Annotated in this window: 60 protein-coding genes (1 of these 60 cut by a window edge); 33 read left to right on the top strand and 27 right to left on the bottom strand. The window is 67.0% G+C overall.

Annotated features, from left to right (window positions below):
• Positions 1-75 precede the first annotated feature (75 nt).
• Both F5544_RS38150 and F5544_RS38155 read left to right on the top strand, forming a co-directional pair.
• On the top strand, positions 76-1,404 hold the full coding sequence (locus F5544_RS38150; RefSeq protein ID WP_167477649.1) for a S8 family peptidase: 1,329 nt from the start codon (positions 76-78) through the stop codon (positions 1,402-1,404).
• Positions 1,405-1,413: 9 nt separating this feature from the next.
• Positions 1,414-1,665: a hypothetical protein gene (locus F5544_RS38155; protein WP_167477650.1), complete on the top strand. Its 252-nt coding sequence runs from the start codon at positions 1,414-1,416 to the stop codon at positions 1,663-1,665.
• Positions 1,666-1,694: 29 nt separating this feature from the next.
• Here F5544_RS38155 and dapC read toward each other — a convergent pair whose 3' ends face one another.
• The 3 genes from dapC to F5544_RS38165 form a co-directional block, all read right to left on the bottom strand.
• A complete protein-coding gene (dapC, locus tag F5544_RS38160) occupies positions 1,695-2,804 on the bottom strand; it encodes a succinyldiaminopimelate transaminase (protein WP_194252451.1) in 1,110 nt (369 codons plus the stop codon).
• A complete protein-coding gene (fdxA, locus tag F5544_RS45880) occupies positions 2,801-3,124 on the bottom strand; it encodes a ferredoxin (protein WP_194252452.1) in 324 nt (107 codons plus the stop codon). The genes dapC and fdxA overlap by 4 nt, the downstream gene beginning before the upstream one ends.
• Positions 3,125-3,294: 170 nt before the next feature.
• The gene (locus F5544_RS38165; RefSeq protein WP_167477652.1) at positions 3,295-5,901 is read right to left on the bottom strand and encodes a bifunctional FO biosynthesis protein CofGH; all 2,607 of its coding nucleotides are present in this window, start codon (positions 5,899-5,901) and stop codon (positions 3,295-3,297) included.
• A 150-nt stretch (positions 5,902-6,051) separates the two neighbouring features.
• On the opposite strand from F5544_RS38165, the gene F5544_RS38170 reads away from it, so the two are divergent.
• From F5544_RS38170 to F5544_RS38185, 4 genes are read left to right on the top strand one after another with little or no spacing between them, the layout of a single operon-like run.
• A complete protein-coding gene (locus tag F5544_RS38170) occupies positions 6,052-6,549 on the top strand; it encodes a PH domain-containing protein (protein ID WP_167477653.1) in 498 nt (165 codons plus the stop codon).
• The gene (locus F5544_RS38175; protein ID WP_167477654.1) at positions 6,546-8,048 is read left to right on the top strand and encodes a PH domain-containing protein; all 1,503 of its coding nucleotides are present in this window, start codon (positions 6,546-6,548) and stop codon (positions 8,046-8,048) included. The genes F5544_RS38170 and F5544_RS38175 overlap by 4 nt, the downstream gene beginning before the upstream one ends.
• 57 nt (positions 8,049-8,105) lie before the next feature.
• The gene (locus F5544_RS38180; RefSeq protein ID WP_428847094.1) at positions 8,106-9,938 is read left to right on the top strand and encodes an APC family permease; all 1,833 of its coding nucleotides are present in this window, start codon (positions 8,106-8,108) and stop codon (positions 9,936-9,938) included.
• 24 nt (positions 9,939-9,962) lie between these two features.
• Complete coding sequence (locus F5544_RS38185) at positions 9,963-10,526, top strand: YaeQ family protein (RefSeq protein WP_167477656.1); 564 nt, start codon at positions 9,963-9,965, stop codon at positions 10,524-10,526.
• Here F5544_RS38185 and F5544_RS38190 read toward each other — a convergent pair.
• Complete coding sequence (locus F5544_RS38190) at positions 10,507-11,400, bottom strand: LysR family transcriptional regulator (protein ID WP_167477657.1); 894 nt, start codon at positions 11,398-11,400, stop codon at positions 10,507-10,509. The two genes, F5544_RS38185 and F5544_RS38190, sit on opposite strands and share 20 nt — an antisense overlap.
• 177 nt (positions 11,401-11,577) lie before the next feature.
• Between F5544_RS38190 and F5544_RS38195 the strand changes: the two genes are divergently transcribed.
• Both F5544_RS38195 and F5544_RS38200 read left to right on the top strand, forming a co-directional pair.
• Positions 11,578-12,471 (top strand): SDR family oxidoreductase, encoded by an 894-nt coding sequence (locus tag F5544_RS38195; RefSeq protein WP_167477658.1) that lies wholly within the window; start codon positions 11,578-11,580, stop codon positions 12,469-12,471.
• 90 nt (positions 12,472-12,561) lie between these two features.
• Positions 12,562-12,873: a hypothetical protein gene (locus tag F5544_RS38200; RefSeq protein ID WP_167477659.1), complete on the top strand. Its 312-nt coding sequence runs from the start codon at positions 12,562-12,564 to the stop codon at positions 12,871-12,873.
• Between the two features lie 48 nt (positions 12,874-12,921).
• On the opposite strand, the gene F5544_RS38205 is transcribed toward F5544_RS38200, so the two are convergent.
• Positions 12,922-13,407, bottom strand: a complete 486-nt coding sequence (locus F5544_RS38205; protein WP_238847531.1) for a glutathione peroxidase — start codon at positions 13,405-13,407, stop codon at positions 12,922-12,924.
• A 177-nt stretch (positions 13,408-13,584) separates the two neighbouring features.
• Here F5544_RS38205 and F5544_RS38210 point away from each other — a divergent pair, with 177 nt between their 5' ends.
• The 4 genes from F5544_RS38210 (at position 13,585) to F5544_RS38225 (ending at position 16,814) form a co-directional block, all read left to right on the top strand.
• A complete protein-coding gene (locus F5544_RS38210; RefSeq protein WP_167477660.1) occupies positions 13,585-14,268 on the top strand; it encodes a DUF969 domain-containing protein in 684 nt (227 codons plus the stop codon).
• Positions 14,265-15,245: a DUF979 domain-containing protein gene (locus tag F5544_RS38215; protein WP_167477661.1), complete on the top strand. Its 981-nt coding sequence runs from the start codon at positions 14,265-14,267 to the stop codon at positions 15,243-15,245. The genes F5544_RS38210 and F5544_RS38215 overlap by 4 nt, the downstream gene beginning before the upstream one ends.
• Positions 15,242-15,850, top strand: a complete 609-nt coding sequence (gene pcp / locus F5544_RS38220) for a pyroglutamyl-peptidase I (RefSeq protein WP_167477662.1) — start codon at positions 15,242-15,244, stop codon at positions 15,848-15,850. The genes F5544_RS38215 and pcp overlap by 4 nt, the downstream gene beginning before the upstream one ends.
• Positions 15,851-15,989: 139 nt before the next feature.
• A complete protein-coding gene (locus F5544_RS38225) occupies positions 15,990-16,814 on the top strand; it encodes an NAD(P)H-binding protein (RefSeq protein ID WP_167477663.1) in 825 nt (274 codons plus the stop codon).
• Here the strand turns inward: F5544_RS38225 and F5544_RS38230 are convergent.
• From F5544_RS38230 to typA, 6 genes are all read right to left on the bottom strand, one after another.
• A complete protein-coding gene (locus F5544_RS38230) occupies positions 16,801-17,205 on the bottom strand; it encodes a hypothetical protein (protein WP_167477664.1) in 405 nt (134 codons plus the stop codon). The genes F5544_RS38225 and F5544_RS38230 overlap by 14 nt on opposite strands.
• A complete protein-coding gene (locus F5544_RS38235) occupies positions 17,202-17,360 on the bottom strand; it encodes a hypothetical protein (protein WP_167477665.1) in 159 nt (52 codons plus the stop codon). The genes F5544_RS38230 and F5544_RS38235 overlap by 4 nt, the downstream gene beginning before the upstream one ends.
• Positions 17,361-17,374: 14 nt before the next feature.
• Positions 17,375-18,844: an amino acid permease gene (locus tag F5544_RS38240; RefSeq protein ID WP_167477666.1), complete on the bottom strand. Its 1,470-nt coding sequence runs from the start codon at positions 18,842-18,844 to the stop codon at positions 17,375-17,377.
• A 166-nt stretch (positions 18,845-19,010) separates the two neighbouring features.
• Positions 19,011-19,886 carry an N-acetyl-1-D-myo-inositol-2-amino-2-deoxy-alpha-D-glucopyranoside deacetylase gene (gene mshB, locus F5544_RS38245; RefSeq protein WP_167477667.1) on the bottom strand — a complete coding sequence of 292 codons (876 nt, stop codon included), beginning with the start codon at positions 19,884-19,886 and terminating at the stop codon, positions 19,011-19,013.
• A complete protein-coding gene (locus F5544_RS38250; protein WP_428847095.1) occupies positions 19,883-21,658 on the bottom strand; it encodes an ABC transporter family substrate-binding protein in 1,776 nt (591 codons plus the stop codon). Before F5544_RS38250 ends, mshB begins: the two co-directional genes overlap by 4 nt.
• A 100-nt stretch (positions 21,659-21,758) precedes the next feature.
• Positions 21,759-23,657 (bottom strand): translational GTPase TypA, encoded by a 1,899-nt coding sequence (gene typA, locus F5544_RS38255; protein WP_167477668.1) that lies wholly within the window; start codon positions 23,655-23,657, stop codon positions 21,759-21,761.
• A 155-nt stretch (positions 23,658-23,812) separates the two neighbouring features.
• Between typA and F5544_RS38260 the strand changes: the two genes are divergently transcribed.
• Positions 23,813-23,989, top strand: coding sequence for a hypothetical protein (locus tag F5544_RS38260; protein WP_167477669.1), 177 nt, complete (start codon positions 23,813-23,815; stop codon positions 23,987-23,989).
• A gap of 55 nt (positions 23,990-24,044) precedes the next feature.
• Complete coding sequence (locus F5544_RS38265) at positions 24,045-24,332, top strand: 4a-hydroxytetrahydrobiopterin dehydratase (RefSeq protein WP_167477670.1); 288 nt, start codon at positions 24,045-24,047, stop codon at positions 24,330-24,332.
• Here the strand turns inward: F5544_RS38265 and F5544_RS38270 are convergent, their stop codons facing one another.
• Complete coding sequence (locus F5544_RS38270; protein ID WP_238846879.1) at positions 24,333-25,595, bottom strand: mannosyltransferase; 1,263 nt, start codon at positions 25,593-25,595, stop codon at positions 24,333-24,335. It lies immediately after the preceding gene.
• Between the two features lie 366 nt (positions 25,596-25,961).
• Between F5544_RS38270 and F5544_RS38275 the strand changes: the two genes are divergently transcribed.
• Together F5544_RS38275 and F5544_RS38280 are read left to right on the top strand one after the other, a co-directional pair.
• A complete protein-coding gene (locus F5544_RS38275) occupies positions 25,962-26,738 on the top strand; it encodes a hypothetical protein (RefSeq protein ID WP_167479772.1) in 777 nt (258 codons plus the stop codon).
• 94 nt (positions 26,739-26,832) lie between these two features.
• The gene (locus tag F5544_RS38280) at positions 26,833-27,192 is read left to right on the top strand and encodes a hypothetical protein (protein ID WP_167477672.1); all 360 of its coding nucleotides are present in this window, start codon (positions 26,833-26,835) and stop codon (positions 27,190-27,192) included.
• A 55-nt stretch (positions 27,193-27,247) separates the two neighbouring features.
• Here the strand turns inward: F5544_RS38280 and F5544_RS38285 are convergent, their stop codons facing one another.
• The 3 genes from F5544_RS38285 to F5544_RS38295 form a co-directional block, all read right to left on the bottom strand.
• Positions 27,248-27,952 carry a DUF1906 domain-containing protein gene (locus tag F5544_RS38285; protein ID WP_167477673.1) on the bottom strand — a complete coding sequence of 235 codons (705 nt, stop codon included), beginning with the start codon at positions 27,950-27,952 and terminating at the stop codon, positions 27,248-27,250.
• Positions 27,953-28,225: 273 nt separating this feature from the next.
• Positions 28,226-29,401 (bottom strand): hypothetical protein, encoded by a 1,176-nt coding sequence (locus F5544_RS38290; RefSeq protein ID WP_238846880.1) that lies wholly within the window; start codon positions 29,399-29,401, stop codon positions 28,226-28,228.
• Positions 29,402-29,674: 273 nt separating this feature from the next.
• The gene (locus F5544_RS38295) at positions 29,675-30,286 is read right to left on the bottom strand and encodes a CHAP domain-containing protein (RefSeq protein ID WP_167477674.1); all 612 of its coding nucleotides are present in this window, start codon (positions 30,284-30,286) and stop codon (positions 29,675-29,677) included.
• Between the two features lie 133 nt (positions 30,287-30,419).
• Between F5544_RS38295 and F5544_RS38300 the strand changes: the two genes are divergently transcribed.
• From F5544_RS38300 to F5544_RS38310, 3 genes are all read left to right on the top strand, one after another.
• On the top strand, positions 30,420-30,683 hold the full coding sequence (locus F5544_RS38300) for a type II toxin-antitoxin system VapB family antitoxin (RefSeq protein ID WP_167477675.1): 264 nt from the start codon (positions 30,420-30,422) through the stop codon (positions 30,681-30,683).
• A complete protein-coding gene (locus tag F5544_RS38305; RefSeq protein ID WP_167477676.1) occupies positions 30,680-31,072 on the top strand; it encodes a type II toxin-antitoxin system VapC family toxin in 393 nt (130 codons plus the stop codon). The genes F5544_RS38300 and F5544_RS38305 overlap by 4 nt, the downstream gene beginning before the upstream one ends.
• 204 nt (positions 31,073-31,276) lie before the next feature.
• Complete coding sequence (locus tag F5544_RS38310; RefSeq protein ID WP_167477677.1) at positions 31,277-31,531, top strand: alpha/beta fold hydrolase; 255 nt, start codon at positions 31,277-31,279, stop codon at positions 31,529-31,531.
• 99 nt (positions 31,532-31,630) lie between these two features.
• On the opposite strand, the gene F5544_RS38315 is transcribed toward F5544_RS38310, so the two are convergent.
• Entirely contained in the window at positions 31,631-33,073 is a 1,443-nt protein-coding gene (locus F5544_RS38315; protein WP_167477678.1) for an MFS transporter, read from the bottom strand.
• A 75-nt stretch (positions 33,074-33,148) separates the two neighbouring features.
• On the opposite strand from F5544_RS38315, the gene F5544_RS38320 reads away from it, so the two are divergent.
• Positions 33,149-33,625, top strand: a complete 477-nt coding sequence (locus F5544_RS38320) for a MarR family winged helix-turn-helix transcriptional regulator (RefSeq protein ID WP_167477679.1) — start codon at positions 33,149-33,151, stop codon at positions 33,623-33,625.
• A gap of 19 nt (positions 33,626-33,644) precedes the next feature.
• On the opposite strand, the gene F5544_RS38325 is transcribed toward F5544_RS38320, so the two are convergent.
• Positions 33,645-34,634, bottom strand: coding sequence for an Lrp/AsnC family transcriptional regulator (locus F5544_RS38325; protein ID WP_203217439.1), 990 nt, complete (start codon positions 34,632-34,634; stop codon positions 33,645-33,647).
• Between the two features lie 117 nt (positions 34,635-34,751).
• Here F5544_RS38325 and F5544_RS38330 point away from each other — a divergent pair, with 117 nt between their 5' ends.
• Positions 34,752-35,627 carry an SDR family oxidoreductase gene (locus tag F5544_RS38330; protein WP_167477680.1) on the top strand — a complete coding sequence of 292 codons (876 nt, stop codon included), beginning with the start codon at positions 34,752-34,754 and terminating at the stop codon, positions 35,625-35,627.
• A 9-nt stretch (positions 35,628-35,636) separates the two neighbouring features.
• Positions 35,637-36,257: a hypothetical protein gene (locus tag F5544_RS38335; RefSeq protein ID WP_167477681.1), complete on the top strand. Its 621-nt coding sequence runs from the start codon at positions 35,637-35,639 to the stop codon at positions 36,255-36,257.
• Here F5544_RS38335 and F5544_RS38340 read toward each other — a convergent pair.
• Positions 36,220-37,134: a DMT family transporter gene (locus F5544_RS38340; protein WP_167477682.1), complete on the bottom strand. Its 915-nt coding sequence runs from the start codon at positions 37,132-37,134 to the stop codon at positions 36,220-36,222. The two genes, F5544_RS38335 and F5544_RS38340, sit on opposite strands and share 38 nt — an antisense overlap.
• A 63-nt stretch (positions 37,135-37,197) precedes the next feature.
• On the opposite strand from F5544_RS38340, the gene F5544_RS38345 reads away from it, so the two are divergent.
• Positions 37,198-38,025 (top strand): AraC family transcriptional regulator, encoded by an 828-nt coding sequence (locus tag F5544_RS38345; protein WP_203217440.1) that lies wholly within the window; start codon positions 37,198-37,200, stop codon positions 38,023-38,025.
• Between the two features lie 82 nt (positions 38,026-38,107).
• Here the strand turns inward: F5544_RS38345 and F5544_RS38350 are convergent, their stop codons facing one another.
• Complete coding sequence (locus tag F5544_RS38350; RefSeq protein WP_167477683.1) at positions 38,108-38,668, bottom strand: TetR/AcrR family transcriptional regulator; 561 nt, start codon at positions 38,666-38,668, stop codon at positions 38,108-38,110.
• 158 nt (positions 38,669-38,826) lie between these two features.
• Here F5544_RS38350 and F5544_RS38355 point away from each other — a divergent pair, with 158 nt between their 5' ends.
• The 4 genes from F5544_RS38355 to F5544_RS38370 all read left to right on the top strand — a co-directional run bounded on the left by F5544_RS38355 (position 38,827) and on the right by F5544_RS38370 (position 41,636).
• Entirely contained in the window at positions 38,827-39,936 is a 1,110-nt protein-coding gene (locus F5544_RS38355) for a cytochrome P450 (RefSeq protein ID WP_167479776.1), read from the top strand.
• 68 nt (positions 39,937-40,004) lie between these two features.
• Positions 40,005-40,223, top strand: a complete 219-nt coding sequence (locus F5544_RS38360) for a ribbon-helix-helix protein, CopG family (protein ID WP_167477684.1) — start codon at positions 40,005-40,007, stop codon at positions 40,221-40,223.
• Entirely contained in the window at positions 40,220-40,639 is a 420-nt protein-coding gene (locus F5544_RS38365) for a PIN domain nuclease (protein ID WP_167477685.1), read from the top strand. The genes F5544_RS38360 and F5544_RS38365 overlap by 4 nt, the downstream gene beginning before the upstream one ends.
• Before the next feature lie 28 nt (positions 40,640-40,667).
• Positions 40,668-41,636: a protein kinase domain-containing protein gene (locus F5544_RS38370; protein ID WP_238847532.1), complete on the top strand. Its 969-nt coding sequence runs from the start codon at positions 40,668-40,670 to the stop codon at positions 41,634-41,636.
• Positions 41,637-41,642: 6 nt separating this feature from the next.
• Here F5544_RS38370 and F5544_RS38375 read toward each other — a convergent pair whose 3' ends face one another.
• From F5544_RS38375 to F5544_RS38385, 3 genes are read right to left on the bottom strand one after another with little or no spacing between them, the layout of a single operon-like run.
• A complete protein-coding gene (locus F5544_RS38375; RefSeq protein ID WP_167477686.1) occupies positions 41,643-42,593 on the bottom strand; it encodes a DMT family transporter in 951 nt (316 codons plus the stop codon).
• Entirely contained in the window at positions 42,566-43,618 is a 1,053-nt protein-coding gene (locus tag F5544_RS38380; protein WP_167477687.1) for an iron-containing redox enzyme family protein, read from the bottom strand. Before F5544_RS38380 ends, F5544_RS38375 begins: the two co-directional genes overlap by 28 nt.
• Entirely contained in the window at positions 43,605-44,636 is a 1,032-nt protein-coding gene (locus F5544_RS38385; RefSeq protein WP_167477688.1) for a hypothetical protein, read from the bottom strand. Before F5544_RS38385 ends, F5544_RS38380 begins: the two co-directional genes overlap by 14 nt.
• Positions 44,637-45,418: 782 nt before the next feature.
• Between F5544_RS38385 and F5544_RS38390 the strand changes: the two genes are divergently transcribed.
• Entirely contained in the window at positions 45,419-46,336 is a 918-nt protein-coding gene (locus F5544_RS38390) for a hypothetical protein (RefSeq protein WP_238846881.1), read from the top strand.
• A 1-nt stretch (position 46,337) separates the two neighbouring features.
• On the opposite strand, the gene F5544_RS38395 is transcribed toward F5544_RS38390, so the two are convergent.
• Both F5544_RS38395 and F5544_RS38400 read right to left on the bottom strand, forming a co-directional pair.
• Positions 46,338-46,970 (bottom strand): response regulator transcription factor, encoded by a 633-nt coding sequence (locus tag F5544_RS38395; RefSeq protein ID WP_167477689.1) that lies wholly within the window; start codon positions 46,968-46,970, stop codon positions 46,338-46,340.
• Complete coding sequence (locus F5544_RS38400) at positions 46,958-48,199, bottom strand: sensor histidine kinase (protein ID WP_167477690.1); 1,242 nt, start codon at positions 48,197-48,199, stop codon at positions 46,958-46,960. The genes F5544_RS38395 and F5544_RS38400 overlap by 13 nt, the downstream gene beginning before the upstream one ends.
• A gap of 112 nt (positions 48,200-48,311) precedes the next feature.
• Here F5544_RS38400 and F5544_RS38405 point away from each other — a divergent pair, with 112 nt between their 5' ends.
• Positions 48,312-49,193: a CPBP family intramembrane glutamic endopeptidase gene (locus F5544_RS38405; RefSeq protein WP_167477691.1), complete on the top strand. Its 882-nt coding sequence runs from the start codon at positions 48,312-48,314 to the stop codon at positions 49,191-49,193.
• A gap of 5 nt (positions 49,194-49,198) precedes the next feature.
• On the opposite strand, the gene F5544_RS38410 is transcribed toward F5544_RS38405, so the two are convergent.
• The gene (locus tag F5544_RS38410; protein WP_238846882.1) at positions 49,199-50,164 is read right to left on the bottom strand and encodes a helix-turn-helix transcriptional regulator; all 966 of its coding nucleotides are present in this window, start codon (positions 50,162-50,164) and stop codon (positions 49,199-49,201) included.
• A gap of 53 nt (positions 50,165-50,217) precedes the next feature.
• On the opposite strand from F5544_RS38410, the gene F5544_RS38415 reads away from it, so the two are divergent.
• The gene (locus F5544_RS38415; protein ID WP_174867482.1) at positions 50,218-51,546 is read left to right on the top strand and encodes an FAD-binding oxidoreductase; all 1,329 of its coding nucleotides are present in this window, start codon (positions 50,218-50,220) and stop codon (positions 51,544-51,546) included.
• Positions 51,547-51,564: 18 nt separating this feature from the next.
• Here F5544_RS38415 and F5544_RS38420 read toward each other — a convergent pair whose 3' ends face one another.
• Both F5544_RS38420 and F5544_RS38425 read right to left on the bottom strand, forming a co-directional pair.
• Positions 51,565-52,260 (bottom strand): NAD(P)-dependent oxidoreductase, encoded by a 696-nt coding sequence (locus F5544_RS38420; protein WP_238846883.1) that lies wholly within the window; start codon positions 52,258-52,260, stop codon positions 51,565-51,567.
• An 11-nt stretch (positions 52,261-52,271) separates the two neighbouring features.
• Positions 52,272-52,883, bottom strand: coding sequence for a TetR-like C-terminal domain-containing protein (locus tag F5544_RS38425; RefSeq protein WP_167477693.1), 612 nt, complete (start codon positions 52,881-52,883; stop codon positions 52,272-52,274).
• A gap of 110 nt (positions 52,884-52,993) precedes the next feature.
• Here F5544_RS38425 and F5544_RS38430 point away from each other — a divergent pair, with 110 nt between their 5' ends.
• The 3 genes from F5544_RS38430 to F5544_RS38440 all read left to right on the top strand — a co-directional run.
• On the top strand, positions 52,994-53,722 hold the full coding sequence (locus F5544_RS38430; protein WP_167477694.1) for a DJ-1/PfpI family protein: 729 nt from the start codon (positions 52,994-52,996) through the stop codon (positions 53,720-53,722).
• Positions 53,723-53,763: 41 nt separating this feature from the next.
• A complete protein-coding gene (locus tag F5544_RS38435) occupies positions 53,764-54,708 on the top strand; it encodes an RNA polymerase sigma-70 factor (RefSeq protein WP_167479780.1) in 945 nt (314 codons plus the stop codon).
• Between the two features lie 62 nt (positions 54,709-54,770).
• Positions 54,771-56,125 carry the 5' portion of a YncE family protein gene (locus tag F5544_RS38440; protein ID WP_167477695.1) on the top strand. It continues 403 nt past the right edge of the window, so only the first 1,355 of its 1,758 coding nucleotides appear in the window; its start codon is at positions 54,771-54,773; its stop codon lies off the right edge, out of view.

Consider the following 56,125-nt stretch of genomic DNA (forward strand, 5'->3'; position numbering starts at 1 on the left):
CGCGTCAAGACACGGTTTGGTACGAATTCGCGCGTCAACCCGTATTTTTACCCCTACTACCGGCAATATGGCGTCATGCGCGTGCTGATTCAGCTTCGTCCGACGGCCGATGTGATCGCCGCGATCGCCGATCCGGCGGTCACCGTCACCGCAGGGGAGGTGGTCGGTGAACTGCCCGATGCGGTCGTGGACCGGGCATGGCATCCCGTCGCGGTACCGCGCGCACTCCGCTTCGAGGACGGGCCCATGTATTCGCTCGCGCCGGAGCATGCCTCGGTGGTGGTGCGCGGCGAGATCGCCGATACCGATATCGATGCCGTCGTACAGCGGCTGACCGCACAACCGGCGATCACCGGGGTGTTCGCCGATCCGGTCATCGAGGGCATCATCACCTGTGGTGACAGCGACCCGGTCGGCACCTGGACCGATATCGAATCACTGCTGCACACCACCGATTTGGCGGCGTCGGGGCTGACCGGGCAGTCGGTGGCGCTCGCCATCGTCGACACCGGGATCAACGCGGCGTTCGTCGAGCAGGCCCGCGGCAGCGCGGTCACCATCGACGCGCGGCGCAGCTGGAATCCGCAGGGCGTCACCGGAACAGCGGGCCAGTTTCCGGTCGACCACGGCACCATGTGCGCCTTCGACACCATGATCGCCGCACCGCGCGTCACCCTGCTCGACTATCCGGTGCTGCGCAGCACCCGCCAGGGCCAGACCGCGATGGACGGCCTGCTGTCCGACGCGCTGGCCGGGTACGCGCAACTGCGCACCGTGCTCACCGACCAACCGGCTGCCACCAGGGCGCTGGTGGTCAGCAATAGTTGGGGCGCTTTCTCGCCCGATTGGGATTTCCCGGTCGGCCAGCCAGGGAATTACTCCGACAATCCGTCCCATCCGTTCAACATCATCGTCGGCTCGCTGGAGGCCGCGGGTGCCGACATCCTGTTCGCCGCGGGCAATTGCGGACGCGATTGCCCCGATGGCCGCTGCGGTTACGCCGATCGCCCGATCACCGGGGCGAATTCGCATCCGAGCGTGCTGAGCATCGGCGGTGTCGACACCTCGAATACCAGGGTCGGCTACTCCTCCCAGGGGCCGGGCCGCCTCACCGACAAGAAGCCCGATATCTGCGCCTACACCCACTTCCTCGGCTCGACGGCCTTCGGCGCGGGCACCCCCGACTCGGGCACCTCGGCCGCCACCCCCGTCGCCGCCGGGCTGATCGCGGCCATCCGCACCCGCTACCCGGCCACCGCGCTGACACCGGCGCAATTGCGAGATCTGGTGCGGCGCACCGCGATCAAGCACAGAAAGAGCGGTTTCGACTACGACTACGGTTACGGCGTCGCCGATGCGGCGGCACTGCTCGCGGCACTGAAGAACACCGGCGTTCGGGCGTAGCGTAGAGGGATGCCGCTGTTGACCGTTCGGCTACCGAAAACCGCGACACTCCGCGACGCGTTGCAGAAGCTCGAATTGTCCGAGGGTGATGTCGATGTGGGATACGGACTGATTCCGGTCGATCCGGAGGTCGGATTGTTCGCGCTGCGGATCACCGATGCCGCGGCCGCCCGGCTTTCCGAGCAGGGCGGCCCGCATATCGAGATCTTCGCGGATCCGCGAATCCAACCGCCTGGTCCGGATTCGGAAACTACTGCCTAGCTTCGAGTTTCGGTTCTGACAAACCGAAATCAGTTGCCGCTCAAGCGTTCTGCTGCCGCAGCGATCCGCTCGTCACTGGCCGTCAACGCGATTCGCACGTGCTCCGCGCCCTGCGGCCCGTAGAAGTGGCCGGGTGCGGCGAGGATTCCGCGGTCGGCGAGCCAATCCAAGGTCGTCAGACCGGGTTCGCCGCGGGTCGACCAGAGGTACAGCCCGGCCTCGGAGTGATCGATCCGGAAACCGGCCCCCGCCAACGCTTTACGCAACACCTCGCGCCGCGCCCGGTACCGCTCCCGCTGCCGCGCCTCGTGCTCGTCATCGCCGAGCGCCGCGGTCATCGCGGCCTGGATCGGGAGGGGCACCATCATGCCGGAATGCTTGCGCACCTCCAACATTTCGCCGATCAGCTCCGGATCGCCGACGACGAATCCGGCGCGGTAACTCGCCAGGCTCGAGGTCTTGGACAGCGAATGGATGGCGAGCAGGTTCGTGTGGTCGCCGTCGCAGACCTCGGGATCGAGGATCGACAGCGCCCGGCCCTCCCAGGACAGGCCGAGATAGCACTCGTCGGAGGCCACGATGACGCCGCGCTCCCGCGCGAACGCCACCACCTTGCGCAGATGGTCCACCCCGAGCACCCGGCCGGTGGGATTCGACGGCGAGTTGAGGAAGATCAGCGCCGGGCGCTCCGGCCCGAGCTGGGTGAGCCCGTCGGCGCGCAGCATCCGAGTGCCGGCCAGCAGCGCGCCGACCTCGTAGGTCGGATAGGCAACCTCCGGGATGACGACGAGATCGTCGGCGCCCAAACCGAGTAACCGAGGCAGGCCCGCGATGAGCTCCTTGGTGCCGATCACCGGAAGCACCGCCGACGGGTGCACACCGGTGATCCGATAACGCCGGGCCAGCGCGTCGACCGCGGCCGCGCGGAGTTCGGGAGTGCCGTGGGTGGTCGGATATCCGGGCACCGCAGCGACCGCGTTCAGCGCGGTGCGAATCAGCGGATCGACCGGATCGACCGGGGTGCCGACCGAGAGATCGACGAGCCCGCCCGGATGCGCCGCCGCTCGCTCCTTCACCGAAGCGATGGTGTCCCAGGGGAAATCGGGTAGCAGCGCGCTGACCCGGGTGCGTCTACTCACTCGCTCGCCATCGGCGGGAGTTCCTTGATGAACGGCGGGTCGTAATCGACGGCGCCGACCTTCGTCGCGCCGCCGGGCGAGCCGAGGTCGTTGAAGAAATCGACGTTCGCGTTGACGTAACCGCTCCACTGGTCCGGGGTGTCGTCCTCGTAGAAGATCGCCTCCACCGGGCACACCGGCTCACACGCACCACAGTCCACGCACTCGTCGGGATGGATGTACAGCATGCGGCCACCCTCGTAGATGCAATCCACGGGGCATTCCTCGATGCACGCCTTGTCCTTCACGTCAACGCACGGTTCAGCGATGATGTACGGCACTGCCGCTCTCCTAGTCTGTCCTCACCTCGGGATTACTCCGCCCGCGCAACAGTATCCCGGCACCCGACACGTTACTACCGGCCAGCCTCGCCTAATTATTTGGCCAGGCGAAGCCCGTCCTCAGCCCCGCGCCGGGCGAGCTCCTGCGCGAGGCACCGGCGGCCGGGCTTTCAGCCGACCGTCAACTGGAGATCCGGCAGCGGCCCGCGCCGCTTCGGCACACCGTACGTCGTGGTGCGTTCGCGGGTCGGCCGCCCGATGCCCGACGCGATATCCACCAGCTCGGCAACGGTTTTCGCGGAGCCGTGCTGCGAACCCGCCATCCGGGAGATGGTCTCCTCCATCAGCGTGCCGCCGAGATCGTTCGCGCCGCCGTTCAGCATCATCCGGGTACCCGCGGTGCCGAGTTTGACCCAGCTGGTCTGGATGTTGTCGATCCGGCCGTGCAGCATGATGCGGGCGAGCGCGTGCGCGGCCCGGTTGTCGCGAATCGTCGGACCAGGCCGCGCCGCGCCCGCGAGGTACAGCGGCGCGCTCTGATGGACGAAGGGCAGCAGCACGAATTCGGTGAAACCGCCTGTGTCGTCCTGGATTCCGCGAATCACCCGCAGATGGCCGACCCAGTGCTTCGGGCTGTCGACGTGCCCGTACATCATGGTCGAACTCGACCGGATGCCCACCCGGTGCGCGGTGCTGATCACGTCGATCCACGCCGAGGTCGGCAGCTTGCCCTTGGTGAGCACCCAGCGCACCTCGTCGTCGAGGATTTCCGCGGCGGTGCCCGGAATGGTGTCCAGTCCGGCCTCTTTCAGCGCGACCAGCCACTCCTTGACGCTCTGCCCGCCGCGCGACGCTCCGTTGACGATCTCCATCGGGCTGAAGGCGTGCACGTGCATCGACGGCACCCGCTTCTTCACCGCGCGCACCAGATCCGCGTAACCGGTGACCGGCAGATCCGGATCGATACCGCCCTGCATGCAGACCTCGGTCGCGCCGTCGACATGCGCCTCCCACGCGCGGTCCGCGACCTCGTCCATGCTCAGCGTGAACGCGTCGGCGTCGCCCTTGCGCTGGGCGAAGGCACAGAAGCGGCAGCCGGTGTAGCAGATATTGGTGAAGTTGATGTTCCGGTTCACCACGTAGGTGACGTCGTCGCCGACGGTGTCGCGGCGCAGTTGATCGGCGAGCGCGGTCACCGCCTCGAGGTCGGCGCCGTCGGCGGTGGCCAGTGCCAGGTATTCGGCATCGGTGAGCCCGGCCGGATCGCGTTCGGCGGCGCGTAGCGCGGCGAGCACGTCGGCGTCGAGCTTCTCCGGTGCGGCGGCGGCCAGATCGCGCGCCTGTTCGCGAATGGTGTCCCAATCGCCGAAGGCGCCCACTACCTCTTCACCGAGCGCGGAATCGCTGCGGCTCACCGTATTTCGGCCATCGGTATCGATCGAGGTGTTCAGGTCGACGCGGCCCGCCGACTCCCACGATTCGTCCGGCTCCTGCCACGGCAGGCCGACCGGAATCGCGTCCGGCCGGGCCAGGCCGGTCGCCGGATCGCTGAGCGCGGCGACGTGCGCGCCGATCCGCGGATCCACCCACGGGTTGCCCGCCCGCACATATTTCGGATGCGCCGAAGTCCGTTCGGCCAGTTGATAACCCGCGGATTCGGTGATCTCGCGCAGCGTTTCCAGATTCGGCCACGGGTGTTCCGGGTTGACGTGGTCGGGCGTCACCGGTGAGACACCGCCCCAGTCGTCGATGCCCGCATCGATCAGCGCGCGACAGTCCTCGTGCGACACCAGATTCGGCGGCGCCTGCACCGGCACGTCCGGACCGAGCACCAGGCGGCTCACCGCGATGGTGGCCAGGAATTCCTCGATCCCCGCATCCGGCACATCGCGCATGGCGGTATCGCTCTTGGCCCGGAAGTTCTGGATGATGACTTCCTGAATATGCCCGAATGCCTTGTGCTGCTTGCGAATCGCCATGATCGAATCGGCGCGCTCGGCCAGCGTCTCGCCGATGCCGACCAGGATGCCGGTGGTGTACGGCACCGAGAGCCTGCCCGCGTCGGTGATCGCGCGCAGCCGCACCGCCGGATCCTTGTCCGGACTTCCGTAGTGGCAGTTGCCCTTTTCGGTGAACAGCCGGGTCGCGGTGGTCTCCAGCATCATGCCCATGGACTGCGAGACCGGCTTCAGCCGGGAGATCTCCTCCCAGGTCATCACACCAGGATTGAGATGCGGCAGCAGGCCGGTCTCCTCCAGCACCATGATCGATACGGCGCGCAGGTAGTCGATGGTGGAGTCGTAGCCGCGCTCGTCGAGCCACTGCGCCGCCTCCGGCCAGCGGTCCTCGGGGCGGTCGCCGAGCGTGAACAGCGCTTCCTTACAGCCGAGCGCGGCGCCGCGGCGGGCGATATCGAGTACCTCGTCGGGTTCGAGGAACATGCCCTTGCCCGCTGCCCGGAGTTTGCCGGGCACGGTGACGAAGGTGCAGTAGTGGCATTTGTCCCGGCACAACCGGGTGAGCGGGATGAAAACGTTACGCGAGTAGGTGAGCTGTTTCGGTCGGCCCGCCGATTCCAGCGCGGCGTCGCGGGCGCGCGCCGCGCTGTTCATCAGGTCTTTCAGATCGTCACCGCGCGCATGCAGCAGCACGGTGGCCTCTTCGACGTTGAGCGTCACCCCGTCACGCGCCCGACGCAGCGCGCGGCGCATGGCCGAGGCCGCGGGCGGTGCGGAAGGAATGCTGGGGTGCGGCAGTTGAGTCACGTCCTCGATCATGCGCTAACCATCCGGGCATGTCTCCTTCCAGTGCCTGTGAGGGTGGACAACCTCGTCGCACACCACACTATTCCGGCCGCCGCCGACGAATCCGGAACGGATGACAACCGTCATGCCGGTAATCGATCGATTCGTGCAACCATGGGCAGCATGTCGCAGCCGCGCACGATCATGGCCGAACCGGCCTGGCGTCCCAGCGCCAAGGCGAAACTGCTGTGGACCATTCAAGCCGGGCTCGCCTGGGTGATTCCGTTCGTGGCCGAACTGATTTGGGCACTGGTGGATACCGGGCACCGCGGCGCGCAGCTCGCCGTCTTCGTGATCACCCTGGCCGCCGCCGCGGTCAGCATCGGGGTGGTGCCGTGGTGGCGCTACGCGGTGCACCGGTGGGAGGTCACCGACGAGGCGGTGTACACGCGGGTCGGCTGGATCAATCAGGAGAGCCGGGTCGCACCGATCTCCCGGGTGCAGACGGTGGACACCGAGCGCGGGCCGCTGGAGCGCATGCTCGACCTCGCGACGGTGACCGTCACCACCGCGTCTTCGGCTGGGGCCGTGACCATTTCGGCGCTGGACCGGCCGGTGGCCGAGGAGACGGTGCGGCGGCTGACCGATATCGCCGCCCGGCACCGCGGTGACGCGACATGACGCAGGTACTGCCGTGGCAGCGGCTGGATCCGCGAATGTTGCTGGTACATCCGGTCAATGAGGTCGTGCGGTACATCCCGGTGTTGATCGGCACGGTCATCGTCGGCAGCCGCGCCGACAATCCACTGTGGAGCCTGATCCCGCTGGTGCTGATCGTGGGTTTCGCGGCGACCCGCTGGTTCACCACCACCTACCGGGTCGGTCCGACGCATGTCGAGCTGCGGACGGGCCTGATCCAGCGCAAGAGGCTCGCGGTGCCGCGCTCGCGGATCCGCTCGGTGGATATCGAGGCCGACCTGTTGCACCGGGCGCTCGGGTTGGCGGTGCTCGCCATCGGGACCGGGCAGCACGCCGACAAGAAGGAGCAGTTCAAGCTCGACGCGCTGGACGCGCGGCTGGTCCCGGACCTGCGCCGCGAACTGCTCGCTAGTACCGGCACCGAAGAGGTTGCCGGACAAGAGGTTCCGAAGATAGAACCGGCGGGCCGGGAGATCGGGCACTGGCAGGCGGGCTGGGTGCGGTACGCGCCGCTGTCGCTGACCGGGTTCGCGATCTTCGCGCCGATCGTCGGCCTCGCCTTCCAATACGGAATCGGCCAGGCGATTTTCCGCTCCGACGCGGTGCACAGCCTGCGCGACGGCACGGCGCTGGTCATCACGCTGGTGATCGCGGCATTGGTTGTCGCGCTGGTGCTGGTGGTGGCGCTGGCGGCGTGCGCGCGTTATCTGGCAACGTATTTCGGCCTGCAGGTGCTCGACGACGGAAAGACACTGCAGATCCGGCACGGACTGTTCACCACGCGGCAGATCACCATGGATCTGGCCAGGTTTCGCGGCGCGACGGTGAACGAGCCGCTGCTGCTGCGGCTCGCCGGCGGCGCCGAACTCGAGGCGATCATGACCGGCGAGAAGCCGCGGGTGAAGATCCTGCCGCAGGCGCCGCGGGCGGCGATCGATCACACGCTCGCACATCTGCTCGCACCGGACGCCACACACGATAAACCCAGCGGCACAACGCAATCGATGCCCGGCCTGGTGCCGCTCATCCCGCACGGGCCCGCGGCGCTGCGGCGCCGGTACACCCGCACGCTGCTGCCCGTACTCGTCATCGCGGTCGTCATGCTCGCGATAAGGCTTGCGGGCGTGGAGTTTTCGGCATGGTGGTGGCTGATTCCGGTCCTCGGCGCGCTGATCGGCATTCCGCTCGCCGCCGACCGGTATCGCGGACTCGGCCACGCGGTCATTCCGGCCGACGGCGCCGCGCCGACCTGGCTCGTCACCCGCTCGGGTTCGCTGGACCGCGACCGCGACTGCCTGGAGGCGCCCGGCATCATCGGCTGGACGGTGCGGCAGACCTTCTTCCAGCGCCGGGCGGGAGTCGCGACGGTGGTCGCGGCGACCGCGGCGGGCAAGAAGCGCTACGCGGTGATCGATATCCCGATCGACCAGGCGTATGCGCTGATCGAGCAGGTGCACCCGGGACGCCTCGGCAAGCGCTGAACCCGGCCCTCGTGTCGCTGTCAGCGCAGGGTATCGGCACCGCGTTGAATGATCGGCGTGGTGAATACGCTGGAGCAGCGCGCTGCCGAACCGAGGATCGCCGACCGCCGGGTCCGGCGGATGCAGCGCGGCGACAAATTCCGTTTGACCGCGCTCGGCGGACTGGCCGCGCTCTCGCTCGACGCGCTGTCCAGCGTCGCGTACGGCCCCGAGGCGATCGTGCTGGTGCTCATCGCCGCGGGCGAGGCGGCGGTCTCCTGGACGCTGCCGGTTTCGGTGGCCATCGCCGCACTGCTGCTGGTGCTGGTGCTGTCCTACCGGCAGGTGATCGCGGTGCACCCCGACGGCGGCGGCGCGTATGCCGTGGCCAAACGGCATCTCGGCCGCTGGGCCAGCCTGCTCGCGGCGGCCAGCCTGGTGGTCGACTACGTGCTCACGGTCGCGGTCAGCCTCGCGGCCGGTGCGGCGAGCCTGGCCAGCGCCTTTCCGTTGCTCGCGGGCCATCTGCTGCTCGTCACGCTGATCGGGCTCGCGGTGCTCACCGTCATCAACCTGATCGGGGTGGCCGAATCCGCGAAAGTCCTGATGGGGCCGACGATTCTGTTCGTCGTGCTGATCCTCGCGGTGATCGTCGCCGGATTGGTGCACTGGGAGCCGGTGCGGATCGGCACCGATCGGTCGCCGTTCGTCGCGGTCGAGGGTTTGGGAATCATCCTGCTGCTCAAGGCCTTTTCGGCCGGATGCTCGGCGCTGACCGGTGTCGAGGCCATCGCCAACGCGGTCCCCTCGTTCCGCACGCCCGCAGTGCGGCGGGCCCAGCACACCGAGGTCGCGCTCGGCGTGCTGCTCGGCGTCATGCTGCTCGGGCTGGCCTGGCTGATCCGGCGCCACGATGTGGTGCCGCGCGGGGATGTGACCCTGCTGGCCCAGCTCTCGACCGGCGCGTTCGGCACCGGCTGGCTGTTCTATCTCACCAATCTGGCCGTCACGCTGGTGCTGGTGCTCGCGGCGAATACCAGCTTCGGCGGGCTGCCGGTGCTGCTCTCGCTGCTGGCCAAGGACCGGCGGGTGCCATCGCTGTTCGGCGTGCGCTCCGAACGCCCGGTGTTCCGCTACGGCGTCGCGGCGCTGGCCGGGCTCGCCGCGCTGGTGCTGATCATCGTCGGCGCCGAAACCCACCGGCTGCTACCGCTTTTCGCGATCGGCGTGTTCATCGGCTTCACCATCAGCCAGGGCGGCCTGGTACTGCACTGGTATCGCGAACGCGGTCCGGGATGGTGGCATCGGGCCGCGCTCAACGGATTCGGCGCGATACTCACCGCCGTCGCGCTGATCGTCCTACTCGCCGAGAAATTCACCGAGGGCGCCTGGCTGCTGCTGATCATCGTGCCCGCGCTGGTGGTGAATTTCGCTCGCACCGAGAACTATTACGGCGATGTCGCCCGGCAACTGCACCTCGGCGAGATTCCGCCGCGACCCGAACCCGGTTCGGCGACACAGGCTTTGGTGGTGGTTCCGGTGGTCGCGATCAGCGAGGTGACGGCCCGCGCGCTCTGCTCGGCCCTGCGGATGCGCGGCGAAATCGTCGCGGTGGCAGCCGAAATCGATCCCGACTCCACCAAAAAGCTCAGCGCGCAATGGAAGGAATGGGATCCCGGCGTACCGCTGAAGGTGCTGCCCTCCCCGCACCGCAGCCTCGTCAACACCCTCGTCGGCTATGTGCGCAAGCAAACCGAAAAGGGCCGCCAGGTCACCGTTCTGCTGGCCCATATGGAGGCCAGGCGCTGGTGGCGCCGCCCACTGCACAACCCGCGCGGCCCGGTGCTCACCGCGGCCCTGCGCGCCCGCACCGACGCGGTCGTCGCGACGCTCGCGGTTCGGCTCGACTGAACCGGCACGTAAGCTGCTGCACCTATGGCACTCGGCGCAACCATGTACACCTTCACCGTTCAGCTGGCCGACGTCGACCGCGGGGTCTACGCGGATCTCGACGTCCGGGTGGCGCGGCATCCGTCGGAGACCGCCGAATTCATGCTGACCCGTCTACTGGCCTACTGCCTGGAGTACGAGGAGGGCATCGCGTTCAGCGAGGGCGGCGTCTCATCGACCGATGAGCCCGCGGTGTTGGTGCGCGACCGCACCGGGAAGGTCACCGCCTGGATCGAGGTCGGCGCGCCCGATGCGGAGCGGGTGCATCGCGGCAGCAAAATGGCCGACCGAGTCGCCGTCTACACCCATCGCGATCCGGCCAAGGTGCTGGCTCAGCTCACCGGCAAACGGATCCATCGCGCCGAGGCGATTCCGGTGTACAGCGTCGACCGAACCTTCATCGATGAAGCCGTCGCCGCCATCGAACGCCGCAACACCGTCACGCTTTCCATCACCGAGCGGCTGCTGTATCTGGATCTCAACGGGACCGGGCTGAGTGCCCAAATAACGGAATACGGCCTCGCTCAGCCTATTCGACGGGACCAGTAAGGGTGGTCCTGGCGATTTTGCGGAAGTCGGCCACCAGACGGCTGCCGTCACCGGCGCGGGTCGCCACCACCACGTGGCTCGGCGGCACGTCTTCGAGCGGGATGGCGGTGAGATCGGGACGCACGCGTTCGGCCGTCGGGTCGGCGGGGACGATGGCCACCGCCTGGCCGGAGGCGATCAATTCGAGTTTGTCCTCGAGCGTCTCGGCGAGCGGGCCGTCCGGTGCGCGGCTGCCGTCGGGGCGAGGGTCGATGCGCCAGAAGGCATTCCATGCCGGATCGGGCACGCGGACCACGGGTTCGTCGGCGATATCGCCCAGGGTGACCGACGCCTTGCCGACGAGCCGATGATCACGCGGGACCAGCACGGCACGAGGTTCGTCATAAAGAATCGTCACGTGTAGTTGGTCGGTGACGAACGGCAGCCGGGTCAGCACGGCGTCGACACGGTGGTCGAGCAGCGCCTCGCGCGCTTTGCGCCAACCCAGGTGCAACGTCTGTATATCGGCGTCCGGATGGCGTCGGCGCAGTTCGCGCACCACCGGCGTGACGATCAGGTTGACGGTGTATCCGATGACGATGCGATGCGGTTCGGCGGCCGCCCTGGTGTATGCCGCGGCCTGAGCGGCCGAGCGCAGTAGCGCCTTCGCGCGCGGCAAAAACACCGCACCCGCTTCGGTGAGCCCGACGCCCTGTGGCGTGCGATCGAACAGCCGAGCGCCCAATTGCTGTTCCAGACGCCGGATTTGGCGACTCAGCGAGGGCTGCGCGACCCGCAGCGCGGTGGCGGCGCGGCCGAAATGCCGGTGCTCGGCGACGACGGTGAAGTACCGGACCAGTCGTAGGTCGAGATCGATCGCGGGTGTGTCGGCCATAACTCCAGGGTATGGCAATGCCACCGGCAGCACCGCACGGAAATACGCCGCCAACTGCGGCGATGCCTCGAATGCATTGCGCTGTGCGAAACAGGCCTTGGACGCCGACCGCATCGCGCACCGAAGCTGAAAGCACCGGCCCCGAAGCCGGTCAGCCGAATTCCGAAGGAGTACACAGTGCGCGTATTCGTCACCGGCGCAACGGGTTTCGTTGGAAGCGCCGTCGTCCGCGAACTACTCGGCGCCGGACACGAAGTGCTCGGGCTCGCCCGAACCGATGCGGCGGCCGCCGCGGTCACCGCGGCGGGAGCCGAGCCGTATCGCGGCGACCTGACCGACCTGGACAGCCTGCGCGCCGGCGCGGCAGCGGCGGATGGCGTCATCCACACCGCTTTCGTCCACGACTTCACCGATTTCGCCGAGAACGTCCGCATAGATCGCCGGGCCGTGGAAACCCTCGGCGCGGCGCTGGCATCGTCGGACCGCCCGTTTGTGATCACCTCTGCCACCGGTGGTTTCGTACCCGGCGAGATCGCCACCGAGAACAGCGCACCCGATCCCACGGCGTTCAACGCCGAGCGGATCGCCACCGAATCGGTGGCCTTGGCCTTCGCCGAACGCGGTGTGCGCGTCGCGGTGGTGCGGCTGCCGATCGTGTACGGCGAAGGCGACCACGGCTTCCTCACCCAGTTGATCGATATCGCACGCGCACAAGGCGTTTCGTCCTACGTCGGCGATGGCGACAGCCGCTGGGCCGCCGTCCACCGCCTCGACGCGGCCCACCTGTACCGGCTGGCGCTCGAGGCGGCCCCGGCAGGTGCTCGGCTGCACGCCGTCGCCGAGGTCGGCATCGCGTTCCGCGATATCGCGGAGGTAATCGGCCGTCATGCGGGTGTCCCGACCACGTCCATTCCGGCGTCGGCGGCCGTCGACCACTTCGGCTTCGCGGGATTGCTCATCCAGCGGGACAGCCCGGTTTCCAGCACCGCGACCCGCGAGTCGCTCGGCTGGGAGCCCATTCAGCCGGGCTTGCTTGCGGATCTCGAAAAGGGTCACTACTTCGACCGGTAGTTGACCTCGATTCCTACCATCCGCGCGCGCCAGCCCGTACCGTGTCTGCGGTATCCAACGGAATCAGCCGAGTTTCAGGGAGATTCGACGATGAGCTTTGTCCGGACCACCATGTTCGTGGGATTGGCCGCCGCGGCGCTGACCGCTGTCGGCTCGGTATCGGCGAACGCGGAGGACTTCGACTACGCGCAGATCGCCAAGCAGACCTGTGCGCAGGCGGGTCTCGAATACACCGAAAGCATTTACCTGCCCGGTGATTCGCCCGCGTCGGCCACCTGCTACAAGCCGGGTCAGGACGGGGTCCAGTTCATTCCGCTGCCGAGCGGCACCCGCTGCGAGGTCGCGGATATGCCGCACAAGGTCGGTCAGGCCGACGGCCAGGGCAACTGCGTCACCGGATAATTCGCGACGAAACCGGGACGAGCGCGCTGCCCGTCCCGGTTTCGGTCACTACCGCGGCAGCACGCCCTCGATGGCCGCGATGAGTTCCGGATCGTGCGGATCGGTCTGCGGGCGGAACCGTCCGACGATCTTGCCGTCACCGGACAGCACGAACTTCTCGAAGTTCCACGCGATATCGCCCGAATTGCCTTCGGCGTCGGCGGTTTCGGTGAGCTCCGCGTACAGCGGATGCCTGCCCGGCCCGTTCACCTCGCTCTTCTCGGTGAGCGGGAAGGTGACACCGTAGGTGGTGGAACAGAATTCGGCGATCTCCTCGGACGTGCCGGGCTCCTGACCCATGAACTGATTGCACGGCACGCCGACGACGGTGAATCCGCGCGCCGCGTACTCCTGCTGCAACTGCTCGAGTCCGGTGTACTGCGGGGTGAGCCCGCACTTGGACGCCACGTTGACGACGAGCGCCGCCCGCCCCTCGGTGAGCCCGCCGAGCGTGGTCTGCGCACCCGCGAGGGTGGTGACGGGGATATCCAGAATGTTGGTCACGGATCTTCCTCCTGATCGGTCATCGCCGACAGTACCGACCGGCACCGACCACCGCCGTCGGGGCGCATTCAGCCGATCATTTGCTGGGTTTATGCCGGAGCGCTTGCGATGTGCACGGACGGAACATACCGTCATGGCTTCGGTTAGACCCAGTTCGTTGGAGAACACGTGCTCGTCCTTTTGGGTGTGGCCCTCGTCGTCGCGGGGTTCGCACTACGTCTCAATCCCCTTCTTGTCGTCGTCGTTTCCGGTGTGGTCACCGCACTGCTCGGCGGCCTGACCCCCACCGCGCTCCTCGATGCCATCGGCAATGGTTTCGCGGGCAGCCGCTCGGTGACGATCTACGTCGTCACCCTGCCGGTCATCGGTTTGCTGGACCGTTTCGGACTGCAACAGCAGGCCGCCAGGATGATCGGAAAGCTGCGCATGGCCACCACCGGCCGCCTGCTCGCCGGTTACATGCTGGCCAGGCAGGCGACCGCGGCAATGGGCCTGACCGGCATCTTCGGTCCCGCACAGACGGTGCGTCCGCTGATCGGCCCGATGGCCGTCGGCGCGGCGGAGCGCAAGTACGGTTCGCTGCCCGAGCGAGCGATCGAACGCATCAAGGGGTTCACCTCGAGCGCGGATACCATCGGGCTGTTCTTCGGTGAGGACATCTTCATCGCGATCGGCAGCGTCCTGCTGATCACCGGATACATCAATACCGCCTACCACGTTCAGCTCGACGCGCTGGAGATCGCGCGGTGGGCGATCCCATCGGCCATCTGCGCCTACGTAATCCACGCCGGACGCCTGCTGTGGCTGGACCGGTGGCTGACCAAGAACTGCGCACAGGTGGTTGTCCGATGATCGACGCCGAATGGATCTACTGGGCCCTGGGCCTGTTCTTCTGCACGATGGCGGTTTTCGCGCTGAGCCATCGGGACAATCCGCGCCGCGCGGGCGCCTTCGCGTTCTGGGCCCTGCTCGGAATGTCTTTTTGCTATTCGACTTTCGTCACCCACAAGATGGCAGCCGCCTGGCCGCTCGGGCTCGCGGTGCTCGCGGTCGGCGTGCTCGGCGGCACGGGTGCGCTCGGCAAATCCGAGATTCCCACCAGTTCCATCGAGGAGCGCGAGGCCTCGGCCGAGCGGCTCGGCAACCGGCTGTTCGCGCCCGCGCTGCTGATCCCGCTGGTCGCGCTGCTCTTCGCGACGCTGGTCGCCTCGGTGAAGATCAATGGAAAAGCGTTGCTCGCCAACGGAACTCCGGCGCTCACCGGCCTCGGCGCCGGGGTCATCGTCGCGCTCATCGCCGCCATGGCGCTGCTGCGGCCCGCCGGACGCCCGAGCCTCGGCCTCGCGTTGCGCGAGGGATCACGGTTGGCGCAGGCCATCGGCTGGGCACTGCTGCTGCCGCAGTACATCGCCATCCTCGGCCTGCTGTTCGACAAGGCGGGTGTCGGTAAGCAGGTGGGCCGGCTCTTCTCGAATATCCTGCCGGACGGTTCACAATTCGCGGCCGTCGTGCTGTATTGCGTTGGCATGGCGGTATTCACCGTGGTGATGGGCAACGGGTTCGCCGCATTCCCGGTGATGACGGCGGCCATCGGCTGGCCGGTGCTGGTCACCCAGTTCCACGGCAATCCCGCGGTGATCTTCGCGGTCGGCATGCTCAGCGGTTTCTGCGGCACGCTGTGCACGCCGATGGCGGCCAATTTCAATATCGTGCCCGCGGTCCTGCTGGAGATGAAGGACCGCTACGGCCCGATCAAAGCCCAACTGCCGACGGCGATTCCGCTGCTGGCCTGCAATATCGCGATCATGTACGTCTGGGGATTCCGATGAGCCGGGTGCTGGTGACCGGATTCGAGCCGTTCGGCAGCGAGGCGCGCAACGCGTCATGGGAGGCGACGCGACTGCTCGCGGGGCAGCCAACGGATATCGAGCTGTCGGCCGTCCAATTGCCTTGTGTCTTCGGCGCTTCCATATCGGTGCTGCGCGCCGCGATCGCCGAATACCGGCCGGATCTGGTCATCAGCACCGGAATCGCGGGTGGCCGCACCGAGATAACGCCGGAGCGGGTGGCGATCAACCTCGACGATGCCCGCATCCCCGACAACGCGGGTGCGCAACCGATCGACCGCCCGGTGGTTTCGGGCGGCCCGGCCGCGTATTTCAGTCGGCTGCCGGTCAAGGCCTCGGTCGCCGCCGTGCGCGCCGCCGGGATTCCGGCGTCGGTCTCGTTCACCGCGGGCACATTCGTGTGCAACCACGTCTTCTACGGGCTGCTGCATCTGATCGCGACCGAAATGCCGAGTCTGCGTGGTGGTTTCGTACATGTCCCGGCGGATATGCCGGTGCCGGTGATCGCCGACGGGCTGGCCGGGATCGTCCGGGCCTGCCTGGAAACCGAACAGGATCTGGAGGTCCCCGCAGGAACTCTGTACTGAGATCAATTCGGTTGTGCCACAACATATTTCATAAGCCAGATACGATTCCGGCGCCACGCGCAACCCCAAGCAAATGCGGCTGCCCGGCGTCACGCCGGGCTGGCAGGATGGCGGGGTCCAGCGATTCGGAGGGGACCGAATGACAATCTTGGTGACCGGAGCAACCGGAAATATCGGCCGGAAGGTCGTCGATGAACTACTCGCGCGTGGAGCGACCGACGTCCGCGCGCTGACGAACAAGCCCGCCGCGGCGGCACTTCCGGACGGAGTACGGGTCGCCCAGGGCTACCTCGGACGGCCGGAGACACTTCCCGCGGCATTCGACGGCGTCGACCGCATGTACCTCGCGCCGATGCACAAATCGCTCGAGGGCGTACTCGATCTCGCCCGCCAGGCCGGTGTCGAGTATGTGGTCGACCTATCGGGCGAGCACGAAAGCTGGTGGGGTCATGTGACGCGGGCGGTCGAGGCCAGCGGCTTGGCCTGGACGCACCTCTGGCCGGCGGACTTCATGGAGAACACCAGAACTTGGGCTCCGCAGATCCAAACGACCGGCGCCGTGCGCGAACCCGACCCGAACAAGGCGAGCGCACCGATCGCCATGGCGGATATCGCGGCGATCGCGGCGCAGTCGCTGCTGGAAGCGGGGGCCGAAGGTAAGGCGTACTCCCTCGCCGGTCCCGAGATCCTGACCCGCGCCGAACTGACCCGTCAAATCGGTTCGGCTCTGGGACAAGACATTTCGTTCATCACCGCTTCACGGGAAGAGACCATCGAAGCGCTGACCCCATCGATGGGCGAACGCGCGGTCTGGTATGTCGACAACGTACTCGCGCATATGACGACGACACCGACCGCACCGACCAATTCGGTCGAAGAGATAACCGGCCGCCCCGCAACAACTTTCGCCCAATGGGCGGTCGACAACGCGGCGATGTTCCGCCAGCCGGTCACTCCCGGCTGAATACCGTGGCGTTCATCCGGAAGTAGATGAACAGCAGCGGCGGCACCAAACCGCAGAACACCAAAAGCAGCGTGCGCCAATCGTTCAGGAGCATGACCGAGCCGCCGGGACCTGAGCTCGCACAGGCCAGAAAGCCGATGACCCACGCGCCGAGCGGTAGCAGCATCACCCCGACGCGCTGGGTCACCGTGCGCACGCCCAGCACCAGCAGCACATTCACCACGCCCGCGAGCACCGCCGTGATCGGCATCGCGACGCCGCCGATATAGCTCGGCAGGAACAACACCTCCAGCACCAGCGTGATCAGCCCGTCCAGCACCAGCAGGGCGACGATGACCGGCCCGAGCACTGTCGATGACGGCCTACCCGCCGGATCGTCGAGCGCCGTCACGGCACCGGCGGGAAACCGAGCAGGGTCAGCAACTGGCTCTGCATATCGACGAACGCGTACAGCGCCGACAGGTAGAGGTCGTGCTGCGCGGGCCAGTTCGGGCGCATGCTCTCGACGAAGGCCGCGATGGCGTTCTGCAAATCCCAGTTGTACACGGACCGCAGTCTAGTTATTTCTCGCCATCCATCGGCAGATTGGCCACCACCGGGAATTCACCGGTGTAACCCATCCGCTGTTCGGCGATGGACAGCACCCGCCTGCGCGCCGCGTACCAGCCCACGATCAGCATCGGGATGATGACCGCCAGCGTCGCCACCGTCCACGTGCCGATCGGATAGTCGAATCCGGTGAGGACCACCACGAAGAACAGGAACACCAGCGTCAACAGGCCGGTGTACGGCGCGCCGAACATGCGGAAGGCGGGCCGCTCCACCCGCCCCTGCTTCCACCAGCGCCACAGCTGCAGCTGGCACAGCACGATGGTGGTCCACGAGGCGACGATGCCGAGCGAGGCCATATTCAGCACGATCTCGAAGGCCTGATGCGGGACGACGCCGTTGAGCACGATGCCGCACAGCGCGATCAGGCTGGTGAGCAGGATGCCGCCGTACGGCACGCCGTTCTTGCCCATCACCCCGGTGAATTTCGGCGCGCTGCCGTTCATCGACATCGAGCGCAGGATGCGGCCGGTCGAGTACAGGCCGGCGTTCAGGCTGGAGAAGGCGGCGGTGAGCACGACGATATTCATCACGCTGCCGATACCGGGCACGCCGAGCGCGCCGAAGAAGGTGACGAACGGGCTCTCACCGGATTTGTAGCTGGTGTACGGCAGCAGCAGGCCGAGCAGCACCAGGGAGCCGACGTAGAAGATCGCGATGCGCGCGATGACCGAGTTGATGGCGCGCGGCATGATCTTGACCGGATCCTCGGTCTCCCCCGCCGCGGTGCCGACCAGCTCGACGGCCGCGTAGGCGAACACCACGCCCGAGGTGACGACCACCAGCGGCAGGACACCCGTCGGGAACAGGCCGCCGTGATCGACGATGACGCTCGGGCCGGTGTGTTTGCCCTGCACAGTGAAGCGGCCGAGCAGGAAGACGGTGCCGATGATCAGGAACGCGCACAGCGCGGTGACCTTGACCAGCGCGGCCCAGAACTCCATTTCACCGAACCACTTGACCGAGATCAGGTTCACCCCGAGCACAATCACCAGCGCGATGAGCGCGAGCACCCACTGCGGGATCGGCGAGAATCCGGACCAGTAGTGGAAATATTGGGCAATCGCGGTGGTGTCGGCGATACCGGTCATCGACCAGTTCAGGAAGTACATCCAGCCCGCGACGAAGGCCGCCTTCTCACCGAAGAATTCCCGGGCATACGAGACGAACGAGCCGGACGACGGCCGGTGCAGCACCAGCTCGCCGAGCGCGCGCAGGATGAGGAACACGAAGATGCCGCACACCGCGTAAACCAGGAAAAGCCCTGGTCCGGCCGTATTTAGTCGCCCGCCCGCGCCGAGGAACAGACCCGTGCCGATGGCACCGCCGATGGCGATCATCTGTAGCTGGCGTGGCTTGAGACTCTTGTGGTAGCCGTGGTCCTCGACGCTGAGGTGGTCCTTGTCGCCGACCGCTGTCATGAACCCGCCAAACCTCCACGTCGATGTCCTGGGATGAGAGCACGGTACCCGTCCCAGATAATCGATCAAACAGCAACCCAGAGGCTACTGCCAAATGGAACCGATCGGTCGATAGTCGAGTGCGGTGGCCTGCTTCCCGCATCCGGTTACCCCGCCGGCGCGCCGTTCAATCAAGTCCGGCGAAGAGATCATGTTCGCGTCCGTCCGGCCCGACCGGTCCCTTGACGCCACGCACGAGCACGAAATGCTCCTCCGGCAGCACCGGCTGCGCGATATCGTTCGACAGCGCGAACTCTCGCCCCGACGGCGCGACGGTGATCTGAGTCTCGTGCGCCCGCAACGCATTTCGCTTCGCGGCCAAACCGTCCGAGACATCGACGACGGTGGTGACGGTATGACTCGGCACGCTGGCCAACTCACCCTCGGCGGGCAACCGCCAGCCGGACGGCAGCGCACCCGGCAGCCCGTCCACCGTGCGCTTGGCGAGCGCGTCGGTGTGCGCGCGCAGCATATCGCCGTCGGTCACGGTCCAATAGAACTTCGGTGTGTCCCAACCTTTTTCGGCCGCGAGACGGACCGCGGCGGTGGTCACCTCATGCGCCCGGATGTGGTCGGGGTGACCGTAGCCGCCGCGCGGGTCGTAGCCGACGACGACGCGCGGACGCAGCTCCAGAATGATTTCGGCCATGGCAGCCACCGCCGCGTCACCGGAGTGGATGAACGCCCGCGGGTTCGCCTGCGACGCCATCCCGGCCATCCCGGAATCCCGCCAGCGGCCCGCGCCGCCGAGGAAGCGCGGCGGCGCGGCGTCCAAAGCCGCGAGCGCCCTGGTGAGTTCGAGGATTCGATAGCCGCCGAGCTGGTCGGCTCGTGCCGCGACCAATCCGGCCCACCGCTCGCCGATCACCTCACCCTCTTCACCGAGCGTGCAGGTCACCACGTGTACCGGAACCCCACGCATGCGGTAGTGCGCGATGGTGCCGCCAGTGGTGATGGATTCGTCATCGGGGTGCGCGTGCACCAGCAACAACCCGCCCGTCACGGCAGCATCCGCCACTGTGCGGCATCACCGAAGATGCCCGACTGGATGCTGCCGGTGAGCGCGACACCGTCCACGCGCGGGCCCGCCGCGGCCACCACGTTGTCCTGCACAATCGGCAGCACCGTCGACAGCGCCCACAGCTTCGGCTCGGCCTCCGCCAGAATCCGTCCGACATCGATGCCGCGCAGCGCGTCATCGATCTGGGCCTGCAGCGCCGGATCGCATACCCCGGACAGATTGCTCGGCGCGACCCGGACGACCTCCGGGCTCGGCTGCGAATCCCCGTTCGACGCGGGCACATTCGGCGGCGGGCAGCCATAGCGGGAAGCGAGCACGGTGGCCGGATCGGTGCCCGCCACCTCCCAGCCGACGATCGCGTCGACGGTGCTGTCGGCAAGCTCCTTGCCGTACAACGTATCCGCGGCGACGCTGCGCGCGGTGGCATCGATTCCGGCGCTGCGCAATTGGTCCGCCGCGGTGTTCGCGACGGCGATCGCGGTGTTGTCGCCGGATACCGCGCCGATCCGAATCGAAAGCGCCTTACCGTTTTTCGCGACCGAACGCGGGCTCGGCGCGGGCGAGGTCGGCGAGGCGACCGGCGGCTGTTCCGGCGCGCGCCCGAACCCGGCCTCGGCGAGCAACGCGAAGGCCTCGTCGGCCGAGGGGCGCGGCGGCACGGTCGGCGCGTAGCCGGGGTCCGACGGTGCGAGCACCTGTGCGCGCACCGGATCCACCCAGCCACCGGTATGCGCGCCGACGGTGGCCAGCAGCGCGGGATCGAGCAGCGCGAGCACCGCCCTGCGCACCCGGATATCGGCGAAATCGCCACTGCGCCCGTTCAATACGAGTTGCAGCTCGCGCGCCTGCGGGGTAATCGAGGTGCGCACCGAAGGGATCGCGGCAAGCTGCGCCTGCGTCGCGGCGCCGCCGTGCACAAGCGCCATCTGAGAATCGCTGGTGCGCAACGATTCCGCCAACTGCGCGGTGGTTCCACCGCGCTGCAGACGGATCTCGTCCGGTGCCGCGGGCGTACCCCAGTACCGGTCGTTGCGCTCCAGCCGGATCTCGTCGCGCCCCTGGTCGAGGTTCTTCACCGAGAATTGCCCACCGGACACCTTGATCGATCTGATCCACCCGGTCTGGAATCCGCCCGGCGAATCCTTCAGCAGATGCGACGGCAGCAGATTGCTGAACAGTTCACGCCACGCGGGATACGGCTGACTCATGGTGACCGTGACGGTCTTGCCGCCGTTGGACGACGCGATATCCGAAATATGCCGGTAGCCAGCGGAATCCACGACACCGGGCTGGGTGATCATCTGCTGCCACAGGAATCGGAAGTCCTCGGCGGCGATCGGCGCGCCATCGGACCAGTTGGCCTGGTTGCGCAGCGTATAGGTGATGGTGAACGGCTCCTGCGCCGTGACATCCGCCGAGACGAGCAGTCCGAGATCGGGCACCCAATCGGTGGCGCCGGGCACGGTCGGGCTCGCCACCGGACGGAACGGGCTCGGCAGCACCATCGAACTCACCGCCGAGGTGGCGGGCGACTGATCGGACCGCAGATGCGGATTGAATCCGATGCCGATGTCGTCGATCGCCACCACGACGGTGTTCTTACTCGGCTTGGGCGTCGTGGTCTGCGGGCTGTCGCTGGCCTCCACCGGCGGGGGCGGATTCGCGGTGCAACCGGCGAGCACCGTCAACGATGCCGCCACCGCAAGCACGGCGCGCACCGTCGCGCGCCCGACCCCCGATGTCACCTTCGGCACTCTACCTCGCACTATGTCGGGGGCAGCACCGGTGCGCCGCCCACATCGCCCTAATCCCCCGAGACCCGCTCCGGGTCCACCTTAGTTGTGCGAGAAGCGTTTACAGCGCCGCGCGGTCCCTTGCCTTGCGGCGAGAGAGTTCGCGGGCTCGCTCGGTGGCGCCGAGCACCACCTTGCGCACCCGGACCACCTCGGGCGTGACCTCGACGCATTCGTCGGCGGCGCAGAACTCCATCGCGCTCTCCAGATCCAGCTGCAGCGGCTTGGCGAGGGTTTCCATCACGTCGGCGGTCGAGCTGCGCATATTGGTCAGCTTCTTCTCCCGGGTGACATTGATGTCCAGGTCCTCGGCACGCGGGTTGACGCCGACGACCATGCCCTCGTAGGTGTCCGCGCCCGGCTCGACGAAGAACTGCCCGCGGTCGGACAGCTGGATCATGGCGAACGGGGTGACCGTGCCCGCACGGTCGGAGACCAGCGAACCGGTGTGCCGGGCCCGGATTTCACCGGCCCACGGCGCGTACCCGTGCGAAACGGCGTTGGCGATGCCGGTGCCCCTGGTCTCGGTGAGGAAGTCGGTGCGGAAACCGATCAGGCCACGCGAGGGAACGATGAACTCCATCCGCACCCACCCGGCGGCATGGTTGCTCATCTGCACCATCTTGCCTTTTCGGGCGGCGAGCAGCTGGGTGATCCCACCGAGGTACTCCTCGGGGCAGTCGATGGTCAGTTCCTCGTACGGCTCGTGCACCTTGCCGTCGACCTGCTTGGTGACCACCTGCGGCTTGCCGACGGTGAGCTCGAAACCCTCGCGGCGCATGGTCTCCACCAGGATGGCCAGCGCCAGCTCGCCGCGGCCCTGCACCTCCCAGGCGTCGGGGCGGCCGATGTCGAGCACCCGCAGCGACACGTTGCCGACCAGTTCCTGGTCCAGGCGCGCCTTGACCATGCGCGCGGTGAGCTTGTGGCCCTGCACCCGGCCGACCAGCGGCGAGGTATTGGTGCCGATGGTCACCGAGATGGCGGGTTCGTCGACGGTGATGCGCGGCAGCGCGACCGGGTTGTCGATATCGGCGAGGGTGTCGCCGATCATGATGTCCGGAATGCCGGCGATGGCGACGATGTCACCGGCGACGGCGACCTCGCCGGGCTTGCGCTCGACGCCGATGGTCTGCAGCAGCTCGGTGATCTTCACCTGCTTGACACCGTCGCCGTGCATCCAGGCAACGTTCTGTCCCTTGCGCAGCTCACCGTTGTGGATGCGGACCAGGGCGAGACGGCCGAGGAAGGCCGACGCGTCCAGGTTGGTGACATGCGCCTGCAGCGGCGCGGCCGGATCGCCCTTGGGCGCCGGGATGTGCTCCATCAGCACGTCGAACAGCGCGTCCAGGTTCTCCGCGGCGGGGGCGTTGCCGTTCTCGGGCCGCTCCTTGGACGCCTTGCCCTCGCGGCCGGAGGCGTAGAGCACGGGCAGGTCGAGGGCCAGCTCGGCGGCCTCGGCGGCGGCGTCGTCCAGATCGGATGCCAGATCGAGCAGCAGGTCGTGGCTTTCCTCGACCACCTCGGCGATGCGCGCGTCCGGGCGGTCGGTCTTGTTGACGACCAGGATCACCGGCAGCGAGGCGGCCAGCGCCTTGCGCAGCACGAACCGGGTCTGCGGCAGCGGACCCTCCGAGGCGTCCACCAGCAGCACGACACCGTCGACCATGGACAGGCCGCGTTCCACCTCACCGCCGAAGTCGGCGTGGCCGGGCGTGTCGATGACGTTGATCACGGTCACCGAACCGTCCGGGTGGTGGCGATGCACCGCGGTGTTCTTGGCGAGGATGGTGATGCCCTTCTCCCGCTCGAGATCACCGGAGTCCATCACCCGGTCGACCGGTTCGGCGCGCTCGGCGAAGGCGCCGGACTGGCGCAGCATGGCGTCGACGAGCGTCGTCTTACCGTGGTCGACGTGGGCCACGATGGCGACGTTGCGAAAATCGCGTGCAGACGACACGCCTGAATCCTCCTGCTGTAAGTGTCGATGCCGGCCCTGCCCATGGAGAACTTGGTGGAGAATCGACTTCACCGGGCAAACTGGCCAGCCTCACACACTACCGGTAAAGAGACCGCAAAAGACCACGCGGGCCACTTAGGTTATGCTAAGCAATCATGGGCAAGGTTAAGGCGAAGCAGGTTTCGAGCCTGAAACCGAAGAAGAAGTGCTGTCGGAAGAAGACGCGCTGCTTGAAATGCCCCGTGGTCATCATGCGGATGAAACGCCTGGAAGCCGCGGGTGTTTGCGGCAAGGAACTGAAAAAGGGGCTCAAGAAGGCCCGCGCCGCCTGATCCCCTATCGGCGAATGCCCGATGCCGCTCGGCTCGGTGGAGTAGAACCGAATTCATGAGCGCAGCACTGCTGACCGAGACCGAACTCACGCAAGCTCTCACCGGATTGCCGGACTGGACCCGCTCCGGCGACACCATCACCCGCACTGTTCAGGCCCCCACCTTTCTCGAAGGCATCGACCTGGTGCGCCGGGTCGCCGAGGCCGCGGAGGCGGCCAACCATCATCCCGATATCGATATCCGCTGGCGCAAGATCACCTTCACCCTGTCGACGCACGATTCCGGCGGATTGACCGCGCTGGACACCGCGTTGGCGGGCGAGATCGACAAGCTGGCCGGATAGTCAGGCCGCGCCCGAACCCGCGTCCACCGGCTGCGGACGTCCGAATCGGAACGTCCGCAGCCCTCGCCACTGGGCGAGCAATTCGCCACGGCCGTGCCAGATCATCCAGCCGAACAGCACCAGCACCCCGGCGACATCCACCGCGCCGAGCCAGGACAGGATGCCCGGCCGGGAGATCGTCCAGATCGACGGTTGCAGGAACGAGAGCACCCACGGCACCCCGACCGCCATGGTGACGAGCCAGTAGCCCGCGATGATCCGCGCGCCGGGCAGTTCCCGCACCGGCCCGAAAAGCAGCCAGAGCACGGTCGGTATCAGCCAAACCCAGTGGTGGGACCAGGAGATGGGCGAGACCATCAGCCCGAACAGCTGCACGATGAGCAGGGTGCCGAGCAGGTCGTCGGGCCGCAGCGTGCGCCAGGCCAGCAGCGCGAGCACCGCGACGACCAGCGCCGCGGCCAGCCACCACGGACCGGACTCCACGTCGTAGCCGAGAATGCGGCTGATGGTTCCGCGCAGCGACTGGTTCCACACCGAGCCGACCGGGCCGATCCGGTGCGCGTCACCGAGCAGGGTGCCGAAATACCGCCGCGCCTCCTTCGAATTGATCAGGAAGCTGAGGCCGACGGTCGCGCCGAACGCCACCGCGGACCATACGACCGTTGCCCAGCGCCGCCGCGCCGCGAAATACAACCCGCCGATCGCCGGGGTCAGTTTGATGCCGCCGATGATGCCGATCAGCGAACCCGATACCCACCACCGCGCGCTGCGCACCGCGGCCATCGCACCGAGCACCAGGAAGACATTGACCTGGCCGTAGTCGATGGTGGTACGCACCGGCTCCATCCACAGGCCGACGGCCGTCCAGGCGATCGTCGCCGCGCGCCAATTCGGTTCGCGCAGACGCTCTTTGCCGATCAACAACTCCAAAGCGATGCGCACCACCCAGTAGAGCGCGGCGACCGTCGCCAGCAGCCAGCCGATCGCGACGACGGTGAACGGCAGGAAGTGCAGGGGGTAGAAGACCAGCGCGGCGAACGGCGGATAGGTGAACGGCAGCGGGAAGTCCGGCGTCTTCTCCGAATAGGTGTAGTCGTAGAGCCGGTCGGTGAGCAGATCGGCCGAACCGTTGACGTAGACGTGCAGGTCGACCAGGTTCATACCGTTGGGGGCCAGCAGCATCCAGCCCAGGCGGATCAATACGGACAGACCGAGCAACGGCACTGCCCAGCGGAGGCCGGCAGCGGCGGGACGTGCGTCCACCCGTGCGCTCTCTCGGTTCACAATCGCAGGCTTTCGAGTCGGGTCGTCGGCCTGGTTCCGGAACGGATCCGGGGTTGGGCGACGCGGCGGGGAGTGCTGTGCATTAGATTAGCCGCAGCGCGGGAGGCTCCGGCCATTCGCCCGAATCGCTGATAACATTTGTATCACCTTTCACACCAGTAACAGACAACGGCGCTACCTTCTGTTCACACTGATCGTCCACGACAGCGGCGCCGCTCATAGTGAGCTGTACAACAGAGCGGCCTTATCCCTAGAGTGACCCCGGAAACGATGGCTTTTCAGGTAAGGACGGCTAGACCAGTGCTTCGCTACCGAGGATCGCGGATCGTGCTTTCCGTGCTCGCCATGACGGCGAGCGCCGCGCTCGCCGCGCCCACCGCATTCGGCGCTCCGGCCCCGGCCGCCCCCGCACCCGCGCCGGCCGCCCCGGTTCCCGCTCCGGCCTCGGTGCACACCGACACCGTTCCGATGATCCCCGAGGGCGTCCCGATCGACGCCATCGCCTCGCTGGCCCCCGCCATCGTCGGCGCGATCGCCGGACCGGCCGACGTCTCCGGCCCGCAGTCCGCCATCCTCGATCAGGCCCGCAGGCTGCTGGCGACGCTGAACCTGCCGCCGCAGGTCAAGGACACGCTCGACAAGATCATCACCTTCCTCGACGGCAGCGGCGGCGGTGGCCCCGACCTGCCGCCCAAGGACGGTCCGATGATCGCCCAGTTCCTCTACCCGACCATCGGCAAGGGCTGCATCGCGCCCACCGCCGATTCGGTCGGCACCGCGCTCGCCGTCCCCGGTCCGGCCACCCTGCCGCCGCCGGGACCCAAGGCGGGCCAGGCCGGATTCGTATTCACCGCGCTCGGCACCAAAGGCCCGACGCCGGTGCAGGATCCGCCGATGACCGTCCAGTGGCTGAACCTGGACACCCGGCAGACGGGTGTGCTGCCGCTCACCGATGAGGCCAAGATCAATCCGGGCGGTCCGGCCACCCTGTCCGCCATCGCCGACACGGGTGCGGGCCGAATCGTCGCGGTGATTTCCGGTTCGCTCACCACCAAGGCCGACGACGCGGACCCGCGAACCTGCTCATTCCTGCCGACGCTCGGATTCTTCAGCGTCGCTTGATAATTCGTACATCCGGACAACCCCTGTGCATTTGCCCGGATTTATACAGGGGTGATGGCGCATCATCGGCCGCCGATTGTGGTAGACCACTTTCATGGCGACTATCGAGAGTTCGATAAGGCCCGATCGTTGTATCCGTAGCAGGCGTTCGCGCCGATCCATCCTGTCGTTCCGTTCGGAGGGCTCGATCCTGTCCATCGGTTCGGCGTATTCGATCCTGTCCATCGGCAGCGTCGGCTCGGTGCTGTCGATCGGATCGGTCGGATCGTTCGCCTCGGTGATTTCCTCCGCCTCGTTCGCCAGCGTCGGCTCGGCGTTCTCCGGGCTGTCGCGCTGGTCGTTGCTCTCCTGGCTCGGCGACCACCAAGCGCCGGAGACCCGCCCGACGCTGCGGGTGGTGCCGGACGACGAACCCGACCTGAGGGTCGCGCCGGTCTGTCATTGCCAGACATAAGACCTGAGTCGAAGTCCGGCCGGAAGCGCCGGATGGGGCTTCGACACAGGAGGGGCTACCAGGCGCCGAATTCGGGCTGCAGCGCATTGTTGAGGTCGACGCCGACGCCGTCGATGGCGCGTTTGTCGACCTCGAACTGGTGCAGGTGCGCCGAGGGGTGCACGAAACCCTTCGGTGTGCCCCAATTGTGCTGCCAGTAAAAGGAACCCAGATTCGCCGCGGTGGCCAGCTCGATGGTGGGCGCGTTCGCGTAGACGCCGGTGTTCGCCTGGCCGAGCACCGACTGCCAGCCGAGTAGATACGGCGCGATCATGGTGGCGAAGTCGATGGCGCTCGGATTGTCATCGATGGAGGCGTAGATGGGTGCGTCGTCCGGGCCGCCCGCGGCGCGGTGCAGGGCGAGGCCGCGATCGGCGTGCCGCTTGCCCGCCTCCAGCCCGCCGCGCCAGTCCGCGGTCGGGCCCTTGCCGAACTGGTAGCAGGACACAATCCGCAGGCCCGCGGCCCGCAACTCGTCGACTTCGCGGGAGCGCAACGGTTTACCGGCCATCCACTCCGCGCCGGGTCGCCGGTCCGAGACATAGCGGATCACCCCGAGATGGCCCGCGTCACGAATCGCCGCGGCCGACGGGATGCCGCCCGCGTAATCGACCAGGGTTCCGATCGGCGCGGCGGCGGAGGCGCGTGGCGCGGCGGCGGCCAGGCCCGCGGCGGCGGTGACGGCGAACAGCTGACGCCGGGACAGCGAGAACGAACGCATCGCAGAACTCCTTCGCGCAACCGCTGATGTGTGGCTGTGGGTGGATCTGCGACGGAGGCCGGTGAAACCCCTCGCGCCGCCGTTGTGGATCTGAGGGCCTGGAGCGGCCCAGCGTACCCGGCGCACCTTCCCCAAGTGTCACTCGCGCGCCGGGAGCCTCGAACGTGCACTCATTTCACCACACTCACATATGAACCGCTAGGCCCATGCGATAACTCTGTTCACACTTGTAACACGTGACCGTTTCAAGATCATCGGACCCGATGTCGACGTTCAGGCAGCGCCGTCTATGCGCGCGGCGACATCGATGGTGCGGATCGACGGGTCGGCGAGTTCGGCGCGGATAACCCGGACGACCTGTGCGACAACCTGTTTGCGGATACCGGCCAGCGCGCCGAGTGTCGCCGCGCGCATGCCGTGCGCCTTGAAATCGAGCCGGACATCGGCGGTTTCGGGCGGCGGCACATCGATGACGATCAGCAGCGGGTCGGCGGCGCGGGCAGTCAGCACCAGCGGCACCTCGACCTCCGCGCGATATTTGTTGGCCTTCAACACGTCGACGGTGATGTCCAGGCTCACCGGCAGCAGCATGTCGAAGACGATCGGGTCCGCCGGGAGTTCGGGCTCGGCGCGCTCGGCCAGCCGCGGCACCAGCACCGCGCCGCGCACCGTCACCGTCGCCGATTTACGCGGACCGGTGCGCAGCGGCCCGACCTCGATCGGGCGGCCCGCCATCCGCTCGACCACCTGGAACACCCGGTCCCGGGTGACGATGCGCTCGAAGAAGCGGCGGCCGAACTCGCCGTAGTCGATCCACTCGAATTCGGCCTTGGTGCGATGTTCGGACCGGACGCCGGAAACCATTGCCTCGACGTCGAAGACGCGGCTGCGCCGCACCTGCGGATCGGCCAGCATGGCGTTGACCCGGTTGGCCACCTCGCGCTGCACCAGGCCCGCGATCGGATCCAGGATCCACTCCCACGCCGCCTCGATGGCCTGCGCCCGCAGCACGAAGCTGACGTCGCGGGCGGTGAGCGGCGGTATGTCGATGACGATGAGCACCGGATCGGCGGTGCGCGCGTGCATCGTCATATCGATCTCGACCACCGCCTCGAAGCGCAGCTTGCGCCCGCCGAGCAGGACTTTCAGCGATAGCGATACCGGAACGGTCACCTCGAAGGTGACGTGCGGACCGCTGCGCAGCACATGCGGCTCGCCGACCTTGCCCTCGGCGACGAATCCGGCGAGTCCGGCCGGGCCGATATTGAACGGGCCGATCTTCATGCCCTGCCCGCCGATACCCGCCACCGCTGCCTCGATCCGGTCCTCGGTCACGGCGTGTGTGACGAAGCGTTCCCCGAAGTCGGCATAGTCGATCCAGGCGGGGGCGGCGTCATCCACCATCCCGTCGGCTCCCATGGCCCGGCGCGTTTCGTCGGTCGGCTGCATCAGAATCTTCCGAAACCCTCACCCTTCGAACGGACATGCACACGGTACGCGACAAAGGTGTCGGTTCGGGGCACGGCGCGAATCGGCGTGGACGACAGCACGAAATACGCGAGCCGGGATCCCCGCCCTGCCGATGAGGGGGAGGCAGGACGAGGATCATCGACGGTGCTGCCGGGCACCGCCGAATCAATCGTAGAGGTCAACGCCGGACGCGCCGACGGCGCACACTCCGAGCCGCGTCGATTGCGGCGCAACAACTCTCGGGTTCATGGATCACAGCCGCCCGAATCCGACAATTCCGGAATCGTCGGCCAGTGCGAAGCGGTGGATCCGAATACCGCCCAGTTCGTTGCCGCCGATCGTGGTCACCGTGCCGTCCCGCGCGGTGAGCACGATGTTCGTGTGCTGATGAAAGGGGCTCGGATCGTTGTAGAGCAGCACATCTCCGGTGCGCGGTTGATAACCCGATGCGATCGGCGCGAACCGGCCCACCCCCTGGTAATACTCCTGCAGCGTGTAGACGCCGGGAATGCGCCACGATCCGGAGTTCGGATTCGCCAGCGGTGCACCGGCCTCCCGCATCACCCAGCTGACGAAATCGGCGCACCACGGTTCGGTGACACCCTCGGCATACGTCGGACCGGTTCCGGGATGGTCGAATTCACGCTCGAGCACCGAAACCAGCCGCGCCTGAACGGGATCCAGCGCGGACCGATCGATATCGGGAAACTGGACGACTCGCGTGCCGACGATCGGCGCACCGGCCGAATTGTCCTGCCACCAGCGCAATCCCACGGCACCGGCGCCCGCGAGCGCGACGACCGCGAGCACCGCCGCGATCCAGCGGCCGATCCGCCGCGGCGCGGCGGCGCGAGGTTGGGTCATATCCACTACGACGAACCAACGGGCCCGTCGGTTCCATCGATCCGGCCGCGAATTAATTCGTTGCCGCTATCACGTCGGCGGCGGTAGAGTTCTACCACGCTATTCTATGAGGGTAGACATTGGGGATATTGATATGGGATTGAACATAAAAAACGAGCAGGTACACGCCCTGGTGCGCGAGGCGGCCGAGCGAACGGGTATGTCGCAGACCAGCGTTGTGGAGGAGGCAGTGAAACGTATGTTGAAAGAGCTCGACGCCGAACAGAAGGCGGCGCAGCAGTCTCGCAAGGAACGAATGTACGAGATTCTCGCCGACATCGACGCCATCATGACGCCGGAGATGCGGGCGTCGCTGACAACCGATGATCTCTACGACGATCAGGGGATGCCAGCTTGATCATCGACGCATCAGCGGTTATCGCGATCCTCAGCCATGATCCCGAGCGAGAGAAGTTCGTCGACGCGATGGACTCCGCATCGACACTGTCGATGTCTGCGGTCAATCATTTCGAGCTAGCGATCAAAGTCGACCGTTCGTTGGATCCTGTATTCGCCCGTCGTTTCGCCGAGCTGATCAGGGACAGCGCCATCGAAGTTGTGCCTGTTTCACTGGCGCAAGCCGCCATTGCCCGCGATGCGTATCGCGACTTCGGAAAAGGCAGCGGACACCCGGCACAACTGAACCTGGGCGACTGCTTCGCATACGCACTGGCAACGGTCACCAGACGGCCATTACTGTACAAAGGCAACGATTTCGTCCATACCGACATCAAATCCGCTGTCTGACAACATAACTCGCAGTCGATCACCGGCTCCGGCCGAACCGAGAGGGGCGCATCCGTTTCGGATGCGCCCCTCTTTTGCCGGACCTATCCTCTGAACCATGACCGACGACGAGTTCTTTCTCGAACCGAACATCGGCAAGCCGACGACGAAAATCGGATACTTCACCAGCAGACGGTACCGGAGGGCAGGCTGATCGCCTCCGCCATGCGGGATTTCCAGCAGGCGCAGCCGGTTCCGGTGCGGCCCACCGAGGCTCAACTCGCCGAAATCAAGATCCCGGTGCTCGCCATCATGGCGGGCCGCAGCATCGTGCACGACGCCGAGCGGGCGGCCGCGACGGCGCGCACCATTCCCGGTGCGCGGGTTGAGCTTTGGCCCGAGGCCTCACACGCGATCAACGGCGAGTTCCCGGAACGCATCGCCGAGTGCTTCGCCGAGTTCACCGCTGAGCTGTTGTAAAGCCGTGCCCAGCAACGACAGTGGGGCCGAACGTCATCGTTGACGTTCGGCCCCAAGGTCGTTCGGGCGCCATTGCCCGAGAGATCTTGGGCCGCGCGGTTATGCGGCGGCGTCGGCCGCCTTGCGCATCGGAATGCACAGGCTGATCAGGATGCCCGCCGCCGCGGCGGCCGTCGCGATCAGGAAGGTGGTGTGGAAGCCATCCCGCGACGGCAGCACGAACTTGCCGAGCTGCATGGTCATATGGGCGAGCACCACGCTCATCACCGCCGAGGAGGTGGAGGTGCCGATGGAGCGCATCAGCGAGTTGAGGCCGTTGGCCGCCGCGGTCTCGGTGATCGGGACCGCGCCCATGATCAGCGCGGGCATGGCGGCATAGGCGAGACCGATACCACCCGCGATGATCATCGAGGCGACCATGATCTCCCACACGCTGTTCATCAGCACCAGCGCGCACAGGTAGCCCGCCGCGATCACCGCGGAGCCGAGCGCCAGGGTGACCTTCGGGCCGCGCGAGGCGGACAGCTTGGCCGACACCGGCGAGAGCAGCATCATCACGAAACCGGTTGGGGCCAGCGCCAATCCGGCGTTCACCATGGTGAGGCCGAAACCGTAGCCGGTCTTCTCCGGCGCCATGAGCAGCTGCGGGAAGGTCATCGACATGCCGTACAGCGCGAAGCCGACCGCGATCGACGCGATATTGGTGAACAGCACCCGCGGCCGCGCCGAAACCCGCAGGTCGACCAGCGGCGACTTCTGACGCAGTTCGAAGAAGCCCCAGATCAGGAACACCACGACCGAGAGCCCGAACAGGCCGAGCGTGCTCGCGCTGGCCCAGCCCCAGTCGGCGCCCTTGGTGATCGGGATGAGCAATGCCAGCAGGGCGATCGAAAGTCCAACCGCGCCACCGAAATCGAAGCGGGCGGGGGTGTGCACCGGAGATTCGGGCACGAAGATGAAGCACAGCACCGCGCAGAGCAGACCGAGCGCGCCCGCGGTCCAGAACAGCATGTGCCAGTCGTAGTTCTGCGCGATCGCGGCGGCGAGCGGCAGGCCGAGGGCGCCGCCGACGCCGAGTGTCGCGCTCATGATCGCCATCGCGCCGCCGACCTTCTCGGCGGGCAGCTCGTCGCGCATGATGCTGATGCCGAGCGGGATCGCACCGACCGCGGCGCCCTGCAGCGAACGCCCGACGATCTCGGGCACCAGCGAGGAGAAGGTCGCGCACACGACCGAGCCCGCGACGAGCAGCACCAGATTGGCGAAGAGCACCCGGCGCTTGCCGAACATATCGCCGAGGCGGCCGCTGATCGGGGTCGCGACGGCGCCTGCCAGCAGCGTCGCGGTGACCACCCAGGACGCGTTGGACGCGGAGGTGTTCAGCAGCGTGGGCAGTTTGGGAATGATCGGGATGACCAGCGTCTGCATGAGCGAGACGACGACACCGACCGTGCCGAGGGTGGCGATGAGGAGGGCGGGCGGTGTCTTGCGCCGATCGCCGGTGGAGACGGTCTTGGCAGACGCGTCGGCAGCAACAGTCATGAATGTGTACGCTACACATCCTATGTATGGTGCACAATTTGCTATGACCGTGATACCGGCGACATAGTGAGGGCCATGACCGGTGCCCCAGACAGCAAGGCGTTCTCCCGTCTCGTCTTCGAGCTGACCCTGCTCTCTCGGCACTTCCCCGCCTCGGTACTGCGGCGGCCCGGCTTCCAACTGGACAGATCGGCGTTCCTGATCCTCACCCGCCTGGAAATCGACGCCCCGCTGAGCCTGCGGGAGCTGTCCGAGGCCTTCCAACTCGACATCTCCACGATCAACCGGCAGGTGGCCGCGATGCTCAAGGCGGACCTCGTCGAGCGGGTCGCCGACCCGGAAGGCGGGATCGCACGCAAGGTGCGGGCCAGCGCGAAGGGGCTGGAGATGCTCGCCGCGGATCGGCTGCAGAGCCATGACGGAATCGGCGCGGTGGTGGCCGATTGGTCCGACGCCGATGTCGCGCAGCTGAGCGCGCTGATCGCGCGGCTCAACGGATCGATAGAGCGGCTGGAGCACAACCCGTGGCCGCGGCCGCCGGAATTGGAATGAGCCGCAGCGCCTTTCGGTATCAGACGAGACGATTGACCGCCCGGCCCGCCGCCTTGACCGTCGCCAGCACGGGCGCGGATTCCAGCGTCCGGATCGCGGGCAACGCGGCGAGCCGGGTGGTCAGGTAGCGGTGCAGTGCCACCGGGTCGGCGCACATGGCTTGGGCGACAAGGTTTGTCGCGCCCGTGGTGGCAGCGACGAAGGCCAGCTCCTCGTGTTCGGCGAGTGTCCTTGCGACGCCGTCCAATTCGGCGGGCGCCACCGACATCCACAGCAGCGCCCGCGTGGTCGCGCCGAGTAGCGCGTCGTCGAATTCCACGTCGAAGAACAGCGATCCGGTCGCACGCAGTTCGGCCAGCCTGCGCGTCACCGTCGCCTGGGACCAGCCGGTGGCCGCGGCCAGCTCGGTGAGGCCGGCTCGGCCGTCGCGGCTCAACGCGGTCAGCAGCGCCCGGTCCGGAGCTGAAAATCCTGATGCCGCACGGGATTCCGAACGACCCGCCGGTGGCGCCCAGTCGAGCGCGCCGCGCTGCGCCGCGTCGAGGACGCTGAGGTGACCGCGCCATGCCGTCGGTCCGCCGCGATAGGTGTGCAGCACCAAATGGGCGGAGCTGCCCGTAATGCCGGATGTGCGCGGAAGATCGTGCAACAGAATCGATTTCGCGGCCGCACCGTGCGGGACATCGACGACGAAAAGTATTTCGGTGCCACCGGAGATCAGCTTGACCCAGGACGTATCCGGGCGCCGGGCGAGCGCATGTGCGAGATTCTGCGCCGTCGCGGTGGTCACGGTGAGGCGAACCACCCACTGCGACTGGCCCACCCTGGCCGGATCGGGTAGGCCGACCACGCGCAGGCCCGCCGCGCGCAGCTTGCGATAACGGCGGGCGACGGTCTGGGTGGAGACGCCGAGCACCGTCCCGATCCGGTTGAACGGGGCCCGGCCGTCGATGCGCAGGGCGTGGATCAGACCGCGGTCCACCTCGTCGAGGGTGGTTATTTCTTTCATGATTGCCATAATTGCGGAAGTATTCCGCAAGATTCCAGCGGTGAATGGAGTCGATGGCGGCACCGGCCCGATGCTGGAGCACGACATCGCCGCACCATCGGAAAAGGAAGTACCGCAATGATTCTCGTGACCGGAGCCACCGGGACGGTCGGCCGCGCGCTGATCGGCCGACTACTCGCCGTCGGCGAGCCCGTATGCGCGATGACCAGGACGCCCGCCGCGGCGAGCCTCCCGGACGCCGTCGAGGTGCGGCGTGGTGATTTCGGCGATCCGGCCACGATCGCCGCCGCGCTGTCCGGCGTCGACCGGGTGTTCCTGGCGTCCAGCGGTCCGGCGATACCCGAACACGATGCGAACGTCGCCGAGGCGGCGGCCGCGGCCGGGGTGCGCCGGTTGGTGAAACTCTCGGCGGGCCGGGCCGGTGACGACACCGCCACCGATCAGATCCCGGCCTGGCATCGCGCGGGCGAAGCGGCCGTGCGCGCGGCCGGGGTGCCGTGGACCATCCTGCGGCCGTTGGGTTTCATGTCCAATGCGCTGCACTGGGCGAGCACCATCCGCGAAACGGACACCGTATACGCACCGTTCGGCCAGGGCCGCATCGCCGCTATCGACCCCGAGGACATCGCCGCCGTCGCCGTCGCGGCGCTGACCGAGGACGGGCACGCGAGCAAGATTTACCCGATGAGCGGACCGCAGCCGCTCTCCCCCGGCGAACAGACCGAAATCCTCGGCGAGGTGCTCGGCCGGCCGCTGCGCTATGTCGAGGTGGCACCCGAGCAGTCCCGCCAGTCGCTGCTCGACTATGGGGTCTCCGCCGAAATGGCCGACGCGATCATGGCGTTGCGGGCGACCGCGCTGGCGGCGTTCACCTCGGTGGTGTATCCGACGGTGCGGTCGGTCACCGGTCGCGAGCCGCGTACCTTCGCCCAGTGGGCAACCGCACATGCTGCGGCTTTCCAGCGGGAAACGGTCGCGCCGGGCACGCCGTAGGATCGGTGCGTGAGGTTCGGTCTCGGTTTGCTGGCCGTGTCGGTGCTCGCCGCCGCGTGCGATGCGGGCCCCGAGAACGAGTGGTCGGATTGGACCGTCGGCGTCTACTACACGGCGGTCCAGTCGTTCTATGACGGCCCGACGCATACGGTGCGCGGCTGCGCCGATTTCGACTGCACCGAATCGGACACCGAACTCGGCGAATTCCCGGACGATTTCATCGATGCGGTGCGCGATCAGGGCACCGGCCGGATCACCGACGGACCGCACGCGGGCGAATACCTGAACTGGTCCTACGATGTCGGTTTCCGCCTCGATAACCAGCCGCGCGATCCGAACGGCGCAGTGCTGCAACCGTTCCGCAGCGCGGCGGCCGACGGGCTGGAACCCGGCACCCGGCTGCGGCTCACCGACTGCGGCATCATCGACGCCAAGGACGACCGCACCTGCGCCAAATTCAAGGCGGCCGAATGGGTTATCGGTGACGAGTCGACGCCGGGTCTCGGCGGTCCGAAGCATATCGACCTCTATGTCGGCGAGGAGACCGAGGAGGATCTGCTCGACGCCACCGAGATCATCACCTTCGCCGGGGCTATGCTCGAACCGCTCGACTCGACGGCTCTTCCGTAACCTCCGGCGGCACAATGGTTTTCGGCTTCACACTGCGGCTGTTCAGCCACGCGCCGACGAACATCAGTGCCGCGCCCGCCGCCTGCACCGGTGCGATGGATTCACCAAGCAGCACCCAGGCGCAGGCCAAGCCGAAGGCGGGCACCAGGAACATCGCCGATGCGGCGACCGCAGGACCGACCTGTCCGACCGCGCGGTAGTACAGGACATAGGCGAGGGCGGTCGGCAGAATGCCGAGATAGGCCTGATTGAGCCAGAATTCGAGCCCGAGGCCCGTCCAATCGACCCGCGCGAACTCCGGCGTCGCGAAAAGTCCCAGCGCCGAACTGCCTGCGGCCGTGGCGTATACGGTGACCGTCGGGGCGGAGAGACGGGACAGGATGGGCGCCCCGAGTATGGTGTACGCCGCCCAGCAGACGGCCGCGCCGAGAAATATCAGATCGCCGAGGAGGCGGTTGCCGCCGGAATCCGGGATGCCGATGAAGAAGACGACACCGCCCACGACCGCCGCGGTCAGCCCGGCCGCACGCGTCGGGGTGATCGCGGTGCGGCCGAGCAGCGCTGTCACCACCAGGGTGACCACCGGCGCGCACATCGGGACGATCACGCTGCCGTCGGCGGCGGGCGCCAGCGAAAGTCCCAGGAAGAAGCAGACGTTGTAGCCGAAGACGCCCACCAGGCCGAGCCCGCCGACCCGCGCCGCGTCACGCGGGCGCAGCCGCGGCAATCGCAGCACGACGACCAGCGCGATGGTTCCGATGAGGAAGCGGAGGAATCCGGCGACCTCGTGCGGTACCTCGCGCACCGCCAGCTTCGATGACGCGAACGCGCTGCCCCACAGCGCCATCACCAAGATCAGTAGAAGACGTATACGCACGTCATCGATCGTTGCCGGAGGGCGGGGCGCGGTATTGAACGCTGGTGCGGGGACAATGGACGGGTGGCGAATGGTGAGTGGGTGAATTACCGGCGAATGCCGGATCGGCCGGTCGAGGTGATGCACGCGCATTTCGAGCGCCACACCTACCACCCGCACACCCACGAGACGTATTCGTTCGGGATCACCGAATACGGTGCGCAGAGCTTCGATTGCCGGGGAGCAGCGCGGGTGAGCGCCGCGGGCATGGTGATGGCCTTCAACCCCGACGAACCGCACGACGGGCACAGCACCACCGAGTTGGGCTTCACCTATTCGATCGTGCATATCGACCCCGAGCTGGTGACCGATCTGCTCAGCGATCAGGCGGGCCGCGCCACCGGGCTGCCGCTGTTCACCGATCCGGTACTGCCCGACCAGCTACTCTCCGGCGCGCTGCGCAGGCTGATCGGCGCACTGGACGGTCCGGCGACGCCACTGGCCGCCGATGAGGCGCTGGCCGCGACGGTATCCGCCATGGTGCGTCGCGGTGCACGTAACCCGTTGCGCCGCACCGTTGTTCCAATATCCGGCAACGGTTCCGATATCGCCGCGCGGGTACGCGCGCTGCTCGACGAACGCTACCTCGACCCGCTCTCGATGGACGATCTCGTCGCCGCGAGCGGAGCCAGCCGCTTCGCCCTCTACCGCGCCTTCCGCGCGAATTACGGTCTGGCGCCGAGCGATTACCAGCGCCTGCTGCGGCTGCGCGCCGCCCGCAGACTCCTCATCGCCGGTCGCCCCGTCAGCGAGGCCGCCATCGAATCCGGCTTCGCCGACCAGGCACACCTCACCCGCTGGTTCCGCCGCTGCTACGGCATCACCCCCGGCGTCTACCGAAACGCGTGCTGAACCCGCATCGGGGCCATTTTCCGGCACCGCCGGGCGACGGATGAGTCTAAGGACTAGGGGTGTGGCCGGGGGACGAGTGGGGCTAGAGACCGGCGGATTCGACTACCGATGCGACGACGCGGGCTATGTGGGCGGCGGCTCGGTCCGGGTCGGGTTGGCCGGCGTCGAGCCAGGCGATGACCGCCTCGGTGGTGAGGGCGGGTAGCAGGCGGGCGGCCCAGTCGCGCCAGCGTTGGTCCGGGATGCGTTGGGTGAGTTGGTGTTCGGCGATTTCGATGGAGTTGGTGCGCAGGGCGTCGGTGACGTCGCGGAACTCCGGTTCGCGGGCGGCGTGGCGGAACAGCAGGCGGAAGGCGTCCGGGTCGGCGGCGGCCGCGCGAAGCAAGGCCGGGATGGTGGTTTCGCCGTAGTCGCCGGAACCGACGGTGGCGCGCAGTCGCTCCCGGCCGCTTTCCAGGACGGCGCGGTAGAGGTCGGCCTTCGAGGCGAAGTGGCGGTACAGGATCACCGGTGTGATGCCCGCCTCCGCGGCGATCGCGTCGAGGCCGGTGCCCGCGAAACCGCCCTGAGCGAAGGCGCGGGTGGCTGCCGCCAGGATCTGTTCGCGCCGCTCGGCCCTGGGCAGGCGCCTCGTCGCCACCATCCCCGATCCTCCTCTTGTTTAGTGCAGATTATACACATACGCTTGTATAAGTAATCTTATACAAGATCGTTTGTATACAGGAGGGCGTCGTGACGACCCCGATTCAGCTGCCGCTAGCAGGCGGAAATCCGCTGCGCCCGGCATCGGAACTACGAAATATGTTGAAAACAGGCGTGATTCATCGCGCCCGCACACCGGTCGGCGATCCGGCCTGGTTGGTCACCGGATACGCCGAGGTGCGGCGGCTGCTCGACGACGACCGGCTCGGCCGCGCCCATCCCGAGCCGGAACGCGCGGCCCGCACCGGCGATTCGGCACTGTTCGGCGGCCCGCTCGGCAACTTCGACACCGAACGCGCCGACCACGCCAGAATGCGTGCGCTCATGCAGCCGCACTTCACGCCGCGGCGGGTGCGGGCGCTACAGTCGCGGGTCGACGCGCTCACCACCGAACTGCTCGACGCGCTCGCCGAATCCGGCCCACCCGCCGATCTCGTCGCGAAACTCGCACTGCCACTGCCGATCCTGGTGATCTGCGAACTGCTCGGCGTGCCGTACGCCGATCGCGATCGCTTCCGGGGTTGGACACAGGACGCCGCGAACATTCGCGATCGCGGCGTCTCCGAACGCGGCATCGCCGAATTATTCGGCTATGGACTGGAATTGGTGCGGCACAAGCGCGCGAACCCCGCCGACGACGTCATCTCGCGGCTGTGCGCCATGCCCGATGTCTCCGACGAGGAGGCCGCGATGACCGCTGTCGGGCTGCTGTTCGCCGGTCACGAGACCACCGTGGTCGAGATCGGTAACGGCGCCCTTCTGCTGTTGGCGAATCATGAACAGTGGCAGGCGCTTTCACAGAATCCAGCACTGCTGCCGAATGCCGTCGACGAGCTGCTGCGGGCCAGGACCGGCGGCGGCAGCGGCGGCATCCCCCGCTACGCCCGAGTGGATTTCGAGTTCGCGGGCGTCCAGATCCGCACCGGCGATCTGGTCCTGCTCGACACCCACTGCGCCAACCACGATCCCGCCGCCTTCCCCGACCCGGACCACACCGACATCACCCGAAATGCCGCACACCACCTAACCTTCGGCTACGGAGCCCACTATTGCCTCGGCGCCCCGCTCGCCCGCCTGGAGCTACGCAGCGTCTTCGCCCAACTCATCCCCCGCTTCCCGAACATGCGCCTGACCGTCGCCCCCCAAGACCTCACCGTCCGCGAAGACACCCTCACCGGCGGCCTGACCGAACTACCCGTCACCTGGTGACCCGAACCGCTCGCACACCGTCCACCGCTCACATCTCCTGATATCATTGATATCAGGAGGTGGTTGCCATGACAGATATCTTGATTCGGGATATCCCTGATTCGACAATCGAGGAGATCGATCGACGCGCAAAAGGGATGGGCGTATCGCGCACCGAATTCTTACGCCGGTGGCTCAGCAGGGATTTCCGTCCCGCAGTGCCGGTTACGGCCCGTGATCTCGGCCGCCTCGGCGCACTTGTGCAAGATCTCGACAACCCTGACGTCATGGGGAAGGCCTGGTCTTGACCGCCCGCCCCTGGCTCATCGACAAATCGGCCCTGGTGCGACTCGGCCAATCTCCAGATGCCGAAGAATGGGCGGAGCGAATCGAACGTGGACTGGTCCGCATCGCGACTGTCACATTGTTGGAGGCTGGCTACTCCGCCAGGTCCGCCACAGACCTCACCGAATTGCTCGATCTTCCGCCACTCGCGCGCATGCCAGTGGAGTACATGACACCCACGGCGGAGGATCGGGCCGTCGATGTGCTCCGAATACTTGCCGAGCGAGGACACCATCGCGCACCGTCCATACCAGATCTGCTGATTGCGGCGACAGCGGAGCAAGCCAAACTCGTTGTTCTCCACGCCGACAAGGACTTCGAGTTGATCGCCGGAGTCACCGGCCAACCGGTGGAATGGCTCCGGTTCGATAAGCGCTGAGCCCGCGGGCGGTTTCGATCGTGGATCGCTGGCTTACGTCGCCCCCGAGCGGCTCAACGGGCACGAGGGCGATCCGGCCTCGGACCTGTGGTCGCTCGGTGTGCTGTTGTTCGCCGCGGTGGAGGGCTATCACCCGCTGCAGCGCAATACCGATGTCGCCACGCTCGCCGCGATACTGCGGGCCGAGGTCCCGCCACCGCGGCAGGCCGGTGCGCTCACGCCCGTCATCCAAGCGTTGCTGGTGCCGGATCCGGCGCGGCGACCGTCGGCGGAGCAGCTGGAAGTCATGCTCGCACAGGCGGTCACGGACCGTACGCCCGCGACACAGCAGTGGCACCTACCGACCGCGCCGATAACTCCTCGACGCACCGTGGCGCCCTGGATCGCGGCGGGCTCGGCCGCCGCCATCGCCGCGACCATCGCGGCAGCGGTGATCCTGTGGCCCAAACCTTCCGGGCCGCAGGCACTCCCGGGTCCGGCGCAACCGACTTCCACCGAAGCGGCCGCACCGACGACCAAGCCGGCCACACCGACGCCGAACACCAAGCCGCATATCGATCTGCTCACTCCCGGCGGCATCCGCGGCGCCATCGCCGCACTCGAAAAGGCAACCGGTGGAACAGAATTCACCGCAACTACGGTGTACCTGGACAATATCGACACCGGCGCACCGGTCAAAGATCAGCCGAAAGTCTACGACCGGTACACCTTCCGCGACGGCAAGACCATCCGCACCGGCCCCGGCAGCACGTTGACGAAGCCGACGGTCAACCTCGGCAAGATCGATTGGGATATCCTGCCGAAGTTGCTCGACGAGGCTCCGGGCATGCTCAACGTCCCCACCCCGACCCACCGCTACCTGATCATCGATCCCGCCTGGGGCTTCAACAACGACCAGCCGACGATCCTGCTCTACCTCGGCGACGACTACGGCTCCGGCTACCTCGCCGCCAATCCGGACGGCACCATCGTCCGCACCTATCCGCACGGGAGTTGACCCCTGTCAGATCCGGTCCTCGGCGCGGCGCGGTAACTCCGTGCCGCCCAGTGATTCTCCCGCTTCGACGGGCGCCTGCGGCTCGGCACCCCGCCGATCCATCGCGTACTGAACCACCAGCGCCGCGAACACTATTGCCGCACCGAAGATCTGGTGCGGGTGCAGGACGTCGCCGCGAACGGTGATGCCGAGGATGACGGCGAAGATCGGCATCAGGTAGAAGGCCAGTCCTGCTTGCAGCGGGCCCACCGTCGCGATCAACCAGTAGTTGAGCAGGAACGCTACGGCCGTGCTGATGCCAAGGGCGACAAGGGAACCCACCACCGCCGGGGTGGCGTCGACCGGATGGCCGAGCTGCGGCGCCGCGACCACAAGCATCAGCACACCTGCGACCAGCGCCTGGGTGGCCGCCAGCGACACCTTCGAATAACCGAGATTGCTGATCAAATGTTTGGCGTAGGCATAGGCGATGGCGTAGCAGACGGCGCCGGCGAGGCAGGCGAGCTGGCCGAGCAGCGAGGACCGCGAGCCATCCGACCACGGCGCCATCAGCACGACGATACCGGCGAAGCCGAGCACCGACGCAGTGGTTTCACCGCGACTTCCCTTGTGCCGCAACAGCAACCAAACCACCGGTAGCGAGGCCAGCGGGGTGACGCTGTTGTAGATGCCCGCCATACTCACCGAAACCTGCTCCTGCCCCCAGGCGAACAGCAGCCACGGCAGCGCTTGGCCGAGCACCCCCATCACCAGCAGCCGCAACCAAATTCCCCAGCCGCGCGGCATCCGGCTGCGCAACACCAGGCAACATCCCAGCAGGATGGCCCCGCCCAGCCACAGTCGCGCCGCGACGATCTGGGCCGGGTCGGAGCCACCGAGGGCCACATCGACCAGTAGGAAATTCGAACCCCAAATGGCCGCGAGCGCGATCAGAACAAGGCGGCCAACGGCTTGCATGTCATCGTCTTTCCCGCGGCGACCGGATACGCGTCGGCGGTGAAAATCCGCGGACCGCCCTCGGCGTACCAGGACATGATCTGGGCGTCCAGCCGGGCCCGGTGCTCGATGATGTCGACGACCACCTTCGCGCATTCGTTGCGTTCCTCGGCGCCGACGAAGGAGAATTGCGCGAGCAGATCCAGGCTGACCGCCTCGTGCTCCTCATCCTCGTTGACACCCGAATGCGCGGCGATCGGCCGCGAGAATTCCTCCGGCAGTTCATGTTCCCGGCAACGGGTGAGGAACAGCTCGAGGAAGTCCGGTTCCGGTTCCTCCATCGGGAACAGCGTGCTGAGAATGCCGAGCGGGAATTGATAGGCGAGCACGCCCATGGTGGCCATGATCGACATGGTCGCGGGCAGCGGCTGCATGCGAAGCAGATCGTCGCGGGTGATGCCGACGGCCTGCAACGACTTCTCCAGCATCCGGTCGTGGTTGCGTTCCATTTGGTAGAAGGCCATGAATTGCTGCCACACATCTATTCCGATGTCGTCGCGCGCCAACAGCGGTGCGAGCGCGCGCGGGCACAGGTGGGTGACGTGCCAGTATTCGATGGCATATCCGATGATCTGATTCCTGGTGATCGCCCCGGAAATCATCGCCTCGGTGAACGGGCTGCGGATATTCGCGCGTGCGGCGTCCGCGGCGCGCTTGAGATGCCCGTACGCGCCGACACCCGTCGTACCGCCGTCCGGTTCGTCCCCGCCCGCGTCGATGAGCATGCCCTGCTCGTCCAGCGCGGCCAGCACATCGTCGAATTCGGCTCGGCTGCCCGGGAACCCGGCGGCGAGGTCGTCAGTGGTGTGCGTACCGGATTCGAGCAGCGCGAAGAACTTTCGCGACTCCTCGGCCCGGCCCTCCAGGTATTCGAGTTCGATCCAGCGCTTTCCGTCCAGATAGGAAAGCCGGATTCCGTCGGCCAATTCGCCGATTTCGACCTCGCGGCGCAGGGCCGGGCGCCGCAACAGTTCATGACCGGACATCTGTCACTCCCGAGGTTGTGCCGGTGCGGACCAGCGGCCGCGCCGAATCGCTGTAGTAGTCCAGGATTCCGTTGAAGAATTCCGCGTACGCCTCTACGAACAGATGCGCCTTGCCCACCAGCCGGTCCTGCGTACCGACCGGCAGCGGCGGCAGCGCCGCGAAGAATTCCCGGCTGACGCTGCCGTGATCGTGGCTCGCGTTCACCTTGGCATGCCTGCGCATCGGCTCGACGAAATGCGGTGCGATACCGGCGATTCCGCAGGCGCGCAGGAACGAGTCGTAGTTGGCGCCCTCGCCCTCGGCCTTTTCCAGCCTGCCCTCCAGAATGCCGATGGTGGCGATGAAGAACAGCGGGTCGGTGCGCGCCCACCACGACAGCAGTTTGATCAGGCCCGACGTTGTCGGCAGCGGCCGGGCCGCGACCAGGGCCTGTCTGGTGATGCCGAGGTTCTCGAAGGCCTGGACGACGATATCGTCGTGCCGGTGTTCCTCGTGGTAGAAGTCGTTGGCCATGGAGCGAATGGCATCGCTGGTCGGGTAGGCCAGTATCGCCGAGTCGAATTCGCATTCCCGGGACAGGAAGAACCAATTCTCCAGGCCGAATCCGTAATACACGTGTGGATCGACCTGTTCGGGCTTGTCGAGTATCGCCTCCCAGAATGGGCCCGCGAAAACCAACTCCTCCAGCAGCCGATTCACCACGTGTTCGACGGCGCCGAGCACCACGAGCGCGGATTCGGTGGCGGGCGTCGAGCGATCGTCGAGCAATCCAGAGATCTGCGCAGGCAGCAGCACCGTGGCCAGTTTGTCCTCGGGCAGGCCACTGCGCGCCGAGATCTCGGCGATGGAGGCGGATCCGTCGGCCGCGCGCAATACCGTGCCGAGTTGTTCGGCGGTCACGCCCTCATCCGGTTCGACCTCGAATGTCACCTCCCCGCAACGTAATTCGAAGGTACCGGGAACCGCCTCCGACACCTCCGCCAGGAGGTGGGGCTTGATGGGGATGGTTCGGGTCACCGCGCCGTCCAACCTTTCATGAGAATTCAGGGAGGGTGGGGCGCCCCCGCCGGGCCGCCCCACGTCGCTGCCGGATCACAGATGAACCGCGGTCAGCGCGACAACTTTCGAAGTACGACGGATTTTCATGACACCTCCCCTCGGGGAACACGCACAGCGCCAACCACTCGATGCTGACGCCGAGCGGCCAACGAATAGTCCGATGACCGGACCTTCCGAGCATAAACGAAGCATCATCGACTGGTCATCGAATTTGGTTGAGGCAGTTGGATTTTGGCGAAACCCCGAGACAAACGTTTTGGGGGCAGGACATTTCGCGCAATTACCCGGCGAGGAAGCCGACGATACGGTATGCAGTATCCAATTACGTTGACTCGCTGCACATTTCGTCAAGATTCCGAGCCATTGGACCGAGCCGAACCGCGCAATCTGCGAAGAAATCGACCAAACAGTATGGCAATGCCGAGGTCGAGCCGCGCCGCGGGGGCCGATCACGAGGCCGACTTGTTGATACGCACGTACCAGCTACATGGTGCTGTCGTATCACCACCGGCCGACGCCGGAACAAATCCGGGACTCGGGCACGATTCGCCGCATGCGGTCTCGGAACTGGTCATACTCCACTTGCCTCGGTTCACCGGAAATGACCATCCAGTACCGGTGCAAAACAGCCCATCCACCCGGAATCCGGGGCATAGGATTGAACTCGGTTGGGTTTTGCCCGGAAAGTTGTTGGGTACCAACTGTTTGGGATGTATCGCCCCGGGCCAATGGAGGCTGCGATGACCGACACCCTGTTCGCCGATGTCAGCTACTACCAACCTCCGGTCGACGACTCCTACCCGTACGAGGTCTTCAGCTTCCGCTCCAACGACGGCACCTTCCAGGACCCCAACTTCGCCGCCAATTACCACTGGTCCACCAGCGCAGTCGATTCCGGGCGGCTGGCCTTCTTCATCGTCTATCTCTACCTGCGCCCGAACTGGCTCGACACCGTCAACACGCACCGGAGCATGGTGAGCGCGCTCGGCGGCCCGCATCCGAAGATGGTCGCGATGCTCGATGTGGAATCCGGCGGCAATCCGCCCGGCGACGGCTCCGACTGGATCAACCGCTCGTACTGGAATCTCGCCGACTGGCTCGGCAACCCGGAGCGGGTGATCGGATACGCCAACCCGACCGATTTCTACAACATGTGGCCCGTCCGCCCCGACGGACTGCGGGTCGTCGCCGCCGGGTACGGCTACAACCCGGACCTGCCCGGAAAGATCGCGCACCAGTACACCGATGGCAACGGCTACGGTGGCGGCCTGCCCGAGGGCTGTCCGCCGTTCGGCAACTGCGATATGAATTCCGCCGACGGCCTGGACGCTCACCAATTCGCCGCGGCATGCGGCGTAGGGTCGCCAGCACCCGAACCCACCTTGACCCAGGCCGATATCGATGCCATCGCCGAGGCCGTCGCGGGAAAGATGTTGACGCCCAAGTGGTTCGCCGAATTCATGGTCAGCTACATCGGGCCGATGGGCTCCGATGCCAAGGATATCCGCGAACAGCTCCTCGGCGGCCGCAACACGGGCGAGAACGACGGCTATCCGCAGGGCGGATTCCGCACACTGTACGACCTCGTCGCCGCGATCGCGGCGCATACCGGCGTGCCCGAAACCACCGACATCAAAGCCGGGCCGGAATCGGTCTGAATCAGGACAGGTAGGCGAGCACCGCGAGCACACGGCGATGCCCGCTCTCCTCCGGCGGCAGATCGAGTTTCGCGAAGATATTGCCGATGTGCTTGTGCACCGCCCGCTCGGTGACGGTGAGCAGGCGGGCGAGTTCGGCATTCGAGTAGCCCTGCGCCATCAACGCGAGCACTTCGCGTTCGCGGGCGGTGAGCGCGGCCAGCGGATCGTGCCGATTCAGCACCTGCGCAACGACTTCCGGATCCATGGTGGTGCCGCCCGCCGCGACGTGCTCCAGCGCACGGATGAACTCGTCCACCCGCGCGACCCGGTCCTTCAACAAATAGCCGACGCCGCCGGAACCGTCGGACAGCAGTTCGAGCGCGTAGGTGCGCTCGACATACTGGGAGAACACCAGCACGGGTTGCCCGGGCAGGCGTTCGCGAACCGCGAGCGCCGCCTTGATCCCCTCATCCCGGAAGGTGGGCGGCAGCCGCACGTCGACGATGGTCGCGTCCGGCCGATGCGCCAGCACGGCCGCGAGAAAACCCTCGGCATCGTCCGCTCGGGCGACCACCTCGTGGCCCGCGGACCGCAGCAGCAGGCGCAGTCCCTCGGCGAGCACCGCGCTGTCCTCGGCGATCACGATCCGCACGGGCACTCCATTCGCAATGTGGTCGGTCCGCCCGGCGGGCTGTCGACCGAGAGCGTTCCATCCAGCGCCTCGACGCGCCCGCGCATTCCGGCGACGCCCGTTCCCGCCGATTCGTCGATGCCGCCGTGCCCGTCGTCGGTGATCACGATCGTCAGCAGATCCGTTGTCGCGCATACTGTTACGGTCGCGCGGGTGGCCATGGCGTGCTTGGCGACATTGGTCAGCGATTCCGCGACGACGTGGTAGGCGGCGGATTCGACATTGGCGGGTATCGGCCCGGGCAGGTCGATCTCCAGCCGTGTCGGCACGGCGCACTGCGCGGCCAAGGCGCTCAGCGCGCCGTCGAGCCCGCGGTCGGCCAGGATCGGCGGGTAGATGCTGCGCAGCACCGCGCGCAGCTCGGTCATCGCCTGCTCCGCACCGGCCCGCGCCTGGGCGATGAGCGCGGCGGCCTCCTCGGGTTCGCGGCGGACGGCCTGTTCGGCCAGGCCCAAACGCATTGCCAGACCGACCAATTGAGCCTGTACACCATCGTGCAGGTCGCGCTCGATCCGGCGCAGGTCGGCGCCGTGTGCGTCCACCGCGCCGGAACGCTTGCGCCGCACGGTCGCCAACTCCTGGGCGAGCAGGCGGGTACGGCTCGGTTCCAGCAATCGGCGCGACAGGGCGATGCCGACGCCCGACAACACCGGCACCCCGAATGCGGCGAGCACGACTTCGACGCCGAGCTGGACAACGCCGACGGTCAGCGCGGCGAACCAGCTGTCGATCGCGAAACCACCCGGCACCCTGATCGGATCCGCCGCGGGCAGCAGCCACCACAGCGCGATATCGGCGGCCGCGGCGATCGGCAGCGCGGTCAGGGCCAATCCGAGCAGCCCGATGACGGTGCCGCCCAACGGCATCACCAGCAGCCAGCGCAGATCGCGCCAGGTCTGCCGATCGGCCAGCAATTCGGGTAACCACCGGCCAGCCACGCGCCGGTCCGGCGGCCGCGTGCCGGACCAGCGCGCGATCCGGGCGCGTTCGAGGTCGGCGACGCGTCCGATGACGCGAAGCGCGACGGGCAGGATCAGGAATCCGATCCCGATCAGCAAGGTCGGTGTGGCGAACAGGACCACGACGAGGGCGGGTATCGCGAACAGACCGACCGCCGTGGTGCGGGCGCACTGGGCAACCGATCGGCGGAATACCGCCCACCGCCCGTTGATCTCCCGTCGCGAAAACATCCACTCGATTGTTCCCGCAGACGCGTTCCGGCGCGGTGGAGCGTGCTACACCATCGCTCCGGCAGCCCGCGTCACCGCGCGACCGAGTTGCGCGCACCTACCTTCTCTCGGCATGAAGACCGTTCTCGCCGCGAACCCGCGCCGTTCTGCCCGGGAGTTGTGCACCTTCTTGCTGTTGAGCTATGCCGGAGCCTGGATCGTCGCATCGCCCATGTGGCTCACCGGCTTTCACCGCGATTCCGCCGCACAGGGACCATCACCGCTGGCGGCGTCCTGCATGCTGGCGATGATGCTGGTGCCCGCGACGGTGGCGATCGCCCTGACGCTGCGCGAACACCGCTGGCCGGAGCTGCCCGGTGTGCTCGGACTGCGGTCATCCGCGTCCTGGCCGCTGGCGATTGTCCGATTTGCGTCGGCCGCAATGGTTTTCGTCTCGATCACCGCAGTGGGGTTGGTGGTCGCGAGCGGGTTCGGCCGGTATCACCCACACCTGCCTGCCGACTGGACGCCGATCGCGGGCATGCTCGCGTCCGCATTGGTCTCGGTACCGCTCTATCTCGGTGAGGAGGTGGGATGGCAGGGCTATATGCTGCCGCGCATGCTGCGCTTCGGCGCGGCGCGCGGGGTGACGCTCGGCGGCATCGTGTGGGGGCTGTGGCATCTGCCGATGACCGCGCTCGGCGGCAGCTATCCGGGACATTCGCTGCTGGTCGCGGTGCCTGCCGCCGTTATCTGCGCGGTCGGCGTCGGCGCGGTGATCGCCTGGATCCGGCTGTGGTCCGGATCGGTGTGGCCCGCCGTCGCCGCCCACCTCGGCTTCAACGAATTCGCCCTGCCGTTGACGAAATTCCTTGCGGCACCGGGTTCGACACCGGACCCACTGATCGCCGGACCGCTCGGCGTCACCACCTGGCCCGCCCTGCTCGTCGTCGCCGGCGCGGCGCTGCTGCATCTGCACGGCGGCAGGCGGACGACCGGGACGACTCGGAGCTGAAACCGCTATGCGGGCAGGCGATTCCGTAGTTTCCGCAAGCGAGCCGCGATCTCCTCGGTCGCTTCCATCAGGGTGACGGGGGCGTCCAAGGCAATGATCGCGGCTACGTATTGCGTGATCAGCTCGGCGGAATCGGCGCTCAGGCGGATCGTGCAGGCATCCGGTCCATCGGCGTCGATCGGGCCGAAAACCGTGGCAAACAGCTTGTCCCGCAACGTATCCGCGGCGACGCCGACCCGCAGCACCGCATGGTGCCGGTAGACGGCGCTGTTGAGCGATCGGATCAGATAGGTCGCCGGATCCGGCGCGGGCAGCGGGCGCGGATCGAAACGGGCATGGGTCGGCAGCGGATTCGCGATTCGATCGGCGCGGAAGGTGCGCCAATCAGTCCGGTCGAGATCGAAGGCGATCAGGTACCACCTGTCCGCGACGGTCACCAGGTGGTGCGGCTCGACGCGGCGAGCGCTGGCCGCACCCTGGCGGTGGTGATCGAAACGCATTACCTCGTGATCGCGACAGGCCGATGCGAGCACCGCGAGCACCATCGGATCGGCACTCGGTACGCGCCGTCCCGGGGCGGCGACGGCGGCACCCGCGAAGGCGGCCAGCCTGGGCCGCAATCGTGCGGGCAGCACCCGTTCCAGTTTCGCCAGCGCCCGCACCGCGCTCTCCTCGATCCCGGTGACGCCGCCCGCGGTGATCAGGCCGAGCGCGACCGCCACCGCCTCCTCGTCGTCGAGCAACAGCGGCGGCAGCGCCCGGCCGGACGCCAGCCGGTAGCCGCCCGCGGTGCCGGTGGTGCCGTGCACCGGATAGTCGAGCGCGCGCAGTCGGTCCACATCGCGGCGCAGTGTGCGCGCGCTGACACCGAGCCGCTCGGCCAGTTCGGCGCCCGGCCATTCCCGGCGGCTCTGCAGCAGCGACAGTAGGCGCAGCAATCGTCCCGGCATGTTCTTGCGCACATCGCTCACACCCCCATTGTTGCGGACAAGATATGGCCGCAATGGACCATAGCCTTGGCCGCATGATCGATTCGAGAGACGAATTCGCCGCTCGCCTGCCCGTGCTCATCCCCGGCGACGACGGCTACGACGACGCGCGCACCGGCTTCCAACTGTTCGATCCGCACCGGCCCGCGGTGCTGGTCGCCGCGACCGATCCCGAACAGGTGCGGACCGCGGTCGAATTGGCCGGGGCGCAAGGACTTCCGCTTGCGGTGCAGGCCACCGGGCACGGCCGGGCCGTCCCCACCGAGGGGGTACTGATCAACACTCGCCGGATGTCGGGGGTTCGGGTCGACCCGAAGGCGCGGACGGCCTGGGTCGAGGCCGGAGCGCCGTGGCGGGCGGTGATCGACGCCGCCGCGCCGCATGGTCTCGCGCCGCTGTCGGGCAGCCTGCCCGGTGTCGGTGCGATCTCGTACACCCTCGGCGGCGGTGTCGGCCTACTGGCCAGGCGATACGGCTTCGCCGCCGATCACGTGCGACGCATCGACTTGGTGACCCCAGATGCCGAAATGCACCGGGTCACAGCCGATTCCGATGCCGAGCTGTTCTGGGCGCTGCGCGGCGGTGGCGGCGGTCTCGGCGTGGTCACCGGTATGGAGATCGATCTGGTGCCGGTCGCCCGGATTTACGGCGGCAACCTGGTTTTCGACATCGCACAGGTACCCGACGCGCTCAGCGAATGGGCCCGCTGGACGGCCGATCTGCCGGACGAAATGACCTCGGCCGCACTGACTCTCACCTATCCGGACCTGCCGATGATGCCGGAATGGCTGCGTGGGCGACAGGTCGCCCGGCTGCAGATCTCATACGCCGGCTCGGCCGAGGAGGGCACCCGGTTTGTTGCGCCGCTGCGGCGACTCGGCCCGATCCTCCAGGACACCGTGCGCGAACTCCCCTTCACCGAATCCGGTGCGGTATTCGACGAACCGGAGCAGCCGCACGCCTATCGCGGCCGCAATGTCCTGGTCGACGCGCTCGACCCGGACGATCTGGCCGGGCTCACCAAGGTCGCCGCGCCGTCGGAATCGGTGATGACCATTGCCGGAGTGCGTCACCTCGGCGGTGCGCTCGCACGCAAACCCGGTGTCCCCAACGCTGTCGGCCACCGCGACGCCGCATATTCGGTTTCGGTTCTGTCCCCGCTGCTCGGTGACGAAACCGCGGCCGTCGCCGCGATCCACCGCGCCGCGCTGGCCCCGTTCGCGCCTGCGGCACTTGGCATCTCGCTGAACTTCACCTTCGGTCCGGTCGACGATGACGAGTTCCGCCGAGCCTTCGCACCGGATGATCACGCGCGGCTGACCGCGCTGGTGAAGCGGTTCGATCCGCACGGAATGCTGCTGTAGCGCAAGGGTTTTCGCTGCCTACGAACTTCGACCGCGACGGAAAGCATCGCGTAAGCGCGGCGTTCCCTGCGTGGTGACCAAATCGACGCGGCCGCCGATGTTTCGGTTTTCGGTGGCCGCGCGCAGCAGTGCGTCGGCCAGATCCGCGCGGGAGGTGTACCGCCCTGGAATGCTCGATGGTGCCAAGGTGTAGTCGGTGATTCGAGTGTCGTCGAAGAGTCCGGAAGCCCGGATTATCGTCCAGTCGAGGCCGCTGTCTCGAACGATCGTCTCCATCCGGCCCAAATCGGCGTATGCGGTGCGCCCCAACCTGAGCAGGATCGGCATGAGCACCAGCCGGAAGAGCAAGGTCTCACCCGGTGCCGGTCTGCCAGCGACGCATACCGAGCTGACGCAGACGAGACGCCGAATCCCTTGCGCCGTCATGGCTTCGACGATATTTCCGATGCCATCGGAGAATATCGAGACGGGTTTGCGGGTGTACGTACCACCGAGTGCCGATATCACCGCGTCGTGCCCGCGCACCGCGCTCGCTACCGAATCGGCGTCCAATGCGTCCGCCCGCACGACCCGTACTCGATCGGCGATCGGGAACTCACCGGGGCGGCGAACCGCGGCGGTTACCTTGTGCCCCTTGTCGATTGCCTGCCGGACCACCCGCAAACCGGTACGGCCGTTCGCGCCGAACACCACGAGATCCACTTGATTCTCCACCCCATCGAGAATTATTCCGCCGCATAGCCTTTCAGCAGCGGGATGACGAGCGAATCGATGATTCGCCGGTAATACGCACCGTCTATCGGCGCTTGCTGGTCGAGCAGTCGATAGAAGATCATCGCGGGCACCACATCCGCGATGAGCTCCGTATCGGCACCGTCCGCGATTTCACCGCGCTCGCGCGCCCGGTCGACGATGGCGGTGTAGGCCGCCCGGCGCGGTGCCGCGATGGCCCGGTCGACGGTTTCCCGCAGCCGCTGGTCCCGATTTATCGCCGACGCCATCGCGGACAGGATCTCGTCGCGGCGATTGCTGCGGTCGAGATACATTGCGCCGACGGCGATCAGATCCTCGCGCAGGCTGCCGGTATCGGGCAGCGGCTGATCCCAGGCCAGCGCCTGGATGGCATCGCGCACCAGCTCCGACTTGTCCTTCCAGCGACGGTAAACCGTCGCGCGGCCCGCACCGGCCCGAGCCGCGACCGCATCCATCGTCAACTTGTCGTACCCGACCTCGGGCAGGATTTCGCCGACGGCCGCGAGCAGTGCGCGGTCGCGGTCCGGATCACGCGGCCGCCCAACAGGTTTCGATGCGGCATCGCCGCCGGACTCGGTTGGCACGGCGTCAGCGTAGCTCGATCGCAATTACGAAACAAGAGTGACTTGTATCGAATCTATCCTTACGATTACGTCTATCTACTTATTGGTATCCCAAGCGATCAGGACCTTCCATGACACAGCTCGCGATCGTCACCTATCCGGGTATGACGGCGCTCGACGCCGTCGGACCGTACGAGGTATTGCGTGGCCTGCCCGGCATCGAGTTCAGATTCGTCTGGCACGAATCCGGTCCGATCACGACAGACAGCGGCGCGCTCATCCTCGGCGCGACACATTCCTTCGAGGAGACACCCACGCCGGATATCGCGCTGATCGGCGGGTCGACCATCGCGACGATGGCGACCGCGGGCGATCCCGCGGTCCTGGAATGGCTGCGCGCGGTCCACCGGACCACGACCTGGACGACGTCGGTGTGCAGCGGATCGCTGATCCTGGCCGCGGCCGGGCTCCTCGACGGCAAGGCCGCCACCGGCCACTGGGCCGCTCAGGGCGCGCTCGCCGGGCTCGGCGCCCGGCCGCAGCGGGGCGAACGAATCGTCCGGGACGGCAAGATCGTCACCGCCGCCGGCGTCTCGGCGGGCATCGAACTCGGACTCTGGCTGATCAATGAAATCGCCGGACGCGAGCGCGCCGAGGCCGCACAGCTCGCCATCGAATACGACCCGCATCCGCCGTTCGATTGCGGGCATCCGAGCAAGGCCACGGCGCGAACCAAAGCCGTCGCCGCGGTGCTCGGCAAGGATATGGTCGGCGCGCGTGCCATCGGCGGCGAATTCGTCGCGGGCTCGAAGGTGATGTGGACCAGTGCGATTCGCCGGGCGCGGGCGCGCAGGCGCTGACTCCGTGCTCCGTCGCGTCGCGACGGTGGTTGACTGTGGTCATGCTCGGTGTGCGTGAGGTCGAGGTATTCGAGGATTCCAGGGCGCGGTTGTTGGCGATCGCCTACCGGTTGCTCGGCTCGGCGAGCGATGCCGAGGACGCGGTGCAGGACACATTTCTGCGCTGGCAGGCGGCCGACCGCGAGTACGTCGAGACACCCGCGGCCTGGCTGACGAAGGTACTCACCAACATCTGCCTCAACCAGCTCGCCTCGGCGCGGCTCAAACGCGAATCCTATGTCGGCCAGTGGCTGCCGGAACCGATCCTGGACGGTGACCGGATGCTCGGCCCCGCCGACACCGCCGAACAGCGGGAATCGGTTTCGATCGCGATGCTCACGCTGATGGAGCGGCTTTCGCCCAAAGAACGCGTCGTGTACGTCCTGCGCGAGGCATTCGGTTACTCGCACGGCGAGATCGCCGAGGTTCTCGACCTCAGCGAATCGAACTGTCAGCAGATCTATCGGCGCGCCAAACAACATCTGGCGACCGGACGCACCCGCGTGCACGTCGACGCGGCGGCCGCCCGCAAGATCGTCGAGGAATTCCTCACCGCGGCACTGAGCGGCAACACCGACTCGCTGGTCAGGTTGCTATCCGACGACGCGATCCACATCGGCGACGGCGGCGGCCTGGTGCCGTCCCTCGCACAGCCGATCGTCGGCGCGCTGACCGTCGCCCGATTCCTGCGCGGCAGCTTCAAACCCACCGAACACAAACGCAATATGCTCGGCGGCGGCGCCCCCACCTTCTTCGCGGCGCTCGCCAACGGTGTGCCCGCAATGGTGGCCGTCTCCGGCGACCGCGTCGTCGGCGTCATGACCTTCGACCTGACAACCGACGGCGTCGCAGCCCTACACACCCAGGTCAACCCCGACAAACTCACCCGCGCCACCCAACAGTGGGCCACCACCAACCACAACCACCCCCTCCTCGAATCCTGGTGATTCGCCGGGGGTCTCGGTGGCTATGCTGGCACGGCTGATCGTTTGCTGGGAGGGGTGCCGCGTTGGGTAATAGCCAATCAGTATGGCTGCGGGTGGATTTCGGGGTGGTGGAGACCTCGGCGGCGTTGGTCGGCGCTGATGGTGCTTCGTGGCCGCTGCGGTTGAATGATCGGGCGGCGGCGATGCCGTCGGGTGTGTATCTGTCGCCGTCGACGGGGCTCGAAGTCGGCGCGATAGCGCGGGAATACGGCGTGGCGGATCCCAATCGGTATGTGGCCGAGCCGAAACGGTGGATCGATGATGGGCGGCCGGTCTGCGAATTGGGCGGTACGGCGGTGCCCGTACATGTGGTGGTCGCGGCGGTGCTGCGCGCCGTGATCAACCGGGCACAGGCCGAATGCGGATGGCAGCTGCCCGCGGGACTGGTGCTGACCCATCCACAGCGGTGGACGGCGGCCCAGACGCAGGTGCTGGTGGCGGCCGCGGCGGAGGCGGGATACGCGCCCGATCGGCTCCGGCTGGTCGCGGAGACGCCGGAAAACGTTCCGGTGTCCGGATATTCGGCGCAACTCGGAACCGTTCCCGCCGTTGGATATCCGGCGCGCCACGAAGTCGCGCCGAACGGCGGATACCCTGCACACCACGAAATCGCGCCAAACGCCGGATATCCTGTACAACGCGAAACCGCGTCTGTGGCAGCACAATTCGTCACACATCCGGGCTCACTCGGTCCCCAATCGGGGGTTGCGCAGGCGAATACGGCATCCCGCAGCTCCGTCCGGCTCACGCTGCTGATCGCCCTCGGCGTGGTCGTGTTGGTCGCCGCGGTGGTTACCGGGCTCGCCATGATCGATTCCGGGGGCGGCGGGGAGCAGGGCCCGAAGGAACCGTTCGAGAAGATCGCCGTCGGTCGCTCACAAGGCGTCGGCTACACGGCCGTCGACCCGGTCGATCACCGTGCGTACACGTCCGACACCTCCAGCAATACGGTGTCCGTCATCGACACCGTTGCGAAGAAAACCATTACGCAGGTGCAGATCGATTCCGTACCGCGCTCGCTGGCGGTGGATCCGCAGAATCACACGCTCTGGGTGCTCAGCGGGAAATACCAGGATGGTTTGGGGCTGAAGAAGATCGACACCACGACCAACACCGTCGTCGGTACCGCGACGGCGCCGGACAGCACGCGAGAAATCGCGGTCCATCCCGTCACCCATGAGGTGTACACCAGTCAGGCCAATGGTGATGTCGTGGACCGAGCCACCGGCGCGCGGGTGGTGGCCTCGACCATCGACCCCACCACACTGCAGATCAACGGCCGGGTCCTGGCACCGGGCCACGGCATCGACATCGCCATCAATCCCGACAACGGGCAGGTGTACCTCTACGGCGGTGACGATGTGAAAATCGTCGACCC

Origin of the sequence: Nocardia arthritidis (assembly GCF_011801145.1) — a bacterium.
In the GTDB taxonomy this organism is placed as follows: Bacteria; Actinomycetota; Actinomycetes; order Mycobacteriales; family Mycobacteriaceae; genus Nocardia; species Nocardia arthritidis_A.

Excerpts from the sequence above, each read along its gene's own strand:
- F5544_RS38415 (WP_174867482.1), top strand. The coding sequence starts at position 50,218 with ATGATCGATTCGAGAGACGAATTCGCCGCTCGCCTGCCCGTGCTCATC.
- F5544_RS38175 (WP_167477654.1), top strand. The coding sequence starts at position 6,546 with ATGACGCAGGTACTGCCGTGGCAGCGGCTGGATCCGCGAATGTTGCTG.
- F5544_RS38320 (WP_167477679.1), top strand. The coding sequence starts at position 33,149 with ATGACCGGTGCCCCAGACAGCAAGGCGTTCTCCCGTCTCGTCTTCGAG.
- F5544_RS38405 (WP_167477691.1), top strand. The coding sequence starts at position 48,312 with ATGAAGACCGTTCTCGCCGCGAACCCGCGCCGTTCTGCCCGGGAGTTG.
- F5544_RS38165 (WP_167477652.1), bottom strand. The coding sequence starts at position 5,901 with ATGATCGAGGACGTGACTCAACTGCCGCACCCCAGCATTCCTTCCGCA.
- F5544_RS38375 (WP_167477686.1), bottom strand. The coding sequence starts at position 42,593 with ATGCAAGCCGTTGGCCGCCTTGTTCTGATCGCGCTCGCGGCCATTTGG.
- F5544_RS38280 (WP_167477672.1), top strand. The coding sequence starts at position 26,833 with ATGGCGACTATCGAGAGTTCGATAAGGCCCGATCGTTGTATCCGTAGC.
- F5544_RS38315 (WP_167477678.1), bottom strand. The coding sequence starts at position 33,073 with ATGACTGTTGCTGCCGACGCGTCTGCCAAGACCGTCTCCACCGGCGAT.
- F5544_RS38355 (WP_167479776.1), top strand. The coding sequence starts at position 38,827 with ATGTTGAAAACAGGCGTGATTCATCGCGCCCGCACACCGGTCGGCGAT.
- F5544_RS38430 (WP_167477694.1), top strand. The coding sequence starts at position 52,994 with ATGACACAGCTCGCGATCGTCACCTATCCGGGTATGACGGCGCTCGAC.
- F5544_RS38390 (WP_238846881.1), top strand. The coding sequence starts at position 45,419 with ATGACCGACACCCTGTTCGCCGATGTCAGCTACTACCAACCTCCGGTC.
- F5544_RS38275 (WP_167479772.1), top strand. The coding sequence starts at position 25,962 with ATGACGGCGAGCGCCGCGCTCGCCGCGCCCACCGCATTCGGCGCTCCG.
- F5544_RS38155 (WP_167477650.1), top strand. The coding sequence starts at position 1,414 with ATGCCGCTGTTGACCGTTCGGCTACCGAAAACCGCGACACTCCGCGAC.
- F5544_RS38310 (WP_167477677.1), top strand. The coding sequence starts at position 31,277 with ATGCGGGATTTCCAGCAGGCGCAGCCGGTTCCGGTGCGGCCCACCGAG.
- pcp (WP_167477662.1), top strand. The coding sequence starts at position 15,242 with ATGAGCCGGGTGCTGGTGACCGGATTCGAGCCGTTCGGCAGCGAGGCG.
- F5544_RS38150 (WP_167477649.1), top strand. The coding sequence starts at position 76 with ATGCGCGTGCTGATTCAGCTTCGTCCGACGGCCGATGTGATCGCCGCG.
- F5544_RS38285 (WP_167477673.1), bottom strand. The coding sequence starts at position 27,952 with ATGCGTTCGTTCTCGCTGTCCCGGCGTCAGCTGTTCGCCGTCACCGCC.
- F5544_RS38215 (WP_167477661.1), top strand. The coding sequence starts at position 14,265 with ATGATCGACGCCGAATGGATCTACTGGGCCCTGGGCCTGTTCTTCTGC.
- F5544_RS38290 (WP_238846880.1), bottom strand. The coding sequence starts at position 29,401 with ATGCAGCCGACCGACGAAACGCGCCGGGCCATGGGAGCCGACGGGATG.
- F5544_RS38330 (WP_167477680.1), top strand. The coding sequence starts at position 34,752 with ATGATTCTCGTGACCGGAGCCACCGGGACGGTCGGCCGCGCGCTGATC.
- F5544_RS38400 (WP_167477690.1), bottom strand. The coding sequence starts at position 48,199 with ATGTTTTCGCGACGGGAGATCAACGGGCGGTGGGCGGTATTCCGCCGA.
- F5544_RS38170 (WP_167477653.1), top strand. The coding sequence starts at position 6,052 with ATGTCGCAGCCGCGCACGATCATGGCCGAACCGGCCTGGCGTCCCAGC.
- F5544_RS38185 (WP_167477656.1), top strand. The coding sequence starts at position 9,963 with ATGGCACTCGGCGCAACCATGTACACCTTCACCGTTCAGCTGGCCGAC.
- F5544_RS38200 (WP_167477659.1), top strand. The coding sequence starts at position 12,562 with ATGAGCTTTGTCCGGACCACCATGTTCGTGGGATTGGCCGCCGCGGCG.
- F5544_RS38435 (WP_167479780.1), top strand. The coding sequence starts at position 53,764 with ATGCTCGGTGTGCGTGAGGTCGAGGTATTCGAGGATTCCAGGGCGCGG.
- F5544_RS38295 (WP_167477674.1), bottom strand. The coding sequence starts at position 30,286 with ATGACCCAACCTCGCGCCGCCGCGCCGCGGCGGATCGGCCGCTGGATC.
- F5544_RS38360 (WP_167477684.1), top strand. The coding sequence starts at position 40,005 with ATGACAGATATCTTGATTCGGGATATCCCTGATTCGACAATCGAGGAG.
- F5544_RS38190 (WP_167477657.1), bottom strand. The coding sequence starts at position 11,400 with ATGGCCGACACACCCGCGATCGATCTCGACCTACGACTGGTCCGGTAC.
- F5544_RS38350 (WP_167477683.1), bottom strand. The coding sequence starts at position 38,668 with ATGGTGGCGACGAGGCGCCTGCCCAGGGCCGAGCGGCGCGAACAGATC.
- F5544_RS38325 (WP_203217439.1), bottom strand. The coding sequence starts at position 34,634 with ATGAAAGAAATAACCACCCTCGACGAGGTGGACCGCGGTCTGATCCAC.
- F5544_RS38240 (WP_167477666.1), bottom strand. The coding sequence starts at position 18,844 with ATGACAGCGGTCGGCGACAAGGACCACCTCAGCGTCGAGGACCACGGC.
- F5544_RS38260 (WP_167477669.1), top strand. The coding sequence starts at position 23,813 with ATGGGCAAGGTTAAGGCGAAGCAGGTTTCGAGCCTGAAACCGAAGAAG.
- F5544_RS38300 (WP_167477675.1), top strand. The coding sequence starts at position 30,420 with ATGGGATTGAACATAAAAAACGAGCAGGTACACGCCCTGGTGCGCGAG.
- F5544_RS38225 (WP_167477663.1), top strand. The coding sequence starts at position 15,990 with ATGACAATCTTGGTGACCGGAGCAACCGGAAATATCGGCCGGAAGGTC.
- F5544_RS38265 (WP_167477670.1), top strand. The coding sequence starts at position 24,045 with ATGAGCGCAGCACTGCTGACCGAGACCGAACTCACGCAAGCTCTCACC.
- F5544_RS38380 (WP_167477687.1), bottom strand. The coding sequence starts at position 43,618 with ATGTCCGGTCATGAACTGTTGCGGCGCCCGGCCCTGCGCCGCGAGGTC.